The following is a 57,671-nucleotide window of genomic DNA, read 5'->3' as shown; positions in this document are numbered from 1 at the left end:
TTCCTAAATCTCCCTTTCCGAAAACTTATATGTTAATTGGGATTGGTTTTGTGATTGCGGATATCTTTGTTAAAGCGGTTCTAGCGCCTATTTGGCAAAAACTGCTATTGTCTGCATTGGGTTAAATTCATTTGTTTACCAGAATACACAAGATTTAGTATTTCATAAACGATACTTCTCCACCACCACACATATTCATCAGCAGCCACAGTTATAGTATGTGTAACTAAATTAGCTACATCTAAACCTGGGCAGTACTCTAATGTGACTTTCGTTATCTCCGTATTAGACTCTGAACCAATAGTTAATAATCCATCACCAAGTGATGAGAAGTGCTTATATGGCTTTTTTAGCAAGATAATTTGCTCTAGATACAAGTAACAGTCTAACAGCATATCAACATCATCATCTACCCATAGGTATATGCCATCGTTAAATTGATCCAACATTGCCCCAGATAACAATATGCGTTTGTATCCTATATCTAATAGCTTTTCTATTAACTTACGAGGATTCAAATCTTGCAAATTATGGCTTGGGCTAGGTGTGAAACTTGGTATCACCTGAGCTATTTGAAAATTCATACTGTAAAAATTTCTTATCTATGGGTAAGTCCTAGTTAATTAGGATTGGTTTTGTGATTGTGGATATTGTTGTGAAAGCAGTTCTAGCCCCTATTTGGCAAAAACTGCTATTGTCTGCATTGGGTTAAATTCATTTGTTTGCCAGAATTTTTTGGTAGGCTTGGATTGTTTGCTTGGCGATCGCATCCCAGCTAAAGTTTTCTAAGGCATATTTTTGGGCATTTAATCCCCGTCGTTGGCGTTCTGCGGGATTTTGCAAAGCTTCTTGCAGTAACTCTACCAGTGCTTGCACATCTGTTGCGCCTACCCAACCCGACTCACTATCACGTATCTGTTGACAAATATGCACTTGGTCAGAAATGACTACGGGTACACCTGCTACCATCGCTTCAGCTACAGCAATCCCAAAATTTTCGTAGTAGGAAGGCAAGACAAATAAATCGGCAGCTTGTAGTAAACTAACTTTAAGTTCACCAGTAACAAAGCCTGTAATTGTAGTGTGCGATCGCAGTGGTGAATTTTGAATTTGGGAAATTATCTTTTGTTCGTAATCTGGATCTTGAGGATTTGTCCCAGCTAAGACAAAATGAAACTTATAACCAACCCCTAATAGTTTCTCTAGCGCCGGAATCAACAAATTCAACCCCTTTTTCGGGTCAATTCGTGACATAAACAGCACCAACGGTACATCTCTTGGTATTTCTAACTGACTACATATATTTGTCAGACGAGATTGAGGGGGAATTACACCCAAAGGAATCATCAAATCTGGTGTAGATACTCCAAATCGTTCTGATATTTTAGCTTCTTGATCGCTGGTAAAATGAATTGCTGCGGCACCAGCTAAATTTTGACGTTCTATAATTGCCACATAAAGCTGTTTTAATTGCTTTTTCTTCCGTAAATCAGCCGGATCGAGAGTACCCAAAGGGCGGAAAATATAAGGTAGCTTTTGCTGACGACACACAATAGCAGCAGCACTAATTATAGGGGAGAATAAAGCATGAATATGTGCGATGTCAAACTCGTGAGCATGACGTTTTAGCCAGTTTAATAAATCTAGGGAAAATTTGTAGCGACGAAACGGGGCGCAACGAAAGTAAATTATTTCATAGCCATCTTGTTTAATTGGGCGATTTAAAGGAACATCCAGAGGTATTTGACCATTATCGCCATTACTATCAGTTGTTAGAATTGTAACTTCCACTCCCTCTTTTACCAACGCCGGAGCTAGTCCTAATACCATTTGACTGGGGCCGCCGTAAATTAAAGAAATTGAGGGGACAATTTGTAATATTTTCATTTTTTTGTCACTACTCAAGAGATTTTAACCCACGGAGGTGGGTTTTGTCTGTGTAGCCGCGACTTCTAGTCGCAAAGGCTAGTAATAAATTACACTTTTCAAACATCCTATTAATGACTATTAACTAATTCTTGATAAAATTCTAATTGCTGTTTAGCCAAAGCTTTATTTGTGTATTTAATCATGGCTTTTTGATAACCTATTTCACCGAGAGTGTGAGCAAAATATGGTTTATCCATTAATTGAACTAAGCAATTAGCAAGGGCTTGAGCATCACCTTCAGGAAATACTAAACCAGCATCGCCAATTACATAGGGAATTTCACCAGAATCAGAACCAATTACAGGTACTTGGCAAGCCATCGCTTCAATTAGCACATGACCAAATTGTTCTTTCCAACCCACAGAAGTTAAGGTTTTAAACTTGTAAGTCGTTTCGGAAGGTAATACTAAAGTACTCATTAAGTTTATATAGTTTGCTACCTCGTCATGAGGAACACTTTCTACTAAAATTAACCGTTCTTGAATATTGTTTTCTGTAGCTATTTTGATTAATTCACCTTGCAACTCTCCCCGACCCAGTAAGAGTAATTTCCAAGGTTTATTTTTCAAGGTGATTAAGGCTTTTAAAAGTGTCAGCAACCCCTTTTCTTGTACAAATCTTCCAACAAAACCTACCACAAAATCTTCTTTTTCAATGCCAAACTTAGCTGCTAATTCTGGTTGGGTTTTGGGAGTAAATAGACTTTCATCTACACCCAGTTGTGGCATAACTTTAATTGCTCCTTGATATCCCCGTTCTCGCAAAACTTCTGCGCCATCCTGATTCCCAGAAATAATGCCGTGGCTGTGATTGAGGTTATATTTTTCTAATAAAGCAATTGGTGGTTTGAGATTATATGGAAGATTCCACCAGGTAAAAAATAAATTTTTTGCCTTGAGTCCTAATAGCTGATTTAAGGCAATCATTTGAGTATAGGCTAAGGCTCTAGACCCTTGTTCTACCTGGATTATTTGGGGACGAAATTGTTTTAATAAAGATATCAAATCAGCGCCAAAGGTCAGAAGTCCTTGGTGATTTTGACTAAAATTAGAAACTGGAACTATTTTAAATGTGCCTTCATCACGGTATTCAGTTTCAATAATTCTATTTTGGACACCACCTGGTTTCCAGCGTTTTGGAACTACAACTGTCACTTCAATATCGGGTTCTAATCGAGATAAAGTGCGTAATTTTTCACAGTTTAGGTCTACGATATAAGTGTGACTAGCAACTAAAATTTTCATTTATCCTTTGTTATTCACTAATGACCAATGACAAATGACTAATGCCTAAACTTGTTCATCCAATCGACTGTAAACTTGACCATCGTTCCATATTGATTGGATAACAGTACCCAAGGCTTTGAAAAAACCCAAAATGTAGAAAATAGCGCGAGTAGCAATTTTGATGGGGGAACCGCTTTTATGGCAAGGTGGTCGTCCTAGAACGTGACAGTCAAATAAACGGGCGTATAGACGTAAAGCTTGAATAACAGTGAGGTTTTTCAACCCTAGTAGGAAATGGTTATGGTAGAAGGTGAGTTGATATTTGAGCGATCGCATACTAATATCATGACAACCCCCAGTTTCTTCGCCTAAATGCACCAAATGGGCTTCTGGGTCGTACCAAATCTTATACCCTGTTTGTCGCACCCGCAAACAAAAATCTGACTCTTCGCGTACTGCACTACCACGAAACCTTTCATCAAACCTCAGTCCGTACTTAGTAAAGATTTCGCGGCGAAATGACATATTGCAACCCCTTGTTGTCAAGACTTGCTGGGGTTTAGTGGTATGTACTAAATCAATATGATACCAAGCAATTCCTGGGTCCATAGCTTCGGGAGGTAGATATTCAATCTCTAAATCTCCTCCAGAATCACCTAATTTCATTCTGTCAAATACCCGTCCAGCAACAGCCCCCACTTCTGGCTTTTGCAAATAATTTTTCGCATGGGCTGCTAACAATCCAGGGGTTAGCTGAACGTCATCATCAATAAATAATATTATTTCACCAGATGAGCGGCGAATAGCATAATTCCGCGCCCCTGGCAAACTCGCCCAATCTAAGCGCAACCATTTAATTTTACCTGCCTCTGCTATCTCCTCTAGGTAGGTTTGAATTTCTGGTTGATGCTTTGGAGTTTGGTCTACAACTAAAACTTCAAAATTGGGATAATCCTGTTTTAATACATCCACAATGCTATCTCGTAGCGCTTCCTCCCGCCCGTAAGTCGGAATGACTACAGTAATTAATGGCCAATTATTCATGAGTTTTTTTAAGTAATTTTAATACTTCCATAATAGCCTTGTAAAAATTAATTTTCTAGTTTTGTAGTGGCGTGGCAAGCAAAAAAATTGTGCATTAGAGGATGTTTGAAAAGTATTAGGCGAATAGAATGCGCTACTACATAAAACTTAGTCCATCTCCGTGGACTAAGAGAAAATCAAGAGTTTTTAACCCACGGAGGTGGGTTTGGTTTGTATAGCCGCGAATTCTATTCGCCCGGTGAGTAATGTCTTTCATCTCAGCACTGGGAACTCAGCACGGGCTAAACCTTAGCTATCCGCTAACAGCACTTTTCATACTGCTGCGGCATAGAGATTATCAAATAACTCATTTTGCTTTTCAGAGTTATGGACAATTTGGGCTTGAGCTAAAGCTCCTGCACTTAAAAATTCATAGTGTTCTTCTTTATCGCTTCTATCAAGAAATTGGATGATTTGTTCCAATGCTTTCTCTGCTAAATAGTCATAAGTACTATCAAGAATTTCCCAATATTCATTACTTTTAGTTTTCTCTCCATACAGCCAATTACTCCAGTGCCTAATTTCGTTAATTGGCAATTCTAAAATATAGCCATTTTCCCCGTGACGGACAAACTCTGGTAAGGCACATACATTTGTCGTAATTACAGGAGTGGCAACAGAAAATCCTTCGATGATGCTAAAGCCATAAGTATCGTGTAGCGTAGCCATTAATTGAAAATGGCTTTGCGATAGTAACTCAATAACTTTATCATTAGGAATATATTTGTGAAAAACAACATTATTTAAATTTAGTAACTTTAAATCTTCCAGATATTTGGTGGTATCAGGGAAATCTGTAGGTACTCCTGAACCATGTCCCAGTCCTGATATGATATGGATGGTAAGAGGTAAACCTAGTTTTTCAGCTTTCTTGGCTAGCCTTAAAGCGACAACTCCACCTTTTCTAGCAATGTGATGCCCGACGAAAACAAGCTGTAAATTTTGGTCTGGTTGATAAACTTTAGGTTGATCGACTCTGGCAGTAAAATTTGGATGAATTACATCCAATTTATTAGTTAATTTTTCTTCCGTTTTCCAACCTTTTATCCGGTTAATAAATCTCAGCTTTGCATAATCTGACATGGCTATCAATTTTTGACAATTGTCTAGCGCTAAACGATTGTTTAATAAGTCATAAACTATTGCCTCTTGTTTATTTTTAGGATTCCTATATAAAATCCGATGATCTTCAAATGTGATAAACCAAGGCTTATTTGTATATACAATTCTGTTGAAAGAATGAATAGCGTGGTATTTTCCCCATAAAGGTTGCCAAGGCAGAAAGCTTGCTAAAGGATACCAAAGTCTTTCTATCGGATATCTACCTGTAGGAAAAGATTTGAGTTGGAGTAGTGTATGCCTAGAATTACGCGGTAAGTTAGGAGTTCTGATGTGGTTCTGACCGCATACGATAATTTTTGCCATTTTTATTTCATTTAAATTGTTTTGAGACGTTTTTTCTTGTTTTTTTGCTGAGGATCAGCCTCTTCTTTATCTTGTTTCTCTAGTTCTGGCAATTTAAAAAGAACTCCCGCAAAAAACCAATAGTAGACAGCAACCGGATCGACATCCAAAGGATAGTAGTAGGTGTTGTAGCTAATAAACAATATAAACACCCACAAAGCTGCTCCGTAACTGCGGAAATTACGGTTTTTTATGGAGCGATAGGTTTTAAAGCCAATAATGGTTAAACTTGTTACCAAACCCAGAAAGGCGAGTACTCCAAAAATTCCAACTTCAAAAAGTACTTTGGGGTAATAGGTTTCTACAAGCTTAGTGCTACCCATTACTCGGGCAGAGTTAGTTGCTCGACCTAAGCCACTTCCCAAGGGTCCGTCTACGTTTTTCCAATTCTCTTGAAATTGCTGGACGATAAAATCTTGAGGTGGTGAAGCTTCCCATCGACCTGTAAAACTCTCGGTTCTCTGTTGCACGACTTCAGGGTTAGTCACCATTGCTATTCCCAGAACTAGAACCAATCCTATGCCTATGGGGATAAATCGTTTCAGGTTGCCAAGTTGTCCGGTAAGCAGTAGTAAAATCCCAAAGCAGATTGGTACTAAAGCTAAGGCAATTCTCTGTCCAGAGATTACAGCATTGACAAATACTGTCACTAAAGAACCTAAACCAATCAACCGCCACATTGGGGAGGGATCGGTGAAGCCAGTGGCAAAAGTAAAAAAGGTGCTAGAAATTAAGAACCACGCCCATTGCCAAGGGGCTACAAATGTCCCTGGTAAGCGAATAACCCCTTCTTCGGGACTATATAAGAGCGCTCCACCAAAATAACACCGAGCTTCTAGTGATGTGACAAATAGGGCATTTCCTTCAAGACCTCTAGTACCTTTACATACACCAGTTAGTAGTAAAAAGTATTGAATAAATCCCAGCACACAGCAAATCAGTATGAGAGCAATCTGGAGGCGTGATAAAAATAGAAAATCCCGCTTATCTCTAATTAAATAGTAGGCACAACCAATCAGGGGGACATAGCCTAAAAATACTTTCAGTCCCAGAATGCCCATACCTAAAGGTATTTCTTGGGGTGCTTTTTCCAATAGTCCCACGCTATGCGGGTTAAACTGCTGCCCACCATTGATAAATAATAGTGTTAGCAGACTACAAGCAAAGACTATATAAAGTGGGATTTTAATCCCTTGGGGAATAATTATGGGTAGTCCCTGCTTGCGACAAGTCTGCCAAAGTCCAATTAGTGCTGGAACATAAAAGGCATCTTTAGCTAATTGAAGTATGGGACTATTTCCCAAGTAGTAGGTGATAGTACCCCCAATAGGTACGTAAATGATGAAGGCATATAGGGCTTGGCGCGGGTATTTGTAGGAAAGGGATATGATGAATATCCCTAAGACACCAGGAAGTGCTGCTTTAATTCCACCTACAAAAAAAAGTATAATGCCAAAGAACACACTGCCAAAGGTGGCGCTGGTGACTAAGCTAATGAATTCTTTACGTGCTTGGGCTGCTTTGCGCTTTTGGGCTAACTGTTCTTTAAGGCTAAGAGTAGGAGTTTCTTTTACAGCCTGTTTTTTGGATTTTTGATTTTTTGACTTAGATTTTGGCATAGTGGCGTTGTAGCCTATCAGCCTTAAAAAACAATCTATAGCTTACATATAAATGGATTGCAATGGCTATAGTATATACAAGCAAAATTCATCCTTAATTGATTGAGTTAGAGATTTTCGATCAAAAATATTAAAGTTTAACTTCATTGAACCGTAAAAAAGATTTTCTCCTGTTTCTACAATGTAAACTGCTCCTGGGAATGGTAATGGTTCAATAGGTTTATTTTTGCTTTCCAATACGCCTTTGATTTTACCGTGGTCTATATAATATTTGTAGTATCCATAGCCCCGGTTATATTCTGCATTTTCTGGTAAGAAATTTAAGTCATATCGGAGAATATTGGATGTACCGCACATTGAATAAAAATCTTTTCTTTTAATATATATATATTTACTACCTTCTTTATATTTATAACCCTTATCGATAAACCATCCATTAGAGTTAGGATGTTGCTTAATAAATGCGGCTAAGTTTTTGCTGATGCAATCATCTGCATCAACTGCCATAGTGTGAGTTGGAGAAAATTGATGAGCATACATTAATCCCTTCAATATTTTTCGCCCTTTATCTGTGTCTCCCCTAGCTATAGGGGTTGTCTCGTTGGGAGAAGGAAAATCAACTGTAATGTAAGTAATCTGGGGATGATTAAATTCTATTTTTGGCTGTTCGTGGCAAACAACAATAGCGTGAAAATCAGGAGAGGTTTGATTACAAATTGATTTGATGCATCTTTCAAAAGATTGGGTGACATGCTCCCAAGAATTGGAAACTTGCGGACTTTTAAGTGGGATAACAAAAACAAGCATTTTATTACCTTGTATAATCAATGAACACAGAGAGACGTCTTTCTTTGTTATAAAACAATACGCTTGGGTTAAGGGCTACTGGCAACAATTTTGGGTTTTCGAGATGCGATAAATCGCCGTCTCTACAAGTGTTTTGTTGCTCATTCTGAACTGTATTGTGTTATAATAATAAGTAAATATACGTAAAAGTGCAAATATACAGCAGAATTCAGGAGTCAGAATGGGCTACGCCGCAGAAGTAAAACAGTCTTAATCTCTGGCTTGGAGACTTAGCTTGTATACTTCACTCAACTTAAAATCTGCTGTAAATAGTAAATTTTCCACAGATGACCAAGGCTGGTTAATTTGCAGAAACTATGATGACGAAAAATTTGTATTTTTGAAAGGTGAGATAGCAGCTACTCCCTTCTCCCAAAGAATACCTAATTTAATAAACTATGAAGACGCGCAAGGGACGCGTCTGCTAGAGAAGAGAAGGACATCAAGAAAAAGGAAAAAATAGATAGGTAATCTGATTGCGGAAAGGGAGTAGGAAATACCTATATGTGTTGCTGGACTTGCGAAACTAATTCATTTGTCCAGTGGTTTGCAAGATCGGCATTGGCAGCTTCTACCATAACCCTGATTACTGGTTCTGTGCCAGAGGCACGAACCAAAATTCTGCCGGAATCTCCCATTGCAGCTTCAGCAAGTGCGATCGCTTGTTGGAGAGGTTGGCAATCTTGCCATCCTAAGCGGCGATCGCGATCGACGACTCGCACGTTCCGCAACAATTGTGGATAGGTCTGGAAGCTTTGATCTACTAATTCGCTCAAGGAAACGCCAGCTTCTCTCACCAAAGCTGCTATGTGTAATGCTGTTAATAGGCCATCCCCAGTTACGGCATAATGACGGCAAAGAATATGACCTGATTGTTCACCGCCTAGCATTCCCCCAGTGCGCTGCATTTCGGCTTGCACGTATTGGTCACCAACTGCGGTACGAATTAAGTTACCACCAATTTGCTGCCAAGCTTTTTCAAAGCCTAAGTTGGCCATGACTGTAGATACAATCAGGTTGTCTGGTAATTGCTGGTTTTGTTGCAAGTGCCGTCCCCACAGATAGAGAATGTAATCGCCGTTAACTTGCCTACCTGTATTGTCTACTGCTAAGACGCGATCGGCGTCGCCATCGAAGGCAAAGCCGATGTCGGCGTTGTGTTCTTGTACTGTTACTGCCAGAATATCTAGGTGCGTGGAACCACAGTTAACATTAATGCGATCGCCATCTGCTTCATTATGCAGACAGATTACCTCTGCCCCCATTTCTGTAAAGACTGATGGTGCTAACCCAACTGCTGCTCCCCATGCCAAGTCTAAAACAATCTTCATTCCCTGAAGATTTAGGGCACCGTTTAAGGGTTTTTTCAACGCCTCGCTATAATGTCCCACTAACTCAAAACGTGAGTAATGCCGCCCACAATTACTAACTCTAGTAATAGGTGATATTTTGCCACGCAGTCCCGCTTCTATTTCTGCCTGCAATGTTTGCGATAACTTCCCACCATTAGCACCAAAAATCTTAATCCCATTGTCTTCTGGGGGATTGTGGCTAGCAGAAATCATCACTCCGCCGATGGCATCAGTGATGCTGGTGAGATAGGCAATGCAAGGAGTAGGACATAATCCCAAATACCAAACTTCTAACCCTGCTGCTGTTAACCCTGCACTCAAAGCCATTGCCAGCATATCGCTGGAGTTTCTAGAGTCCTGTCCAAGGATGACTGGCCCTACTTGAGTCGCATGGTTACGTAAAACAATCCCCGTCCAAAAACCAACTTGTAATGCTAGGGGCGCACTCAATAATTCTCCCACTCGTCCACGAATCCCATCTGTGCCAAATAAAGGATTTGCTGGTAGTGGGATTAAATTCTGTCCAAAACTACTCTCAATCCCTTTGACTAATCCCTCAGCTTCGGAAGCAGAACCCCCAGGAATGCCTGGTGTTCGAGTTATAGATGAAACCATATTTTTAAACACTCCACACAATCACAGTGAAAAATAGCACTTAAGACTTTATTCAGCAATTTTGACATGCTTTTTCTCTTTAGAAATTCATTTTAGTTCAAGGCTTATTTACGTAATAGTACTGACTTTATACCTCTGAAATTGTAAATATTTCATGAAGTAAGTATTTGTTTTTACATTGTCAATAAAGCTTCAACATTTTAGCTAATTATTTCTTTTATGCCCTCAACTTTTGGATTGATTTTTATTTGTATTAGTTCAGACTTTGAAATGACATAGAAATCCCATTTAATTTTTGAACTTATGTGCCTCAATAGGGAGTAATATCGTAGCCACCGAAATGTAAAGTTATATTCTCTTACCCTCAATTATGTATAAAAAAATACATTAAGTTTTAGAGCTTAAAAAATTTTAATATAAATTCTCATCAAATAGTTTTAAGGTAACGTTTTAATGGCTTTTTTAGCCGTTAGTGAATCGAAACTTCGGCAGTTAACTTTTTAAAGTTGAGAAATTTAGTATGAGCAGCAATTTAGCAACCAAATTACGTGTAGGCACTAAGAAAGCCCACACAATGGCAGAGAATGTAGGTTTTGTCAAGTGCTTTTTAAAAGGAGTAGTGGAAAAAAACTCTTACCGGAAACTAGTTGCTAACTTCTACTTCGTCTACTCAGCGATGGAAGAGGAAATAGAAAAGCACCGCCAGCACCCAATTGTTTCTAAAATTAACTTTCCTCAGCTAAACCGCAAGCATACCCTAGAACAAGACTTGAGTTATTACTTTGGTGCCAACTGGAGAGAGCAAATCAAACTATCTCCCGCAGGTGAAGCTTATGTCAAGCGCATCCGAGAAATATCTCAAACCGAACCAGAACTGTTAATCGCCCATTCATATACTCGTTACTTGGGTGACTTATCCGGGGGACAAATTCTCAAAAATATTGCTGTAACAGCGATGAATTTGTCAGATGGGCAAGGAACAGCTTTTTATGAGTTTCCAGAAATTACTGATGAGAAGGCATTCAAAGCCAAATATCGGCAAATTTTGGATGAATTACCCCTTGATGATGCTACAACCGATCGCATCGTTGATGAAGCTAATGCCGCTTTTGGCACGAACATGAAGATGTTCCAGGAATTGGAAGGCAATTTAATTAAGGCGATCGGTGTAATGCTGTTCAACAGCCTCACACGGCGTCGTACACGCGGTAGTACTGAACTAGTTACTGCTGAGTAATGAGTGCTGTGGTGTTTCTGGGGAAAGAGCGATACTTGCGGTAAGCCGCTTCTCGCGTCTACGCTAAAAAACGCTCAAAATATTTAGGGGCAATAGCCTTGTGACTGCTTTTGATTCGTGAAAGCAAGCATGGGGAAATTGCCCCTCAATTATGTTTAGTAGGCGATTAAATTTTTGAGAGCATCTTTAGCATCAGCGTTTTCTGGATCTATCCGCTAAATATGAGCGGCTTCTTCATAATTTTTCACTTCTTCGGCAGATGTGGCTTTTTGTTCCAACTCCTCTATCGTTTGTGCCAGAGTGATTTAAGGAACAAAAACGGCAATATTTTCAGGTTTACTATAGACTTTCAGCTTAAAATAACTAAGTCAATCTTCAAACCAAGCTTAATCTCAGTATTTAAGTTTGTAACCTGTAAAACTTCTCATACTGAGTAAATCAGGCAAAAATATGGCTACGAAAATTCCTGTCACAGTGATTACAGGCTTCTTGGGTAGTGGAAAAACCAGCCTAATTCGCCACCTACTACAAAACAACCAAGGACGCCGCATTGCCGTTTTAGTCAATGAATTTGGCGAACTCGGTATTGATGGCGAATTGTTAAAATCCTGTCAAATTTGCCCCGAAGATGGTGAGGGCGACACTAATACTAATATCTTTGAATTAACTAACGGCTGCTTATGCTGCACCGTGCAAGAAGAATTTTACCCGATGATGCAAGAGTTAATCAAGCGGCGAGATAGCATCGACTGCATTTTGATTGAAACCTCTGGTTTGGCTTTACCAAAACCGCTGGTGAAAGCTTTTCGTTGGCAAGAAATTCGTAACGCTGCCACTGTAGATGCGGTGATTACGGTGGTAGATTGTGCAGCGGTAGCAGCGGGGACATTTGCTAGCGATTTAGAGGCGATCGCAGCCCAGCGACAAGCAGATGATAATCTAGAACACGAAACACCCTTGCAAGAACTGTTTGAAGATCAACTTGCTTGTGCAGACTTGGTGGTGTTAAATAAAATTGATTTGGTAGATGCCGAGACAAAAGCCAGAGTTGAGGAATTGATTAAGCAAGAATTACCCAGAGTGGTGAAGATTGTAGAGAGCAATGCCTACAGCGGACATTCTCAACTTGATGCATCTATTTTATTAGGATTCCAAGCCGCAGTCGAAGACAATTTAGATTCTCGTCCTAGTCATCACGATACCGAAGAAGATCACAATCACGATGAAGAAATTACCTCAACTAATTTAATTTTGGATCGTACCTTTGACCCAGAAAAGCTGCAACAGCAGTTAGAAAAATTAGCACAACAACAAGAAATTTACCGGATTAAAGGCTTTGTCGCAGTGCCAAATAAATCCATGCGCTTAGTCATGCAAGGCGTGGGAACCCGATTTGATAAATTTTACGATCGCCCCTGGAAACCAGAAGAGGCTAGGCAAACGCGCTTAGTTTTCATCGGGCGTGATTTGAAGTCTTCAGAAATCGAATCACAACTTGTAGCTTTATAAGTATACCCAGATCCCCGACTTCTTTAAGAAGTCGGGGATCTTTCTCCTGAGAGTTACTAGTTATGAATAATTAGTTAATTCAAAACAAAAATTCTTCACTTGACAAAAATATGACAATTTCTCAACTATTTAACGTTGCCAATCTTTTTGTATTACCATTTTGGGCATTGATGATTTTATTACCAAACTGGAAAGTCACACGTCAGATAATGTCATCATATCTACCCTTTGTGCTTTTAGCAGGGACATATGTATATTTGTTTATTAACAGCATTACGCCAGAAAATGCCCAAGCTTTATCGAATCCTCAATTAGCTGATATTGCGCGATTTTTTGCAGATGAAACTGCTGCGGCAACGGGTTGGATTCATTTTTTAGTGATGGATTTATTCGTCGGTCGGTGGATTTATTGGGAAGGACAGAAAACAGGTATTTGGACAATTCACTCTTTGGCTTTGTCTTTGTTCGCTGGACCTTTGGGATTACTATCTCACATATTGACTGACTGGATTACTAAGACATTTTTCCCCCAGTCTCAGCAGAATCAAACGGCGACGTTAGCAGAACCAGAAGTATCATCAACTGGCACATAGTAATAGTGGCTGACATCTGGGCATTGGTATCAACTTAACACGTCAAACAGACGGTTTGAAACCGCGTCTATACAAACAAAACCCACCTTCATGGGTTTCAAGCCCTTAATTTTGACTTTAGTCCGCAGAGGCGGACAATGCCAGTGTAGCCGCGAATTTTATTCGCCAGGTCTTAGAGGGTGTTTGAAAAGTCTAAATTATTACTAGCCTTGGCGATTAGAAATCGCAGCTACACAGACAAAACCCACCTCCGTGGGTTAAAAACTCTTGATTTTTCATGCTTTCCACGGAGGTGGACTTGGTTTGTGTAGTAGCAAATTATATTCGCCGAAAACTTTTCAAACATCCTCTTAAGTTGACACTATTGATAATTGGTAATAGTTTACTCCCATTACCAATTATCTGATTTTCAAATCATTAACCTTTGTCGTGTCTATAATCGGCATCTAACCAGCAGCGTGGGAGAACTTCACCAGAAGGAAAAACAAGATTTTCTTTCTTAAAGGTATCAGGTGGCTGTTCTTCTTCACCTTGTTGTTCTCGTCCGTGAACGACATCATTATTCGGGTCAAGCAATTCTTGAATTTCCAGAATTTTTACCAATTCACCAGAGTTTTTGATTTGTAAAAGCATAGAGATTGCCTCAATAAGTTTGCATGAAACTTGAAAGTGAGTCTCAAGATATACTCACTCATATCTCAACCGATTAGAACGTTGAGATTCCTTAATGGTTAAAGGAAATTTTTACTAGATACATATAAATCAATACAGTTCAGTTCAGGATAATTGGTCTTTGAAGACGCGATTTATCACGTTTCTACATGAGGGTTTTGTTACTCTATCTGAACTGTATTGTCACATAAATGACTTACACCAGATTTATCTATGTATATCTGTGGTTTTTACATTTATAAAATTGACGCTGTAAACTGACCCTCAATTCAGTACCTAAAATTTAATCAGGGAATGCTGACTGAGAAAATTGTTTGATTCAAATAATCTGGTTTTCGCGATTAGATTTCGCGTTGATATTTTTCCAAAATATCTACTAAAGTAACTTGGCATTGTAGCGGTAGTAAATCGATTAAAGGAAGTTCACTTCTACCGCCACCAATTTTTACCGTAATTGATTTCAAGACCTTTAAAACTTGGTCTTCACTTACGTTATTGGAAGTAATTAAGGGATACAATTGTTCAGCAACAAGGGTATGCAGCTTGGCATTAGATAAATAAAGATGCCATTTGGCAATGTCTATGTAGACATTTTCGCCAATTTCAGCTGCTAGGGCTTCCAGTAATTCTGTGGTGTTAGTCTTTGCCATAAAAATAACCCTACATTAAGAAAAAGTGCGAAATCTCAGGCTTTTTTACATTATTGCTCAATTAACAGGCTGATTCCACTACCACAGGTTACAATCGCCCTAGCATTAGCAGTCCGTCTTCAGGTGGATTTAGGCGGAGTTTCGCTGTAATTAGCGATCGCACTAATATAGATTAGATGCACCAATACTATTCCTGTCCAGCTTGCAGTCAATAACGGCAGCCACTCCCAGGTAGTGCCTTTCAAGATGTGAAAAAACCATAACCCAGAATTAATCGTAGCAGCGATCGCCACATGCACGGCAAAATTCATCCGGTCATCGATCTTGCGGTAATCAGGGTCTTTGCGATCGGGTTTGCGAGGCCAACGAGGAGGCATAAATATTTGTTACAGATTTAAATACACCCTATTCAGGGTAATTGAAACTTTAGCAGATTTTTACTTAGGTTTGAGTACTCAGCTTTGGCAAATCATTCACGGGAGCAATGCGATCGCTCGGATGACGTGCTATGTAATTCTGATGGTATGCCACAGCCTGATAAAAACCCGTATTAATTTTTAATTTTTAATTCCGCCTTGCGGTACTAGCTAGCCTGACCAACTTGTGTAGCTTCTGGAATTTCAATCAATTTCCCAGTTTTGACATCATATAGATAGCCATAAATTGGAATTTCTGGCGGTACTAATGCATGAAAGCGAATCCGTTTCACGTCTGCATAGACGCTTTGTGCCTGTTCGGTGATAGTCAACCAGTCAATAAACTCGGCTTCGCTTGAACCTCCTCCAGAACCAACATCATGCCAACCCGTCTCGTCTATTTTGGCGGTTTTCAAACTATTCGCCAATAAGTTTCGGATAACTTGGTCTGTGAAGGTTTCCATACCACAATTCGTGTGGTGAATCACGAACCACTCACGAGTACCAAGTAACTTGTAAGAGATTACTAAAGAGCGAATTGCATCATCACTAGCGCGTCCACCTGCATTCCGAATTACATGGGCGTCTCCTTCAGCCAATCCAGCAAATTTTGCTGGGTCAAGTCTAGCGTCCATGCACGTGAGAATAGCAAATCGACGAGCCGGCGGGATAGTGAGGTCGCCTTTGTCACCAAAATTTTCAACGTAAGCGTGGTTAGCTGATAGGACTTCTGTTAAAACTTGACTCATGATTTTAATTTGATATCTCTGTGGGCAATAGTTCAACCAGTAAGTTGATGTTGCTGATTTAACTACGGTAAGTCGATAGATTTTAGATATTTTCTAAAAAGTACTTTCCCACGAGTTCATCTAAAAGGCAAGTATCGTTATTACATAACGCGATGTGCGACTTATTCTTGAAACCCCACTTCCATTCCTCTCCCCGAAAGGTCGAGAGGCTTTGATTCTTTCTCCCCAACGCTAGTAGGGAAGGGGTTGGGGGTTAGGTCTGAGAGAAAGTCGCACACGGCGAGCAGTTCCGGCTGTTATCAGGGACAGTAGCAGCAATTAGCAAACCAGTTTCTTAAATGTTGAGGATTTATTAAGTCAAGTGCAACTGATATTAGTTTATCAACCATTTCTGTTGTATTTTGAGCAAAACTGCATGAAGAGTGCTGAGTTCCAAATGCTGAGTGCTGAGTTGAAAGACCGCCCACAAGGGGCGGGGCTTTTACCGTAGTGCAGAAGTACTGAGTACTTCTTAAATTTACTCAGCACTCAGACTCAGCACTCAGCACTGAGTGGGTAAAAAAGACTTGAGTTGTGACCACCATAATTCAATTGGATTAAAATCGGGAGAATATGGGGATAAACAAAGAACTGAAGCGCCGACTGCTTCAATCATTGGCACAATTGAATCGAGTTTATGCGCGGATAAATTATCCATTGCTACCACCGCTCCTGACCATAACTCTGGCACTAAAAACTTCTCAATAAATACATCATTTGCTTCGCCATCCATTGAATTATTCATTGTCATTAATGCGACTACTTTTTTAATAAAAATTGCTCCAATTACTGTAACTTTTGATCCACGATAGAAGGGGTTAAGAGAGTAAGCTCTTGTTCCAATTTTTCTAAATTCTTGGCGAATATAACCAGTTTCTTCTGTAAGTTCTCTAATTGCTGCTACTTCTGTACTCTCTTTTGTAGGATCAAAATTACCTGCCGGCAGTTCCAAAAAAAATTCACCTACGGCGTGTCTATATTGCCGGACAAAAATAATTTCTCTATTACTAGTGATAGGTAAAACCATTGCAACTTCAGGTTTAATGCTGACAAAATAATCATCGATAATTTTACCATTGGGCAATTCTATTTCATCTTGTCTTACCTTACACCAGTAATGATCTAAGACCATTTTTGATTTTAAAGTTTTCCATTTTTTTAAGTTGTTCATAAATTAAGTAATATATTATGTATAAAAAATTCGCTATGAATGTAAAAAACTATAACAGATGCATCCGATAATCTAAACTTTCAACTTACACTAGCTTTTGCATATCATAATATGTATAACAAGTATGCAAATAAATGTAAATTTATTTACAGTCAACAAGAGATTTCCCTTGACTATTAGTCGGGGTACGACGGCACAGACGACGAATGTATGGGTGAGGATCTCACACGATCGCATCGAAGGCTGGGGAGAAGCATCACCGTTTGGTGTGGGTAATCATCGGCAATCAACTGATGCCATCAAAGACGCGCTACAGCAAGTTGTACCACTGTTACAAACATTCAGCCCCTTACAGAGGCAGGAAGTTGAGCAAGTTTTAACACAAAACCAGGTTCCTTCTGCGGCCAGGGCTGCTTTGGATATGGCAATGCATGACTGGTTGGGTAAGCGCGTCGGATTACCCTTGTGGCAAATTTGGGGACTCGATCGCGATCAAATAGTCCCGACTTCAGTCACAATTGGGATTAATTCGCCTGAAGGTGCGATCGCCAGAGCGCGAGACTGGTTACAATTTGCTGATGTTCGCCTTTTCAAAGTCAAGCTAGGTAGCCCAGATGGTATAGATGCAGATAAAAAAATGCTATTAGCAGTGCAAAAAGAAGCACCATTACCAGAGTTTTTTGTTGATGCTAACGGCGGTTGGAGTTTAGAAGATGCGATCGCTATGTGCAATTGGCTGGCTGATTTGGGTATAAAGTATGTAGAACAGCCATTACCACGAGGGCAGGAACCAAGTTTAGCAAAACTCAAAGAACACTCTCCCCTACCCATCTTTGTCGATGAAAGTTGTTTCACAAGCGCCGATATTCCCCATTTGGCAAACTACGTGGATGGTATTAATATCAAACTGATGAAATCAGGGGGACTAACAGAGGCAATGCGAATGGTACACACAGCAAGAGCCTACGGGTTGCAAGTAATGTTCGGTTGCTATTCTGACAGTTCGCTAGCTAATACAGCAGCATTACAGCTAGCACCACTAGCTGATTATTTAGATTTAGACAGTCACCTTAATTTAATCGATGATCCCTTTACGGGTGCATTGCTAAAAGAAGGCAGAGTTTTGCCAAACGATTTACCAGGTTTGGGGGTACAACAGAGTGCGTCTACCACTTAATCAACGAGTAGCTATCTTACTTCATGAAGGAACTACTGGGACTCAGGGAAAAACGGGCTTATCTATTTTACGTTACAGTGAAGCCCCAATAGTAGCCGTAATCGATCGCGAATCTGTTGGCAAATCCCTAACGGAATTAACAGGTATCAAGCGTGAAGTGCCAATTGTGGCATCGGTAGCCGCAGCCCTAGAGTACCAGCCGGAAGTATTAGTAATTGGCATTGCCCCTGGTGGTGGTGCTGTACCAGATGATTACTGGCTAGAAATCAAAAATGCTTTAGAAGCGGGAATGTCTCTGGTAAATGGTTTACATACACCAATGGCAAGTATCCCAGAGTTAAATGCACTACTCAAACCTGGGCAATTAATTTGGGATATACGAAAAGAGCCGTCTAATATCAGTGTTGCTAGTGGCATAGCACGCACCCTTCCCTGTCGGCGGGTGTTGACAGTGGGAACCGATATGGCAATCGGTAAAATGTCAACTAGCCTGGAGTTACATTGGGCATCAAAACTGCGGGGTTGGCGTTCTAAATTTCTCGCTACAGGACAAACTGGTGTGATGTTAGAAGGGGACGGCGTGGCTTTAGATGCCGTGCGGGTAGACTTTGCCGCCGGTGCTGTGGAACAAATAGTCATGCGCTATGGTAAAAACTACGACATTTTACACATTGAAGGACAAGGTTCACTACTACACCCTGGTTCAACAGCAACTTTACCCCTCATTCGTGGTTCGCAACCAACCCAACTGGTATTAGTACATCGGGCGGGACAAGTTCATGTACGTAATCATCCCCATGTACTAATTCCACCTTTACCAGAGGTAATTAAACTTTATGAAACTGTTGCTAGTGCTGGTGGTGCTTTTGGCAGTGTTCCTGTAGTGGGTATAGCGCTGAATACAGCCCATCTAGATGAGTCTGCGGCCAAGGAAAGCATCGCTCAAACAATAGCAGAAACAGGACTACCTTGCACCGATGTAGTACGTTTTGATGCCAATGTGCTTTTGGATGCAGTAATGAAGAATTAGCTGTTGTAATCAAAATCTCCAATCCCCAATCCCCAGTTCTCTACCCAAAAATACAAAATAAATTTGTGGAAATTCATAGTCATATCGAGTATGCTTTATATATGAACTCGTTATGACTATGAATTAGGATGCTCCCTGATAGAGCATCCCTCTATCTAGTAGCTAAAATGTATTGTGGGCAATTTGAGTAACTTAATGGAGAGCTTTTTTACCCATGACTGAACCCCAAAACTTGACAACTGCTGACGGTATCCCAGTTAGCGATAACCAGAACTCACTTACGGCTGGATCGCGTGGGCCTGTATTAATCCAGGATTTCCACCTCTTAGAAAAGCTGGCTCATTTCAACAGAGAACGTATTCCTGAAAGAGTTGTCCACGCTAAAGGTGCTGCTGCTCACGGCACTTTGACTATCACCAATGACATCACTCGCTACAGTAAAGCTAAACTTTTTTCGGAAATTGGCAAGAAAACCGAACTTCTCTTGCGTTTTTCTACAGTTGGTGGAGAAAAAGGTTCAGCAGATGCCGAGCGCGACCCTAGAGGTTTTGCCATCAAGTTTTATACCGAGGAGGGCAACTGGGATATTGTCGGCAACAATACCCCTATTTTCTTCATCCGCGACCCCCTCAAATTTCCTGATTTTATCCATACCCAAAAGCGCAATCCCCAAACCAATTGCAAAGACCAGAATGCAAAGTGGGATTTTTGGTCACTTAGTCCAGAATCGCTTCACCAGGTGACAATCCTGTTTTCAGATCGGGGAATTCCCAAAACCTATCGCCACATGGACGGCTTTGGTAGCCATACTTTCAGTTTAATTAATGCTGAAGGCGATCGCGTCTGGTGCAAATTTCACTTTAAGAATCTGCAAGAGCATCAAACCTTGACAGAGGAAGAATCAGCTAAGATTAAGGGCGAAGATCCCGATCATGCGACTCACGATTTGTTTGAAGCGATCGCTCAAGGTGACTATCCCAAGTGGCGGATGTGTATTCAGGTGATGACCGAGGAGCAAGCGGCCAAACATCCAGATAATCCTTTTGACTTGACCAAAGTTTGGAAGCACTCAGAATATCCTTTAATTGAAGTAGGGATATTAGAGCTAAATCGTAACCCTGAGAATTATTTCGCCGAAGTGGAGCAAGCCGCTTTTAGCCCTAGTGCAGTGGTTCCGGGTGTTAGTTTCTCTCCAGATAAAATGCTGCAAGCTCGCATCTTTTCTTACCCAGATGCTCAACGGTATCGGTTGGGTGGTAACTATCAGCAACTACCTGTTAACCAGCCCAAATGTCCAGTGATGCATTATCAGCGAGATGGCTTCATGGCACCAGGGAACAACGGTGGTAGCGTTCCTAACTATGAACCGAATAGTGCTGAGGGTACGCCCAAAGAAAATCCAGCTTATGCAGAACCACCTAGTCATTTGGGCGATGTCACAGTTGATCGTTACAGTCATCGTGAAGGAAACGACGATTACACCCAAGCAGGTAATCTATATCGGTTACTAACTCCTGAACAGCAAGAGCGTCTTGCTAAAAATATTGTTGGCAGTCTCTCTCAAGCAAGGCAAGACATCCAAACGCGCCAACTCTGCCACTTTTTTAGGGCAGATGTTTCCTATGGTAGTCGTGTAGCTGAGGGGTTAGGCATTTCCATTGATCCCTCAATATTTTCTGCTCATGCTCAACCAGTAGGTAACTGGTAGCCTCGTAGTTTCACCAGCTGTGTTATGCAGATTGAGATCCCCGACTTCTTCAAGAAGTCGGGGATCTAATAAATGAAAACAGACTAATTAATAAATATCAAAGACTCGTTCACGGAGTTCACAGGCTCATTAACCCTGTTTGGTCACTCTGGCAGTAGCATAGGTAAACTAACCCAACACAGTTTAATTCCTCCCAAGAGTGCGATCGCCACGCCACTCATCAGTATTTACAAGTATTCAGATAGTATCGAGAAGAGAGAAAACATCAGCGCAATACTAGCACTTTAAGTATTTGATTATACAATATATAATAGAGCTATTATTTTTACATTATTTGTGAGGAACTGAAAAAGGTTGTATGAAACTAATTAAAAAAGTTTTAGCAATATGCTTTCTATTATTTGGCATTCCCTTTTCTGCTGTGATGATTCTAGAAATTATGAATCCCAAAACTCCCGCTCAAGAAAAACAAAATGATGTAGCTGCTTTAACTATTCTTACTATTCCGTCAACCATTCTAGGAGGCTGGTTGAGTTGGTCTTTAGTGCAGCAGAATCTAAAGGAAAAAGCATTACTTATGGAATCAGAACAAAAGCGTATTCAGTTAGTGTTCTTAGAATTAATTGAGCAAAATGCTGGCAGAATAACGGTATTGCAACTTGCGAAAAATGCTGAAATATCAACCCAGTTAGCTAAACAGTATTTAGATGAGAAAGCCAAGGAACTCAATGCTTCTTTTGAAGTAAATGAGGATGGAAATGTTTTGTATCGGTTCTCTTGATACCCTTTTAGGGAATTAATTATAAATTAAATCACTTGTAAAAAGCGAAATTATGATCAAAATTGTCTGCAAGAATGTGATTTTGGGATTTTTTGCTCTACTAATTGCTATAGTTGTTTCAGGTACAATTCAAACTTGGGCTGCAAACCCCAATTTAGATGGTGACTCACACCCTACACGACTCAAGCTGAATGAATGTATTGCAGATGTGAAAGAAGTCACAGCTTGGGACGAAAAAGAAACATTGGACGCAGCTCATAAGATTTGTAATATCCGCCAGTCACACGCCAAACAAAAGGTACGGTTTTTAGCATCTTTGAAGAAACTACGAGAGCAATATCAAAATTATACAAATCATGGATTTGACAAACAGTTACCCACAGCTATTGCAGATTCATGGACAATTGTAAAAAGTTGCATTGATTTCAAAGAGGGATTTACATATCCCCACAATGTAGCTTTGTTGTCAGTACCAGAGGATATTCGTAGCGGTTGTTACTCTTTAGGTTCTTCTTTGGTAGAATCCGCCCTGTTTAATGAAACGCAGTGATTAGACGAACGCAGTCAGTGATTTTCATAGTACCCGTTTATCCGGTTCACCCAGGCGCTCGTCTATGGTTTGGCTTTTCCTCTCTATGAAACGCTTTACAAGCGAGGAAACTTGAGCGAGGAGAGCAACTGTAAACTACACTGTTTTTAGTTTTGCTGCTATTTAGGGCAGATATCGATTCATCCTTACCCAATCTTGAGTTGAGCCAACATTCGGATTTTCACTGGAGTCAAGAGTACCATATATTTGTCCTTGACGATTTATCCAATAGTAATTGTAGTTTGTTGGTAACTCGACGGTTGGATAACCGTAAGGATTTGTCCAAGTTGTGACATTGCCCAAATTCTCACGAAATTGGAAGTTTTGACGATCTATAGACTCACCTCGTTGGCGGTTTACTTCATCCCAGGTATGCTTAGACCATTCGCGGTATTCCCTATGCCTCTGCCCCTCAGTTTGCGAGATTTCTAGGTTCTGCGCCATAATCCCTTGTATGCCGAAGGCTGCCCCATTTGTTGCTGAAACCTGAGATGCTACTTGTGGCAACCATGAAGCATAATTAGCCCAATGTGATTGGTGAGATGCTGCACAAGTCATCACCATCGTACACAGGTTGTAGCTATATGCAACGCTGCACTTGGCTATTCCTTGACAGGAGATACCATTGTAGATGTATGTACAATCAAACTCATAAGCAACCGTGCATCCAGCAATTGGTTGAGCTTGGCGGGGTTGGCTCATTTGCAGTTGATAGGGCTGTATTGCCAACAGCTTCTCGTAGACGAACTGCCAGGGGTTGTAGTTTACTGGCAGTCCAGAATTTCCCACCATAATCGTCAAAGCAGCATTGTCTGGGGAAAATAGGACAACGGCAAATTGTCCATCCTCGACCACTCGCCAACCACTTGGCACTACATAGTTAAAGTAATTTCCGCGGCGGATTTCCAGCGAACCAGGGGTAGGAAAAGAAGACTGATTATAGTTGTACATTTAGCTTTGTAGCAAACATCAGGATTAATACTGGATACATCTTGAGTATGGGGTTTTACGCACTGGGTTGCAACTTTTCCTCTCTTCGCGATCGCTGGAATGTTTTTTCATAACATCAAGTCGTAAGGGCACAGCAATGCTCATTGATGTCAACTTAAGCCTGGGCGAATGGAATTCCCGGCTAAATATGCAAAGTCCGCCTGCGCGGACTAAATATCAAATTAAGGGTTTGAAACCCAGCATCGGTAGCTTTTGTTTGTATAGACGCGGTTTCTAACCGCCCGTTTCCCGTTAAGTTGACACCAATGAGCAATGCTGTGCCCCTACCGCGTGGTCTATTTACCTGAAAATAGCTGTAAGTGTGGGTATTTTATTTCTGGGGTAAGAATTTTTATATATTATGTATGCTTGAACAGTGACTTTAGTCATGGATATATTTGTGACTTTTGTAAGAATATTTTTTTCAAGAAAAGAGTTTTAATAATGTGAGGCAGAAACTAAATACATCTAAAATATATTGGAATATCCGCTTTTAATAAGCATCTGAAAATTCTGGTAGGTTATGTTTGTCCTATTTATATAAATGTTATTTAGTAACTCCTAATAACAGGTAAATTTCTTGGTTAAAAGAAGAAAAATGAGCTACTATGATTTTGATGAGCATTTCTGGTCGCCAAAAACTGCCTATATTCAATCAAAATCAGGAGATTCCAGCCGAAAATCTTCTTATAAAAAATTAATTAATATTGTTCTAATAATATTGATGTCTGTATGCACAGGCTTGTTAATAACAATTTTATTTAGAATCAGCAATAGCAATCTAGATGGAAATTTTATCAATAGAAATAATATTGATGGTAATTGCTTGATGTTTAAGGGTAACAGTAGATTTCAAATTTATTGCTCGAAATTAGACTAATTTTAATAATTAAAAATCACAAATTAATCGGAAAAACATACTCCTCGCAGCGATCGCATATTTACCATACTCAGTACTGAGTGCTGAGTGCTGAGTGCTGAGTAAAGAAGATTGAATACTCAGTACTTTTGCACTATGGTAAAAGCCCCGCCCCTTGTGGGCGGTCTTTCATCTCAGCACGGGCTAAACGCCCCGCTACCGCTAACAGCATGGGCTAAACGCCGGAACCATTATGTGTTTTCTAGCAGATTACTAGCCAGTTGTAGCGTATCGTATATCTGACTTTTCACGGCATCTGGAAAACCTCTCTCTAAATCTCTCTCCTTAAAGGAGAGAGACTTTGAATTTTCCCCCTTCCCGCCACGGGTTGGCTGCTCTTGTTCTTCTACAGCGTTGGGTCAACTTAGGAGATTTGCGGCTGTTCTGTTCTGTTGATATCTCATTTAAACAGCAGCACATGACGATCAATGTCGGCTTAAAACAATCGTCCACAAAGAATTATTCCACAACGAATTGCATGACATTGTTGCGATTTTTTAATAGTTCTATCCTCAGAACCTCAAAAGCTGCTTCTTACTACTCTGGTAAAAAATGCTGAAACTATTAAGATTAGAGCATCTGCCTACTGAATACTTACTAATCTTTCCCAGCCATGCCTCTGTCACGCATAGTAACGCTGATTGTCGGTCTAATCGTCATTTTGGGGCTAGCTCTATGGCTAATTGATTCCCTATCACGCCTCTATTGGCAATTGTCCTATTCACCGTTGCTAGGTAATTTACTGCTGTTGCTGCTGATTCTCCTCATTGGAGCCTTGGTTGCTGCTTTCGTTTATTATGTATTGGTAATTAGAACTGGGGAAAAGCGATCGCGCCGCAACCCGAAGCGAGTAACTGCGGCACAAATTCCGGCTGCTAAATCTGACGCTGCTTCTACAACTCTACAGGCTGTGCGGCAACAGGTAGGGCAAATTCAAGACGAAGTAGCACGCCAAGCTTTATTAAGTCGATCGCGAGAGATTGAAGCCAATCTAGCGCGGGGTGAAATTCAAGTAGTGGTATTTGGTACGGGGAGTGCTGGCAAAACTTCCCTAGTTAATGCGATTATGGGACGCATGGTTGGTCAGGTGGATGCACCGATGGGTACAACTCAGGTTGGAGAAACCTATTGTCTGCGGTTGAAAGGATTAGAACGGAAGATTTTAATTACAGATACGCCAGGAATTTTAGAAGCCGGGGTGGCGGGAACAGAACGGGAACAAATGGCGCGAGAACTAGCAACGGAAGCAGATTTACTGTTGTTTGTGGTGGATAATGATTTACGACGCTCAGAATATGAGCCGTTGCGGGGGTTGGCAGAAATTGGGAAGCGATCGCTCCTAGTTCTCAACAAAACTGATTTATATACAGATGAAGATAAAGAATCCATCCTCGCAAGATTGCGTCAACGGGTACGGGGATTTATTGCTACTAATGATGTGGTAGCGATCGCAGCTAATCCTCAACCGGCACAACTCGAAACTGGCGAAACCTTCCAGCCGGAACCTGATATTATACCTTTGCTGCGGCGCACGGCTGCTGTTTTACGTGCTGAAGGTGAAGATTTAGTGGCGGATAATATTCTTTTACAATCTCTGCGATTGGGAGACGAAGCGCGAAAACTCATCGATGGCCAGCGCCGCCGTCAAGCTGACAAAATCGTAGAAAGGTTTCAATGGATTGGTGCTGGTGTGGTATCAGTAACCCCTATACCAGTTGTAGATTTATTGGCGACAGCCGCAGTTAATGCTCAAATGGTTGTAGAAATTGGCAGAGTCTACGGCTGCGAATTGAATATGGAACGGGGAAGAGAGTTAGCCCTTTCTTTAGCGAAAACCATCGCTAGTTTAGGTATTGTTAAGGGAGCAATTCAATTATTATCTACAGCTTTGCAACTTAATGTTGCCACCTTTATTATTGGTAGAGCAATTCAAGGCGTGACAGCAGCTTATTTAACGCGAATTGCTGGTAAAAGTTTTATTGAATATTTTCGTCATGACCAAGATTGGGGTGATGGTGGAATGACAGAAGTTGTACAGCGACAGTTTCAAATTAATCGCAGAGATGAATTTATCAAGGCTTTTATTCAAGAAGCGATCGCGCGGGTAGTGAAGCCGTTACAAGATAAATCTGAAGTTGTTGAACATGATGAAGAAGTCAATAGTTAAATAATTCAGAAATTAATATGCTTACTGTTATTATGCTTTTAAGTGTGCTAACCTATTGACAAAAATCAAGGTAAAATAACAATGGATCGAACAGTAACTATTGAAGACGCATTAGAATTAATCAAACAGCTTTCATTGATAGATAAAATACGTTTAATCGAGCGAATTGCACCCCAAATTGAACGAGAGTTAACAAATACTCAATCTAAACCGCGAAAATCGTTGCGAGGATTATGGCGAGGTAGTAATGTTTCTGAATCGGATATTGACCAGATGCGGCGGCAAGTTTGGAGAAACTTTCCACGTGAGGATGTTTAATGTCTGATTTGGTAACAGATACTCACGCACTAATTTGGTATTTAGAGGATAGTCCAAACCTTAGTGTTGCTGCCAACGAAGCATTTGACAAGTGCGATGGAGGTGAAATTACAATCTATATACCAACAATTTGCTTAGTCGAAATAGTTTACTTGCAGGAAAGAAGACGAATATCAGCAGATATGAAATATCAGCTAGATACTGCATTAGCTAGTAAAAGTAGTGGATTAGCTTTAGTTAACTTAACAACTGAAATTGTTGATGTATTATCCACAATACCACGCGATAATGTTCCAGATATGCCTGACAGAATTATTGCTGCAACAGCAAGGTATATGGGTTTAGCTTTGATTAGTCGAGATGCCAAAATAGTTTCATCTGGAATAAGTATTGTTTGGTAAAGGAGGAATTAATCCCTTACCATTTTCAGAAATTATGGTTTCTGTGCATCGACTCTTAGAGATATTAAGAATTTTAATAAAATATTATCTTTTGTTACGTAATAATACTTAACAAATTAAACTTACATTCAAGGTATCAAAATTCTGGTTATTTATTTCTAAAGCATTCCGGAAACAGCAGGGAATGTCAGAAAAAGTAAATAAAAGAACTTACTGAGTAACCAGGTCATGAGCCACCACATAATCGGTAAATTACTACAAGGGCGTTACCAAATTGTCCAAAGCCTGGGTGCAGGGGTTTTTGGACAAACATACATTGCTATAGACGTAGATTATCCAGAGAATCCCAAATGCGTTGTTAAGCAGATTAAAGTTAGCAGTTCCGAATCTGGCTACTTGGAGATGCTGAGGTTGCTGTTTCTGACTGAAACCCAAACCCTCAAGCTTCTGGGAAGCCATGACCAAATTCCTGGATTTATCGCCTGCTTTGAAGAAAACGAGCAATTTTATTTAGTGCAAGAGTGTATTGAAGGACATGCGCTGACTGCGGAATTGCCTATCAATCAATTTTTCGGGTGTCTGTGGAGTGAAAGCGAAGTTGTAGAATTTTTGATAGATGCTTTAGGTATTCTAGAATTTGTTCACTCTCAAGGCGTGATTCATTGCGATATCAAACCGGAAAACTTGATCAGGCGTACTGTTGATCGCAAGTTAGTTATGATTGACTTTGGCTCAATCCAGTCTATCGACTTTGGCATCGGTGCAGAATTGCCCATTTATCGAATTCCCGTCACTTCATTGGGATACATACCACCAGAACAATTTATTGGTCAAACACAGCCCAACAGTGATATTTATGCTTTGGGTATGATTGCCATTCAGGCTTTAACTGGGTTAGAACCACTACAATTAAAAGTTGATCCTTGTACTAATGAAATTTTTTGGCGTTCTCAAAACACGCCAGTTAACGATTATCTAGCTGCTGTTCTCAGCCAAATGATCCGCTACAATTACCAAGACCGCTTTGAGTCTGCGGGTGAGGTACTGCGGGTACTTAAGCAAATAGTATGGGAAACTCAGCCATCAGAAATATTAGAAGCAGATTCTCAATTTCTTCTAGAAGCGGCAAAAAATCCTGCATCTGTAAAGTCATCACTGTTATTCACAGGAATGAAAGTAGGATTGGCAGCTAATTCTTTATTGATGGGATTTGGTGTATATTCTTTAGTTAATACTGCACCTGCATACTCAGAAACAGATACTTTATATAAAGCAAAAAAAGAATATCAAGCAGGGGATTTAGAAGAAGCGATCGCACTCGCTAAATCAATTCCCTCCCACAGCAATGTTTATCCAGAAGCGCAAGCCACAATTGAAGAATGGCAAGAGCAATGGCAAGTAGCTGCACAGCAATACGAAATAGCACAAATAGCTTTTAATGAGAGCAGATGGTCAGATGTTCTTCATGCTGCGGCTAAAGTTCCAAATATTTTATATTGGCAATCTAAAACAGATAAACTAGTTCAGAAAGCATCTGTAAATATTGAAGTACAGGCGCAAGATTTATTAGCAAAAGCTTACGTAAGAGCCGAGATAAAAGATTTTTCTGGTGCATTACAATACCTGCGTCAAATCCCTCAAGAAAGTCATGCAGGTGCTTTAGTTCAAGAAAAGTTAGCTGAGTACGATCGCAAGCGGCAGATCAGAGCAGCCTATTATTTACAGAAAGCCTATAAAAAAGCATATATTGGTGATTTCGATCTGGCTCTAAAATTTCTCAAAAAGATTCCTCAAGATACTCTAGTTTATGCTCAAGCTCAAGTTAAATTGAATGAGTATACTCAAAAACAACGCGTGACAGATGACAATCAAAAGGTAGCTTTTGCAAAAAGAACAAATTCATCTTTCTCTAAAAACTCAGCTACTAGAATTGAATATCTTCAGGGAGTAAATTACCTGCAAGAGGTGAATATTCGTTAGTTACAACAATTTCTGGATAAATGGATTTGTGACATACAGCAATTTTAAAATGCGGGGAATATACATTATTGCAGGGGCACATATATTTATTATTGTGCCCCTATGCGTGTGGTCTATTCAATTGAAAACTGCTGTCGGTTCGTAATTAGCGTGAGATTGTTTCCATCCCCGTGAGGGGTAAAGGAATTAAAACCTCTGTTACTAGTTCTGGGAATCAAACCGGGGCTGGAAAGTTTCCATCCCCGTGAGGGGTAAAGGAATTAAAACCCTACCCTTCCAGAAGTCTTATCCAGAGTGGGTTAGAGATACCTATTTTAGCGGGGGGTTGAATTTAAATGTCAACAAGCACAAGTTATTGAGAATCAATGACTTGTATACCCTTGTCAAACTCTTATGCAGTAAGCGATTAGCGGGGGTCAACGAAATCATAAGGGTTTTGGCGATCGCTCTAACCCCGCTAAAAACTTACGTGTGGGAAGTAAAACTAAGCACTTTTAGGTTTATTTTGGAACTTGATATTAAGCTTTCAAGGTTCTGTGATTATAAGCAGCAGTATAACAAACTACTTAAAGTTTTGAAAGCCGGAAGTATTAACTTTTCTATAGTGATGTTTTTTTTATTGAGTTTACAAATTCTAATTTATCGGATCGGTAGCTCAATGATGAACTCTGTGCCTTCACCTGGTTTAGAATCGTATGTGAGCTTGCCATGATGATTATTAACCACAATTTGGTAAGCAATAGATAGACCAAGCCCGGTTCCTCTGCCGATGGGTTTGGTTGTATAAAAAGCATCAAATATTTTTGTGCTATCTGCATTGTTTATACCTGAACCATTGTCGGCAACTCTTAAAATAACTTGCTCTCCAATTACCTCAGTTTTAATTTTAATTACCCCAGGATTTTGATAAATTGTATCAATATCTTTATTTTTATGTTTTTCTTCAATGGCATCGATCGCATTACAAATTAAATTCATAAAAACCTGATTGATTTCACCAGGAAAACACTCAATAAGTGGCAAATCTCCATATTCTTTAACTAATTGGATGTCTGGGTGATGAGCATTTCGTTTAAAGCGATGTCCGAGAATGAGTAATGTACTTTCTAACCCTTCATGCAGGTTAGCTAGTTTCTTACCAGCTTCTCTGTGGCGCGAGAAGTTGTTTAGATATGACACAATTTCTGTAACGCGATTCGTACCAACTTGCATAGATTGAATAATTTTAGATAAATCATCTAACAAAAAGGTGAGATCGCTTTTTTGAATTGCGGTTTGAATTTCCTTTGGTGGATCGGGTAGATATTTTTGATAGAGATATAGTAAATTAACTACCTCTTGTACATACTGTTCCACAAAATTTAAGTTGCCAGCTATAAAATTGATCGGATTATTCACTTCATGAGCAATTCCTGCTGTTAGTTGTCCTAAAGCTGCTACCTTTTCTGCTTGAATCAGTTGAGTTTGAGTTTGTTGCAATTCGACGTTTTTAGCAATTAAGGTTTTTGTCAAGTTCCTCAGCTTCAGGTGATTTTCAATCCGCACTAAGACTTCTTCATGCTGAAAAGGTTTGGTAATGTAGTCTACGGCTCCCAATTGCAAGCCTTTGACTTTATCAGCCGTTTCTGATAGCGCTGTCATAAAAATAACCGGAATATCTTGGACACGAGGATTGCTTTTTAACTGTTTACAGGTTTCAAAACCATCTATACCCGGCATCATCACATCCAACAAGATTAAATCAGGTAAATCATCATTTTCTAATCGCTGAAGGGCTTTCTCACCGCTGCGTGCTGCCCAAACTTCAAAGCTAGACTGATCCAGAAAGCTGGATAAAACTTGTAAATTGGCAGGGTTATCGTCAACGACTAAAACAATTCCCCTGGAAGGAGAATAATTGATAGAATTTTTTTGGTTTTCAATAATCGTTTTCATACTGTTTTCACCGCATATTTAGTCAAAAAACTTAGGATTAAATCTTCATCAAATTGCCTTGCTAGTTGCCGTAGTTCATTAGCAAATGGGGCGAAGGTTGTGTCTGTTTCCTCCAGTTGATCCGCCCACTTGAGAATGGCATTAAAGTTACCTTTACTAGCTAAGGTAACTATTTCCTGCAAGATTTGGGGCGAAGGAGGGGTAAATTGGCTATTTGTTGTTATTGCTTCTCTGGTTTTTTCTCCATCAGGCTGAGATTGCTTGTAAATCCATACCAAATTTAAATATTTTTCAAGTTGATGCAATAATTCATCTACCTGTATAGGTTTGGTTAAGAAGGCGTTACCTCCGGCTTGTAGACTTCGATATTTGTCTGATTCAAACACACTAGCAGAAGAGACGATAATCAATATATCCTTAATTTCTGGAGTGTGACGTAGGTTTTTAATTAATTCAAACCCATCCATTTCTGGCATCAGCAAATCTGTGATGATTAAGTCTGGTTTGAGAGCGATCGCTATTTCTAAACCTTCTTTACCATTGCTGGCTTCAACTACATTAAAACCCAGTGGTTGCAGTAAGTTTGTAATCACTGTGCGATTCTCCCAGCGATCGTCAACCATCAGGATGGTGTAGGGGCTACCCTCAAAGCCAATGATTTGTTTCTCTGATGCAGTCATCGCAGATTGTACCCAGTCAATCGCTTCGGGAATCTCTAACTCAAACCAAAAGCTACTCCCCTGACCAATCTGACTCTGAACATGGATATCGCTACCCATCATCTGTATTAACTGCCGAGTAATAGCTAAACCCAGCCCAGTACCTTCAGCTTGGCGCTTTTTCTCTCCTACTTGTTCAAATGGCAAGAAAATTTTGCTCAATTCTGCGGGAGTTATGCCAATTCCCGTGTCTTCTACGGTGCAGCGAAGGTAATGTTTCACTGTCTGGTCATCACTAGGAGGTTGATCGATGACTTCAATACTGAAAGTAACCTGACCTTGATCTGTAAATTTGATGGCATTTCCTAAGAGATTCAATAGTATCTGACGTAATCTTTTGACATCGACATGAATTCCTGTAGGTAAGTTGATTGCAGGTTTATAGACAAAGGAAATGCCCTTTTGTTTTGCCCGAATGTGACAGATTTCGACAATTCCTTGAAGAAAGGAAGGCAAATGCACATCATCAGGATGCAGTTCTAATTTTTTTGCTTCAATTTTGGAGAGATCCAAAATGTCATTAATTAAAGTCAGCAAATGAGAGCCGCATTGTTCAATAATATTGACGTGATATTGCTCTTGCTTAGGTAAAGCTGAAGAACGCAGTAAAATTTGGGCACAACCGAGAATGCCATTTAAGGGCGTTCGCAGTTCATGACTCATGTTAGCCAAAAATTCGCTTTTAGCATGGTTGGCTGTATCAGCCGCAGCTTTAGACTTTTTCAGTTCACCTTGTTCAAATGCTTGCACCTGCCACAAGACGGTAATCATAGTGACAGTCAGTCCACCGACAATTAAGGCGATTAAATCGAGGAATTGCAATCGAGATTCGATATTTTGGCGGGGAATCACCAAAGCCACAGACCAATTAGCTTGTGTCAACGGCAGATAAGCTACATACTTTTGAGTGCCGTCAATTTCCATCAACTCAATTCCCTGTTTTTTGTTTACCATCTGCTGGGCGATCGCATTTAAATTGCGATCGCTTATTTTCAGTAGGCTGGGTGCAGGTTTTTCTACGGTTGACATTAACGCCGAGTTTGGATGGACGATCGCCTGTCCTTGGGAATTGAGAGCAAAAGCATAGCTGTTCGTGCCGTATTGCAGCGAGTTGACAACCTCTGCAATGTGATCGACTCTCACATTGCCTTGAAAGACCCCGATTGGTAAACTACTGCTAGCAGAATTTGACGAGATCGGGGTGGCGATCGCTATTAAAGGAATTCCTGTAGAACGGCTAATAAAGGGATCGGAAATGTTGCTCTTTCCCGCAATTGCTTTTTGAAAGTAGTCTCGATCCTGAATATTTTTATTGGCTCGACCAACTTTTGTATTGGAAAATGAACCATCTGGCATAGCTATTTGGAAAAAGAAAAATTCATCATTGATCCGCTTTACTTCTGCCTTTAAATAGGGTTCTGCTACAGACCAGTTTAAGGAACGTACTGTTGAAGTATTGGCCAGGGTTTGTACCTCCACTTGGCGAACGTGTAACCACTCCTCAATTTCAGCACTCCCTCTCTGTACCTCTAAAAAAGCGCTCTGTCTCAAATCTTTGAGCATCATATTTCTAGTGGCTTGATAACTGAAATAAGCAGAAATACTGACTATCAGGGTAGTGCCACCAAGAATAAATCGAATTAGTAAATTTCGCGATGGATGATTTTTTTCATTAGATGCCGATAGGCTGGAGTTTTGTTGTATCAAGGGTTAGCTCCTTAATCACATAGTTCGGTAAGAAAAAATTCTAGGTTATCTTTAGACTTCCCAAGAAATTACCGATGCTCACAGCTTTTGGTAAAATAAACCAGAAATTTATAGTAATGCCACGAATTATAAGTTTTTATCTCAAAATATTCTTGAAAATCAACTAAAACTCCAATTATTGCTTCTTATTACGAATTGTTAACGCACTAGTACAGCACAGCGTAAATAAATCATCCATTTCAAATGAATAAAACACTTACGCTGTATTCATTTTTAATTCCCTTGCGGTGGATTGGTGGAATTAGGAAATGGCAGAACTGGCACAATTACAGGCTTAGGCTTTGATATTTCGCCTTGCAGTTGAATTTGGGCTTGATTGCGACCATCTATTGCTTGTTGGTAATTAGACTTATATTTTATTGCTTGATCGTAAGATGCGATCGCATCTTTAAACCGTTTCAAATTTAATAGCGCATTGCCTCTGCTATACCAGCTTTCAGAATGATCTGGTTTATAACGAACTGCCTTATTATAAGATGCGATCGCATCTTCGTATTTCTGCAATATGTATTCTGAATTTCCTAGATTATACCAGAGTTGATAGTCATTTTGCTTAATTGTTGCTGCTTTATTGTAAGATTTTATTGCTTCTTCATAGCGTTGGCTTTGATGCAGCGACCAGCCCAAGTTATACCATGCTTGATAGTTTCTGGGATTGGATTTAATTACTTGATTAAAAGATTCAATTGCTTCTGGATAACGTTGTAGATTCAGCAGTACATTACCTCTTGATAACCAAGCTTGATAATAATTTGGCTGGTATTGTACAGCTTTATCATAAGCGGTGAATGCATCTTGATAGCGTTGGATCTTCACTCGATTATTTCCCAAGTTGTACCAAGCTTGCTCGTAGTCTGGTTTTAGTCCAACAACTTTTTCCAAGGCTGCGATCGCTTCTTCATATCGTTTAGAATTCTGCAAAGCTAATCCTTTTTTGTACCAAGCTTCGTAATTATCTGGTTTTAGTTCTATCGCCTTTTCATAAGATTTAATTGCTTGGTCATATTGGTTTAAATTACTGAAAGCGTCACCCTTAGCATTCCAGACTTCTGAGTTGTTGTTATTTAATTCTAAGGCTTTGTCAAAAGAAGCGATCGCTTCTTGATATCGTTGTAAATTTCCCAATACAAAACCTCGTCCAACCCAAGCATCTAAATAATCTGGTTTAATTTGAATTGCTTTGTCATACGCCACTAATGCTTCTTTGTATTTTTTTAATTTATCTAGCGTTTTACCTTGACCATTCCAGCCTTGAGGATAATCTGGTCGAATATTAACGGCTTTTTCATATACTTCTAGCGCGTCTTGATAACGTTGCAAATCAAAAAGCGTATTTCCTTGCTTAGATAATTCTATGGCATTATTTGAATTAATATTATTCCAAATGAATACTGATGCTACTCCACCAACACTAAGCAAAAATATTGATATTAAAATCTTACCCAATGCAACTTTTTTCGGTTGCGGTTTGTTAATATTTTTTGGTGGCGAAACGGGAGTTAAAGCTATTGTTTCTGCTGGTGGTTTTGTTAACTCTTTCAGCGCTTGTAATGCCACCGTTGCCGAAGGATAACGTTGCCGAAAGTCGTAGCACACCATTTTATCTAAGAATTGAGCGAATTCTGGCGTAACCGTGGCTTGATTATGCCAGAGAATTTCATTAGTATCAGCATCTTTGACTATTTCTTCTGGTGATAATCCAGTGAGAGCTTGAATCGCAATTATTCCCGCAGCATAGATATCACTGCTTAATTTTGGTGTCCCATGAGCTTGTTCACCAGGAATATAACCAGGTGTACCGATAGCTACAGTAGCTATAGTTTGACCTTGGGGAGTAATAACTTGAGTAGCAATTTGTTTAACCGCACCAAAATCAATTAAAATTAGTTTGCCATCTGGTTGCCGTCTGAGAATATTTCGCGGATTGACATCACGATGAATTACATTCTGCTGATGAACAAATTCTAAGATTGTCAAAAGTTCTTGTAAAAGTGAAATTACTTGCTCTTGACTTAGGGTTTTACCCGGTGTTAATTCTTGACTCAGATCGTGACCTTCGATCAATTCTTGTACGAGATAAAATTCGGCATCCTCCTCAAAATAAGCTAAAAGTTGGGGAATGCGATCGTGAGTTCCTAATTTATACAGAACTTGTGCTTCTGTATCAAATAAACGCCTAGCTGTTTCCAAAGTTACTGGATCGCTTGCCTGAAGTTTGAGTTTCTTAACGACACATAGAGGTGAACCGGGTAATTGAGTATCAGAAGCCACAAAAGTTTCACCAAAACCCCCACCTCCCAAGTGACTAATAATTTGGTATCTTCCTACAAGTGTGTTTCCCAGCATCTCGTTTACCTAATTAAGTGCGATGCGATCTGATTTCAATCTTGCCACACGTTAAGGGGGAGTGAGGGAGTCTGGAGGTAGGAGGAGGATAACTAATGACTAATGAGTAATGACTAATCTATGATTTCCAATACTGTTCGCTTAAGACAAGAGACGCGATGAATCGCCGTCTTTACAATAATAAGTCTTTTGTAGAGACGGCGATTTATCGCGTCTTTATGATGATTTATCGGATCTTTGTGATATATAATTTTCATCGAAAAACCTTAACCGAACCGTATTGAGATGATTCCTATTAGTGATAATATTCGTTGCCGAAGTAAGCCGATTATTAATTATTGGTTGATTGGCGTTAACTTAGCAGTATTTTTATGGGAACTTAAACTAGAATTTAATGATGAATTGGGCTATTTTATCAATAGTTGGGGTGTGATTCCAGCGCAGATTAGTGGGGCAATTACAAATGCACTATTCTTCAACAATGCTGCTTGGATAATTGTAATTTGGCGAGCATTCTCGCTACTTTTTGGAATATTTCTGCACGGCAGTTTTAGTCAAATATTAGGAAATCTGCTTTTTTTGTGGGTTTTTGGGAAAACTGTAGAAAATATTCTGGGACACAAACGCTATCTCGGATTTTATCTTGCTGCTGGCGTGATTACAGAGGTAGTCCAAATTCTGACTGAACCGAGTTTGACAGTACCACTGATTGGGGCTAATGGTGCGATCGCAGCTATTTTAGGAGCATACATTATGAAGTTTCCTAAAGCTAAAATTGACACCATTTTGCCGTTAATAATTTTGTATATTCCTATCCAAGTACCGGCCTTTTTCTATATATTTTGGTGGTTTGGGCAACAATTATTTTATGGTATCGGCAGCTTAAATATTCCTCCTGTTGGCGTAAATCAATCGGGTGTTGTTTTCTGGGGGCAAGTAGTGGCATTATTAATAGGTGCAGCTTTCATGCGATTAAAGAAATAAACTTTCTTTAGCTACTTTTGTAGGGTGGTCATTATTGACCGATGCTGCAAACCTCTATTTTTATATTTGTGGCAGTGCTTAACCTACATTTATTGGAACTCACATATATCTTTTGGCTGAAATATCTAAGCTGGTTTTGCTTAAAAAACATATTGTTAATAGACAAAATGATTGCTGTAATAATATTTTAAATTTTGACTTTTGAAGTGTTTATGTACCTTTTGATGGATGAATTTTTAGCTAAAAATTCATATATCAAGCTAGGGCATACTTCAATACAGTTCAGAATGAGCAACAAAACACTTGTAGAGACGGCGATTTATCGCGTCTCGAAAACGCAAAATTGTTGCTAGTAGCCCTTAACCCAAGCGTATTAGGGCATACCTACTCTTCAAGTCGGTGTTATTAAGTATGAGTGGTGTACAAGATGCCAAATATTGATAAAATTAACTTTCAACTCACTGATGAATTAGCACTTTTGCGGCAGCGTGTAGCTGAGTTAGAGCAATCAGAGATATCTTATCAGCAAAAGCAAGCAGTGCTTGAGGAAGAATTAATAGAATTAAAAAGAAAGCTGCCGGTAGAAGCAGAAAATCTTGATATTCCAGTTGTCGATATGCATATTGATAAAGACATATCCAGGATCAATCTATCAACAAATGTGGAAGTAATTTTACAGCAACTTCAACAAGAAATTGCCAAGCGAGAGCAATTAGAACTAGTCCTAAGAGATAGTGAGGAACGGCTGAGGCTAGTTCTAGATATTTCTGAGATGGGCTTGTGGGATTGGAATGTTGTTACCAATCAAGTAATCTGGTCTGAAAATTATGAAATGCTTTTTGGTCTAATTCCAAGCAGTTTTGATGGGCCTTATGAGACTTTTCAAAAGTGCGTTTACTCTGAAGATAAGCAATCTGTTATGCAGGCGATCGCTCACGCTTTAACACACAAAACTGACTACAATGATGAATTTCGCATAGTTCGGTCAGACCAAAGTGTGCATTGGATTTCTGCTAAGGGAAAATTTATCTATGATGATGGAGGGCAAGCAGTAAGAATGATCGGCATTTGTATGGAAACTACGGTGTGTAAGCAGGCAGAAGAAAGCACTCGCGAACTAACAACCCAAGTCCAAGAGCAGGCAAATATCTTAAATGCTATTCTTACTGCTTCCGTCGATCATATTTATATCTTTAATCGTAGAGGTTGCTATCAATATATTAGTCGTGACGGAGCAGCAATACTAGGTTTAAAACCTCAAGATATTATCGGCAAAACTTTGCCAGAATTGGATTTACCTGCCGATCTAATAATGCAGATAGATAACCAAAGACAAGCTGTAATGAAAACTGGGCAGCCGCTCAAGGATGAGTGTAAATATGTTGCTGCTGATGGCATTCATTATTATGAATATATCCTCACTGCATTACGCAATGTTGACCAAACAATTGAAGGCGTAGTTGCTGTTTCTCGCGATATTACTGAACACAAACGGGCAGAAAAATCATTACGTGAAAGTGAAGCACGATTTCGGCGTTTATTTGAATCTAACCTCATTGGGGTCGCCTTTTGGACTGTAGATGGATTAGTTATTGATGCTAATGATGCCTTTCTTCAACTAGCTGGCTACACTCGTGATGAGTTTACCACTTTAGGTAAAATTAATTGGAGAGAACTTAGTCCTGTTGAGTATAAAGATTTAGACGATCGCGCCATTTTAGAGGTGCAAGCCAAAGGAATTTCCAAAATTTACGAAAAAGAGTACATCCACCGCAACGGCAAGCGAGTACCAATTGTCTTAGGGGTGGCCCTGCTGAATGACTCTCAAGAACATGGTGTTGCTTTTGTACTAGATATTACCGATCGCAAATTAGCAGAAAAAGAATGCGATCGCCTCCTCGAATGCGAAAGGACAGCACGCAAACAAGCAGAAATCGCCAACAAAATTAAAGATGAATTTCTAGCAGTTCTCTCCCATGAATTGCGAACCCCACTCAACCCAATCCTGGGATGGTCGAAAATGCTGCGGACTCGCAAATTTGACGAAAAAACTACTAACCACGCCTTAGAAACCATTGAACGCAACGCCAAGCTACAAACCCAGTTAATTGAAGATTTGTTAGATGTGTCTCGCATCCTCCAAGGAAAATTAAACTTGAATATCTGTCCAGTAAACTTGGTAATGGTAGTTGAAGCAGCACTAGAAACGGTACGACTAGCAGCAGAAGCTAAGTCAATTCAAATTCAGACCTTATTTGATCCCAGTTTAGGACAAGTGATGGGCGACCCAAATCGGCTTCAGCAAGTTGTGTGGAACCTGCTTTCTAATGCGGTAAAATTTACACCAACCGGAGGACGCGTAGAAATTCGACTCATGGAAGCTGATAATCAGATTCAAATTCAGGTCAGCGATACAGGTAAGGGAATTATCCCAGACTTTTTACCTTATGTGTTTGATTACTTTCGCCAAGCTGATGGCACAACTACGCGGATATTTGGCGGACTAGGCTTAGGATTAGCGATCGTGCGTAAGGTTGTAGAAATGCATGGGGGAAAAGTTCAAGCCGAAAGTCCTGGAGAACAAGCAGGTGCAACCTTCACTGTTGAATTACCGCTTTTAATCAGAAGCGAACAGGTTTGGAGTGAAGAGAATCAGTCTTTATCTTCTGAGTCTGAATCCTCCCTCCTTGCGGACACTCAAGTTTTAGTGGTAGACGATGAACCTGATATTCGCGACTTAATTACCTTTATTTTACAAGACTACGGTGTAGAAGTAACCGCCGTAGCATCAGCACAAGAAGCACTACAATCACTATCTGAGTCGATACCAGATGTTTTAATTAGTGATATTGGAATGCCAAAGACAGACGGTTATATGTTGATGCGGGAAGTGCGATCGCGATCGCCCCAACAAGGAGGAAGTGTACCAGCGATCGCGCTGACAGCCTATGCAGGGGAAATGAATCAGCAGCAGGCGCTAGCAGCAGGATTTCAAATGCATATTTCCAAACCAGTAGATCCAGATGTATTGGTGAAAGCGATCGCTGATTTGATCAAATAGTCATTAGTCATTAGTTAAGCCTCAAAAACACTCCGGGGAGTGCAAACCGAAACAATCGCATTGTCAGGCGAAACAATCGCATTGTCAGTCAAAACAATCGCATTGTCAGGCAAAACAATCGCATTGTCAGGCAAAACAATCGCATTGTCAGGCAAAACAATCGCATTGTCAGACAAAACAATCGCATTGTCAGCCCTCAAAATGCGATCGCTCATATTTATAACACTACTAAAGGTACTAGTTATCCCTTTGAGAATCGCTATAAGATTAGTAAAAGGGTCTTCTAGGTTTGGATGAAAATGACTGAGCAACGTGATGCTGATTTACCATCAACCGATTCTCAGCAATTGAGCGAACCGACCAACAAAACGATTACCAAGTCGGTCGATAATTCCTGGACAAACCGCCTTGGTGATATCTGGAACAAAGCAACAACACGTCTAACGCAACTCCTACCCGTAGAACAAGTGGCACAGACGGTTGTGGAATGGTTTAGTGTCAGCGAAACTCAGGTTGCAGAGATTTTAGAGAAAATCCAAGCCGAACTACCAACTACAGAAGCCCTTCTAATTGGTAAACCCCAAGCCGGAAAAAGTTCAATTGTCCGGGGGTTGACGGGAGTTTCTGCCGAAATTATCGGTCAGGGATTTCGTCCTCATACGCAACACACCCAGCGCTATGCTTATCCTTCCAATGACCTGCCATTACTGATTTTTACTGATACGGTGGGATTGGGCGATGTTAAACAAGATACTCAAACAATCATTCAGGAGTTAGTTGGCGATTTACAACAGCAAACGCGTTCCGCCAGAATCCTCCTTTTGACCGTTAAAATCAACGATTTTGCAACTGAAACTCTACGACAAATTGCTCAACAACTACACCAGAAGTATCCAGACATCCCCTGTCTGCTGGTAGTTACTTCCTTACATGAGGTTTATCCTGCCGATACCGCCGATCATCCCACCTATCCGCCAGATTATGAGGAAGTCAATCGCCCATTTGCCGCAATCCAACAAGCCTTCGCAGGAATAACAGATCGCTCTGTACTCATCGACTTTACCTTAGAAGAAGATGGCTACAATCCGGTATTTTACGGCTTAGAAGCACTGCGAGATTCCTTAGCAGAACTCCTCCCACAAGCAGAAGCCCAGGCAATTTATCAGCTATTAGATCGAGAAGAAGTAGGTCAGCAAATTAGCAACCTCTACCGAGATGCTGCACGCCGTTATATTTTGCCATTTGCAATTATGTCTGCTACCCTCGCTGCTGTGCCTCTGCCATTTGCCACAATGCCCGTACTCACTGCCTTGCAAGTTTCAATGGTGGGTCTTTTGGGTAAATTATATGGGCAGACAGTTACCCCATCTCAGGCGGGAGGTGTTGTAAGTGCGATCGCAGGTGGTTTTTTAGCACAGGCCATTGCACGAGAATTAATTAAATTTATACCAGGTTTTGGGAGTGCGATCGCCGCCTCTTGGGCAGCCGCTTATACCTGGGCACTAGGGGAAGCAGCCTGCGTTTACTTTGGTGATTTAATGGGAGGTAAAAAACCCGATCCCCAGAAAATTCAGTTGGTGATGCAAGAAGCATTTAAGGTGGCGCAAGAACGGTTTAAAGGAATTAAACGTTAAGAAAATTTTAGATTTTGAGTTGGCTGCTTCAACTTATGCAATTAACTGAAGGCGTAATAAAATCTAATTAGCCAAAACACTTGTAGAGACGGCGATTTATCGCATCTTGTAACCCAAGCGTATTGATCTATGCCTACACCTTTTCCTTTGCTGCTGGCACAATGCCAAACTTATTTAAACCTGCATCGATTTCCCTCAGTGTTTTAAAATCCTCCTCTGGTAAAGGATAGCTGCTACTACTCAAGAAACCTTCACTGACAGCAGGCTGCTTTTCCAAAAAAGAGAAAGCTTGGCGAAATTGCTGCGGTTCGGCTTTAATCGGTGAATCAAAATGGCAGGGAATAATCCACTCAAAGTCCCAACTTGCAACTTTATCAGCCCACTCAATGGTTTCCTTCGGTGCGCGGTTCAGAATCAATGTCTGTAAAATTGGGGCGACAAATAAACGCCCATTTCCTCGCAAAGCATCAAACGATCGCTGCCAATCTGGATGCCATTTAAAGGGATACAATCCAAAATAGGCTTTTCTTGAGCGTTCTGGTGCTTTCAGGGCATCTTGAAACACCTGACTCCATTGGGGTATATCTAGTGCCTTTGGTTGAAAGTACAAAGCAAATAACGAGATCCGCCCCCATCCCTTACGGCGATTTTCCTGAATGTCTGCAACAATATCAGAAGCACGATCCTTAGCATGGAATAGCAAAGGATATGGATCTAATAGAACGATCGCAGGTGGATCTTCTGGGATCGAAAGCACGGAATCTGTTACTAAAAGAGTATGCGATCGCTTGTGAAAAAAAGCAACTTCCGCAAATCGACCAGCCCCAAGAGCGATGGGACCAAGCATTGCATAATCAAACTCATCAGCAAAGGGTGTTTTGCGACTATCTTCTGGGAGTAATTGAGTTCGTTTTGGGGGTAAGCCAAGCCAGCTAAGGGGTAGATTTAGCGGAAAACTCCACTGATGGGGAGCCACAAACACCTGTGCAGTCGGAAAGTATCTGGCGAAGGGGCCGACGAAAACCTTGTGTTCTATACCAGAGATAGTTGGCAAAATAATGTACTTAACATTACCATGTTTGGCCACCAACTCATTCACAAGCCGGATGCACTCTGGGGTTGGCGCAACAGGCGCATAAACGAGAAGACCTCCAGTTTCGAGCTTAACAACAGTCATACGAATCGGTACAACAACGTAGAAAATGCCCTGAATCTGGTCAAAATTCCAAATTGTGTCCTTAAGGACTTCTTTACGAATTGTCTGCCGCCTGCCATAAGGGTAGAGTGGCAAAACAGGCCATAATCCCCAGGAAAAATCCCTTGGGTAAACCTGTTGTGTATTGACTATGCGTTCATCATCAGCCACTCTGCAACCCCCTCCAAATTCGCTGCTCAAATTGTTTTTATTTGTTATTCCTAAAGTTGGAGTTTAGCAAATTATTGAGATAACAATACCAATTCGTAATGGGCTATGTCCCACTTCGCTAACTTAATTCGTAATTTGTAATATCTTTGATGTAGTGTTAATTCACAATAAAAATCATGAGCAAATATAAAATTTTTAAGCCTGAGCAAAGTTATACTTTTAGTCAATATTTTTTGTTACCTGGACACTGGAAAGTAGACAATATCTAATCCCCTGCTTTCTGCCTTATCCCAACGATATAGCGTTTCCTATTCAGATGAGGTACAACGTTAAATTGCAAGTTGTAGGGAACATACCGTACCCCTACAGGTGTACCTCACGTAAACGAGAAACGCTATAATTATTTACGCCGACCTACTTAGTTTTTATCTTTGGGTAGCGATCGCTAATTTTGCCCCTGGAACCTGACGTACCCGATCCATCACAGCCACCACCTTACCATGAGTGACTTTTTCATCAGCATTAATAATTACTAACACTTCTGGGTTAGAACCAACTAAAGTCCGCACTTGCGCTGTCAAATCGTCAACTGTCGTTGGTTTACGGTTCAAGCTTAACTGTCCTTGTTCATCTACCGTGATCGTAATTTTAGAAGGAACTTGCTGTTGTTTAGCTGTCGCTGCCTTCGGTAAATTTACTGGCAAACCTTCGGAACGTGTTAAAAACAAAGTTGACATGATAAAAAATGTCAAAATTGCAAAAATCACATCAATCATCGGCACAATATTTATCTGTAATGGAAGTTCTGGTTCATCTGGTAGGCGCATAAGTTTTTTCTCCTCGTTCATAACGACGGCGGTAAAGTAATTCTAGCTGTCCCCCATACTCTTGAATTAGCGCAATTTGCCGTTGGTACAATCCCCGGAAGGTATTGGCAAACATGAGTATGAATATGGCAACGATCAATCCTGATGCTGTTGATACCAAAGCTTCACTAATCCCAGATGTCACACCAGTTGTTTTAGTGCCTCCTACATCACCAAGGTTTAAGGAGGCAAAGGAAGCTATCAATCCTAACACAGTGCCAAGCAGACCCAACAGTGGTGCGAGACTAATGATTGTCTCAAAAATGTTTTGAAAGCGTTTGAGTAGAGGTATTTCAGCCTGGGCTTCGCTTTCTAATGCCAAACGAAATTCCTCTGGATTTGGCTCTTCTAATTCTAAAGCCGCCAGAAAAATTCGTGCCAGTGGCAAATCTGCGTTTTTCTGAAGTTTATCCATTGCGCCGACAACATTATCGAGACGGTAGAGATTCAAAACATCTCGCACCACGCGGCTTTGACGCTGATTGATTCTTACCCAAAACCTAATTCGCTCAATGATCAGTGCCACACCCAATACCGAAAACGCCAACAGGGGCCACATGACCACACCGCCTGCTACAAACAAATTTTGAATTCCCATGTAGTGCCTCTATAACATCATCCACAATACAAAATCAGACTACCAGAATCTCAAGAAAAGCTGAAACTTATTCTCAATAAAATATAAGATATTATGATAACTTTTTCAAATGTAATGTTCATGATTTTTATTTAATTGTTTGGTTTACATAAATTAATTTAATTAAATTGAAATAGAAATTAATTTTGTCCAAAAACCATGATATGGGAGTCTATAGCTATTTTCAGGTAAATAGACCACGTGGTAGGGGCACAGCATTGCTCATTGGTGTCAACTTAACGCGAAACAGGCGGTTAGAAACCGCGTCTACACAAACAAAAGCTACCGATCCTGGGTTTCAAAACCTTGATTTGACCTTACGGACTTCCAAATAAAAAAATATTCAATTAACTCTTGTGGGGTGGGCGTTTCGCCCGCCCAGGCTATATGGCGGGCAAGATGCCCACCCCACAATATTTGGATAATTTATTTCTTGGAGTTCCCTTAGTCCGCGGAGACGGACAATGCCAGCCAGGACAAAAGTTTACACTAATGAGTATTGCTGTACCCCTACGACAGATATGGTTCAAATACATGAAAACTGCTGTAACAAAGATGTTTTTGCTAGTTCGAGATTCCATAACGCTATCCTAAATAATTTTAATTGTTTACTTGATATTTATAACCTTGCATTCTAAGATAGCTAAATTAGTGAGAATAGGTAGCAATAGCTATGAGTTTTTCTGGCATTACTGTCGAGCAACGTTCCAAAGAAGTTGAGGCTCTCAAGTCTTTTCTGACTTACAGTCTGATAGGTTCACTGGCGCTGCATATTGGCGTACTGTCTTCAGGCATAAGTAATTATTTGACGAGAGTACCCACAGGTGAAGAAGAACCAATAGAGTTTGCGATCGTGGATTCTCCAACTGCGGAACCAGAAAAACCAATTGCAGAGATTCCAGAAGAAATCAAAAAAGAACCAGAGATTGTCCAAAAACAGCCTATAGAAACTCCACCAGTAGAAAAAGTTCAGCAGGAAGAACAGATTACAGCAGTTGCTCAGAAGCCACAGCCAACAAATACACCGCCAAAAGCAATTGCTACCAAGCCAGAAGTTCCTGTGAAATCTGCACCCATTCCACGATCGCCTCTATCTGAAGATTCCCAAGCAAGTTCAGCGGGTGGCGGTGGTGGTGGTGGCGGCGGCTCTGGTGTTGGTTTAGGCTCTGGTAGTGGTATTGCTGTAGGTACAAGCAGTGGTACTGGCAGTGGCGGAGGTACTGGCACTGGCACTGGCGGTGGTGTTGGCAGTGGAACTGGCACTGGCACTGGTAGCGGAACTGGCAGTGGAACTGGCAGTGGAACTGGCAGTGGCATTGGCAGTGGAACTGGTAGTGGAATTGGCAGTGGAACTGGCAGTGGAATTGGCAGTGGAATTGGCAATGAAACAGGAAACCGTCCGACAGTAGCAACAGCGCCCACACCTCCAAAAATTAACAATTCAGGTAATGGTAATGGTCGTGCAGCCTGCCGTGAATGTAATGCTAAATATCCAGAGGCAGCAAGACGGCGAGGAGTTGAAGGCAGAGTAGAAGTAGCTGTAGATACTGATGCACAAGGGAATGTGACAAATGTGCGGATTGCTCGCTCCAGTGGAAACCGCGATTTGGATGAAGAAACAGCCAGACAAGCGCGTGAGTGGAAATTAAAACCCGCAGAAGGTGGTAGACAAGGAGTGTCCATCGCCACTGAATTTGCTATACAAGGTTCACGACGATATCGCCAAGTTCAAGAACGGAAAACACAAAGACAAGCCGAAGAGAGAACCCAGCAGACAACGGCTGCCAATTCCACAGAGGAAGCTCCAAGACGCAGGCGCAGAGAGTTTTTACCCTCATCAAAACCAGCAATATCTGGATTTAGTAGACGGTTGGAACCTCAAAGAGTTGAAAATACTTCTACAAACTCATCATCTGAAACTAGAACAACTCGTACTCAAGGAACTGCAAGAGAGTCCTTACGCCGCATCCAACGTGAACGAGCGACTACCAATTCATCACAAAAGCCACAAGCACCCACAAATCGGCGGCGGCGAAGAGATAATGCTAGCCAAAACAAGTTGCGGGAAGCTTTGCGCGGTTTACGCCAACAACCTCAATCACAACCTGCTGCTCCCAGTCAGCAGTAGTCTGACATACTGCATAAAACAGGGTTGCAATTATACTTGGATTAGCGATCGCACACCGTCTTCTATTTTTAGGAGGCGGTTGTTTTTTTTAGACAGGAATAGCTTCGTCAAGTATTTGATTTGCCAATCAATAGAAGTGGAAGTGAATAATCCTGCACTTTTCTCTATTCATTTCTGATAATGAGGACAATAGACATCTCCGAAAAAGAATTGTTTTGACGTAGCACTGCTACGTCTCTACAAGGGTTCTGGGTAACGCATCTTTAATTTCTGGAGATGTCTAATGTAAATCGTCTGCGCCTAAGAAATGGTGCTAGTGTTTGCTCCTCTTATATGCTTAGAGAATAGTCAATAGCTAACTCTCAAATTGCTCATCGGCACTTTATGGTAGGCGTCAAATTCACTGATTTGAATAAAACTTCTACATAAACACACACTGATGCGGTTTGATTTGCTTGAATAGCTATATTGATAGGACATTGATACGACGGCAATTCACAATTCCTGATTATGGCAAGTAAATTCATTGATGTTAGGGAATATACTGTCCGGGCGCACAAAAGACAGATTCATACTCGTGTTTTCCAGTTTGTCTGTAAAGAGTGTAACGATCTGACAAAGCGCGAGACTTTTGGCCCTCGACCCTTATATTGTGAGAGATGTCGCCCTCCCCAACCGCCTAAGAAATCCCAACCAACATCTCAGAAGGCAAAACCCAGAGCAATGTCTTATAAAAGTGATATAGATTTAAATTGATTAAAACCTTATGACTCAAAATGGACAATTAGAACCGCCTCCAGGCACTTTTCTCTCACCACTGTTGGAATTGCGAGATTATTATGCTCGCCTCACAGAAGAGTACGAACGCCTCTTTGTGCAGGCGCGATCGCAGCTCGATCATGTAGAAGCGTTGTTGTCTAACTGGTCTTTTTCTGATGCCAACAAACAGATATCAAGACTAACTGCGGCTGATGAAACCTCAAATCTTTCCCCAGAAGGTTCTTTACGGTTTTTATCACCCCTTGATGACATCGACGAAATCAACTTAGTGGAGTCTGTACAGTCAGAACAAAAAGACTCAAATCAGGTTGAGATCAATAATTCTTTTTCTGCTGCTGTTGATACAAAAGAGAGTCAATCTGTAACTACATCAACAGATCCAAAGATCGCCCCAGAGAACAACGATAGTTCCACGAAGGTGGTAGAAATCCCCTTACTACCTCAATATCAGCACACTATCTCGCGAATGGAAGCCATAAAACAGCTATTGCAAGAGCAGATAGGTACTGTTTGTCATATCGATTTTATCGTGCGATCGCTTTATGGAGAGTTGTGCGATTCGTTGCTTAGTGAATCACGGTATCAGCCCGTACATAACTAAGCCAGCCTGACAGCAGATTACTGTCATTAAAGGCTGAACTCTCGGTCAGATGCAAGTGCAAGTCTTGCCATTCAGACTCAGAATTGACTCCTTACCTGCCCACACCGAACAAGCTCGGTTCTTGTAGAGTGAAGCTGGGAACAGGGCGCAAACAGACAGCCGTTGCGGGCTGACACTGGCGCTAACAGGGAGTTCCTACGGCGAAACCGGGTCTAGAAAAGCAACTTACATAAAAGCAGGGCGCAACACAAAAATCCCTGACTTCACTGGAGAATCAATTCCCGCCGCATTTTAACTTTGATAGCGGCAAGAGTCTAGGGAATCCAGTAGTTGAATTGACCACGCCTAACGGAACTATCAATCTCTCCGAGGGAACGAATAAAAACGAGTTGTGGGTCTAGGGGCTTTCGTTCCCCAAGTAGCCCAGACGAGCGGAGGAATCCCCACAATTCGGGTAGGACGAACCGTAATTGGTTCGAGGTGTTCAGAATACACAAACCAGAGAAGAGAAAATGATTAGACACAGTAGACATACTAGTGAATCTTGGAAAGCCCTACCGTGGAAGAAATTCCGCCGAAATCTTTTCCGCCTTCAAAAGCGCGTGTACAAAGCGGTTCTTGTTGGAGACAAGCGGAAAGCTAGGTTACTCCAAAAGCTTATTCTAAAATCTACCTCGGCTCGATTTCTTGCAATTAGACTTGTATCTCAGCTAAATGCTGGTAAAAAGACGGCTGGTATTGATGGTAAGAAATCCCTCTCATTTGAAGAACGCTTCAACCTTGAAGAAATACTGAAAATGAATAGTGGAAATTGGAAGCATCAAGGCTTACGGGAAATCCCCATCCCAAAGAAGGACGGGACTACCAGAATGCTTAAAATACCAACTATCGCGGATAGAGCTTGGCAATGCCTCGCAAAATATGCACTCGAACCAGCACACGAAGCCACTTTCCACGCCAGGAGTTACGGGTTCAGAACTGGGCGCTCTGCCCATGATGCACAAATGTACATCTTTGATAACCTACGCTCACAAAGCAACGGAATAGATAAAAGAGTTATAGAACTCGATATCGAAAAATGCTTTGACAGGATTAATCACTCAGCAATAATGGACGAACTCATCGCCCCTAAAGGCTTAAAACTCGGAATATTCCGATGCCTCAAGGCGGGGGTTAATCCAGAATTCCCCGAACAAGGTACACCTCAAGGGGGAGTAGTTAGTCCACTATTAGCAAATATCGCGCTCAACGGAATCGAAGATATTCACAAATATCATCGAGACTACAAACGGGGAAGGAGAATAACAGACAATACCTCAGAAAAGCATATTGTCGAACCATCGATCCGATACGCGGATGACATGGTTATTATACTCCGACCCGAAGATGACGCAATAGAGATACTTGAGAGAATCAGCGAGTTTCTCCGCAAACGCGGAATGAATGTAAGCCAAAAGAAAACCAAAGTTACCGCCACGACAGATGGGTTTGATTTCCTCGGATGGAACTTTAAAGTCCAGAAAAACGGAAAGTTTAGAAACACTCCCTCGGTGGACAATTTCAAGGCATTCCGTAAGAAAGTAAAACACATCGTCAACAACTCGAACTATGGTGCTACCACAAAGGCTGAGAAATTAGCCCCGGTAGTTAGAGGCTGGAGAAACTACCATAAGTTCTGCAAGATGGACGGGTCTAGAAACTCGTTATATCACATCAAAAAAAGAGCTTACACGGTATTTAACAAGGAAACCAAGCAAGACCGCTATTCTAGCAAGAAATTACTAGACAAAGCATTCCCAACAGTTTCCTACTCCGAAAACAAACACGTTTCTGTCAAAGGAACTAAATCACCCTACGACGGAGATACAACCTACTGGAGCGAACGCAAAAGAAGCTCTACGGCGGCGGAACCTCTATTGCTCTTAAAAAGCAAAACCATAGATGTGCTTCCTGCGGCTTAAAGTTCATTGATGAGGAACGGGTTCACCTGCATCACATTGATGGAAATCATGCCAACTGGAAGAAAAATAATCTTGAAGCAATTCATGAGAGTTGCCACGATTACAAACACATGAGCAAAGGCGCAAGCTAAGAACATCGGAAGCTGGGTGCGGTGAAAGTCGCACGCCCAGATTTAACTGAGAGGTGCGGGGAATAATATCCTCCATCGACTCAACCAGATTCCAATCTATTCAGAGTAGTTAAAGGTAGGGTGCAATCTTCCCTCACCCAAGGTAGAGAAAGAAATTACTGGGTAACTATTCCCGATGAACCAGGTTGTTATACTCTGGATTTAAGTCTGGTAGCCCCAAGTAATCGCAATGGTGCTTCTAGGAGTATCAAAAACAAAAATAAGAAGCCTTTCATACCCCCGACAAAAACAGTACCGATGCTCAAAGCCTTTGAGGGTCTATTCTTGATTGATGCCCTCACCTCTCTATTAGAACAAAATCCAGGTAAAGTTTTCAGCGTCGCTGAAGTCATCGCCGGAATTTATGGAGAAATAGATTCTCAGCAACTTAGAGAGATCAAAAATAAGGTGCTGAATGAATTATCTAGAGGCTATCGTACAGGCAGATTCGCTAGGGTTCCTAATCAAATCGGCTTCTATACTTGGGACTCCAATCTGATATTGAAGGGTAGTTCTCGTTAGATTGGGGATTGGGGAATGGAGACTGGGTATTGGGGATTGTTTTTCTACTCCTTTGCCTCTCTCTGCACCTCTATTGTTTACTCTCTATTACCCAATACGCTTGGGTTAAGGGCTACTGGCAACAATTTTGGGTTTTCGAGACGCGATAAATCGCCGTCTCTACAAGTGTTTTTGGGTTATCTGAACTGTATTGCTCTATTACCTACTCCCTACTCTCCCCCATCTTCCCCATCTTCCCTAGTCCCCAGTCCCCAGTCCCCAATACCCAATACCCCTATCCCAAAAACAACTTATATGCCGGATTTTTGTTTTCATCCCAATAGCGATAGCCCAAATGATCGAGAAAAGCTTGCCACTCTTCCATCTCGTGGGGGGGAACTTGGATACCAACAACGATTCGTCCGTAGTCTGCACCGTTGTTGCGGTAGTGAAAAAGACTGATATTCCAGTTGGGACTCATGGAAGTAACAAACTTCATCAATGCGCCGGGACGTTCGGGAAACTCAAAACGATAGAGCAATTCATTGTGAGCCAGGAAAGAGTGCCCACCTACCATGTGCCGTAGATGTAACTTGGTTAGTTCGTCGTCCGTTAAATCAAGGGTTTCAAATCCATGAGCTTCAAAGGTTTCTACCATCTTTGCAGCATCAGCACGGTTTTGAATTTGCACACCTACAAAAATATGGGCTGTTTTTTCATCGGCAATGCGATAATTAAACTCGGTAAGATTACGGTTGCCAATACATTCACAAAACTGCCGAATACTTCCCCGTTCTTCTGGAATTGTAACTGCAAAGATCGCTTCGCGGCGTTCACCAAACTCTGCTCGTTCTGCGACAAAGCGGAGGCGATCAAAATTCATGTTTGCACCGCAGGCAATAGCGATTAAGGTTTCTCCCTGGATTTGTTCTCGTTCGACGTAAGCTTTAGCAGCTGCGATCGCTAATGCACCAGCCGGTTCTAAAATTGATCGCGTATCCTCAAACACGTCTTTAATCGCAGCACAAGTAGCGTCTGTATCCACCAAAATGATTTCGTCTACATACTGCTGACATAAACGGAAGGTTTCTTCACCGACTTCTCGCACCGCCACGCCATCAGCAAATAACCCCACTTGAGACAAGCGCACCCGATGTCCAGCTTTGAGCGATTGAGACATCGCATCAGCATCTACTGGTTCAACACCAATAATCTTGATTTCGGGACGCAACCGTTTCACATAAGCCCCAATCCCAGAAATTAATCCGCCTCCTCCAATCGCAACAAAAATCGCATGGATGGGTTGCTGATATTGCCGTAAAATTTCCATCCCGATTGTTCCTTGTCCGGCGATGACATGAGGATCGTCAAAGGGATGAATAAAGGTCAATCCTTTTTCTATTTCTAATTCACGGGCATAGCTATAAGCATCGTCGTAGGTGTTTCCATGTAACACAACTGCCCCGCCCCTCATTCTCACAGCGTCCACCTTGACTTGAGGCGTAGTTATTGGCATCACGATAATCGCTTTGGTTCCCAAGCGATTGGCTGCAAGGGCAACTCCTTGAGCGTGGTTCCCCGCAGATGCCGCGATTACACCTTTTGCTAAAATATCTGGTGGCAGTTGCACCATTTTGTTATAAGCACCCCGTAATTTAAAAGAAAATACTGACTGCATATCTTCACGTTTCAACAAGAGTTGATTATTCAGCCGCGCAGATAAATTTGGTGCATACTCAAGTGGTGTTTCCTGAGCAACATCATACACACGGGCAGTCAGGATTTGAATTAGGTAGTCGCAAAACATGGGCGTCAAGGTGTTAGCAAATGCTGGATGGAGATTAATTTTATGTTACAAGCGATCGCACTGGTTTTATTTAATAGCACCCTATCGAACTTTTAAGTGAATAAAATAGGAGTCAGAATACAGAATTCAGAATTGGTGAATACTCTACCCATAAAGGGATAGAGTTTTAAGGCGAGAATCGCTAATGCTGCGCTATCGCGGACTCGCTCATACCGTTGCCATGCCGTTGGCGGAGCCTCTATCTAGTAGAGAAGGCAATACGTAGCGCTATCACCCACTCGTACAGAATTCATACTGAATTCTTCTTATAAAATTTCAAAATTACTCATACTGTTTGAAGAGAAATAACTTCAGGGATGAGAATTTTTGGTAACTTCAAATTTTATGCGATCGCTCGTAGATAGATTTTTCCGATTTGATTTATGAAAAAACTCCGGACAAATTGAAAAAGCTGATTCCTGATTTCCTACTCCTTACTTAGCGCTCTTCTATGACTCTGAAGAGAGAATAATCCAAGCGATTAGAAATCACGGCTATACAAACTCTCGTCCGCCTGCGCGGACTAACGCCAAAATAGGGTTTCAAATTTAATCTGACGAGAATGAAGAGTGCTGAGTTCCGTTAGCGGTAGCGGGGCGTTTAGCCCGTGCTGAGATGAAAGACCGCCCACAAGGGGCGGGGTATCAACCTCCAAACGAATTGTTGATTCCGCTTAACATCGGGCGGGGCTTTTACCATAGTGCAAAAGTACTGAGTATTAAATCTTCTTTACTCAGCACTCAGCACTCAGCACTCAGTACTGAGTATGGTAAAAAAAGAGCATTAGGCAAATAACAAAATTGAATTGCAATAAGTATAGTGTTGCTGATGAACATAACTTTTTAATTTATGTTAAATTGTGCGTGGAAGATGAAATTCGGCTATGTAGTTTGTTTTTATATATACTTGTATTACAGACCTCTCCGGATCTAAATCTCTACACCCTTTGATTCTGGAGACATTTTATGTCAATTTACGTCGGTAATCTATCTTATGAGGTTAAAGAAGATGACCTCCGGCAAATCTTTGCAGAATACGGAACTGTCAAAAATGTTCAATTGCCTATCGATCGAGAAACAGGTCGGGTAAGAGGTTTTGGCTTTGTAGAATTGGAATCAGACACACAAGAACAAGCGGCGATTGATGCCCTTGATAATGCTGAATGGATGGGTCGAAACTTAAAAGTTAATAAAGCCAAGCCCAAGACTGATGGAGGTTCTTCTGGTGGTAGACGAGGTGGAGGAGGATACTCTCGACCCTATTAAGGTCTAAAACCAAGAGTTTAACTCTAAGGTCTTGAGGGCAGACAAGGCGTCTGCCTTTTTTTTGCTTCGGTTGACCGAAGAAAGACAGAGGGCTGGATAGCGCTACGTATTGCCTTCTCTTCGACAGGCTTCTCTTTCAGAGACGCTGACGCGAACGCTTAGAGCGAGTCCACGTACCCTTACAGGGAAGCAAGCTACGCCTTTAGCGTCTCGTAGAGAGCGTCGGTAGGAGGTTTTAGAAAATAATTCTGATGAAGCTATGCGTTAGCGTCGGCGATCGCAGGTATCGTTTTTGTAACAGGTGTAGCAACCATGAACCCAGAAGCTAAACATATTGTTAGCGAACTAAGGCATAAGTTCTACTCTAACTTTGCTGATGCTATGAATATGCCAGTGATTATAACTGGTACATCTTATAGTAGTAATTCACCGATCGCATCTTGGATGGATCATAGGCAAAAACTGAACTATCTAAATGTATACGCTTATACAGCACCCGATGAATTTGTCCCATTTCGCCCATTCATTCTTCGACTGGCTATTAACAAGAGTGCTGGTAGAGTGACGGTATTTAGAAAAGGACAAGTATGCCGGGGTCTAAATTTAGTGTGGGATTTCGAGTTAACTGTACTACCAAAAGAAATCTTAGACTTTCTTCCCTGGATAGTTAACTTAGTTGAGGCTCATGATAAAGGTTTGCCATTATTGCTAGAATCACCACCCCATTCATTTGAATTAAAAGTGTCAGAGGTCGGGTTATTTAATAACGCATGGACTCACAAGGCTTGGCTTGCGAATTCGACAATATCTTTATAGTAGGCTGTCAAGTTTCAATTGATCGGGTAAGCAAGTTTGTAATCTGACTTTTCCCCTTCCTATATCAGGAAGGGGACTATACCATTTCATGAAATACTTAATACAAATGATTTGTCTCTAACTCTTTTCCCCTGCTGCCTATCTGTATCAATCTTAAAGTGAAATGGTATTAGGGGGTTAGGTTTTTGTCCGCTTTTCTAATCATCACTGATTTTTACTTTTCTTAAATAATACTATCGTTCTCAACATAAGATTACATTAATTTATCATCATCTTTCGTGTTCTTTCTACATAGTAATAATGCAAATCCAGTTAATAGAAATAATCCTGGTAATGTATTAGGTTCATTTAGTAGTGTTGGTTCTGATGCTTGTGTTACATCAATGTCAAAAGATGGAGTGGAGTTAGTAAAGGTAAACCCATTTGAAACATTTATATTTTCTCTAAAACTTACAATACTAGTAGGTGTACTGTTAACAGTCTCAACTATAGAATTTGTTTCTGGAAAGTAGTTGTTTAGACCCGGCACTGCACCAAAATTGTTATAATTATCACTTGTAAGTAGTGTAAGGTAAACACCTGGTTGTGTGTTATCAGATATACCTTCACTGCCTGATAATGGTGAATTAGAGCCTAGATTATCACCAATGAGTGATACGGCTAATGTGGGTGTATTAGCCACTGAAAATGTAATGGCAACTAAGGCTATAGTAGCTAAACCTTTAAACAATAGGTTTTTTGGTATTGGAGTACTAGAGTGTTCTATACTATGCACTTGATTGATAACTAAGTAATTCTACATAAGTAGACTATCACAGCTATATTTTTTAATCAAAGTAAAATACTATTCTTTACCAGGTATTTACATACTCTTTACTTTAATCATTCATCTGTCTTTAGAAAGATTTTTCTTTGAACTTCTATATACACATTTGACATATTAATGACACAACACTGACATAGATGTAAATAAAATCTTAAAAAAAAAAGAACTGTTAGTTAATGAATTAATCTAATTGAATTCATCACAATTAAGTTAAACAATTAAGACTTAAATCTCAAAATGCTTTCAGTAGTTCACTCTCATGAACTTGGCTATTTGGGAAAGTGTTTTAACCCTTCCCCTTACCTTTAAGATGCACCCCAATCCGAAAAAGCATATTTTTAGGTTGGCAGACTAGTAGGGCGATCGCAGTTTTTCAAATTAACTTTGATCTCTCACTATCGGTGAACAGCAGAAAAATGGTTGCAGACTTATTATCTGATGTCAAATTTTATACGATTTTAAACAATTGGAGTAATCGTAATGTCTACATTTACCGTCACTAATACGAATAACAGTGGTACAGGATCGCTGCGGCAGGCAATTCTAGATGCCAATGCTCTTTCAGGAAAAGACATCATCAATTTTGGTGGACTGTTTACAGATGGGCTGGCTCATACGATCAATCTAACTGGTAGTGGTCTGAGTATCACAGATAACCTGACCATTGAAGGCACAAATCCGAGCAAACTAACTATTAAGGATGATACTGCTTCTCGTGTTTTTGACATTGCCAGTGGTGTAACATCTGCAATCAACGGGCTGACTATTACCAATAGCTACAATACTGTTGGAGGTGGGGGTGGAATTTCCAATGAAGGTGTCCTTACCTTAAGCAATAGCATCATCACTGGTAATACAGTATGTAATATAACAGACATCGAGGGAAATCTCGTCAACCAGGGTGGCGGTATTTATAACACTGGCAACCTTACAGTGAATAACAGTACAATTAGTGACAACACTGCAATTATTATATTGAATCACATTCAGTTTATCCAGAGCGAGGGTGGTGGTATTTACAACGCTGGCAATCTGACAGTGAATAACAGCACAATTAGTGGGAACACTGCAACTGATGGTTTTTTTATAGGCGTAGCATTTAGCGAGGGCGGTGGTATTTACAGTGCTGGCAATCTGACAGTGAACAACAGCACAATTAGTGACAATTCGGCATCAAATGGCAGTGGTGGCGGTATCGCAATCAACGTCTCTGGCGATAACAAAGCCTACAAATTAACCGTGAATCATAGCATCATTAGCGGCAACACCGCAGATTACAACGGTGGCGGCATTTACAACTATAGCAATGCCAACACCATAGTCACTGTGAATTCTAGTACCATTAATGGCAATTCTGTATATACTATTGGCGGTGGCATCTACACTTTTCTAGGTATATTCACACTGAACAATAGCATTATTAATTCCAATACCAGTAGAGATGCGGGCGGCATTTTTAGCCAAAGTGGTATTTTATCAGTAAGTAATAGCACTATTAGTAACAACACTGTATATGCTCCTGGTGGTTTCGACGGTTACGGCGGCGGTATTCGTAGCGTAGACACTATCATATCGGTAAATAACAGCACTATTAGTGGTAACACTGCACAAGACGGCGGCGGGATTTATAGTTTCTCCAGCGGCGGTGGCTCCGGAAGCTTCATCAGCGTTAATAATAGCACCATCAGTGGTAACACGGCAGTCGAAGGTGCTGGAATATATAACTACGCCTATGACTCTGGTGGCGGCGGCACTACTAGCGAAAACGATATCATATTGGTAAGTGGTAGCACTATTAATGACAATCACGCAACTACCGGAGGTGGTATCTACAATAATGGCACTCTATTGCTGAGTAACAGCACCATCAGCAATAACTATGCCAGCGATTATGGTGGCGGCATCTACAACTCTAGCTCTGACGGGGACGGTAGCGACAATAAATTTGGCATCGTTACCATAAATTATAGCAGTATAACTGGCAATACGGCACTTCTTGCCGGAGGTGGTATCTACAATAATGCTGATGACGGCGGCGACTATTCTCGCACTGTTACATACGATCAATTAGGCATCGTTACCGTGAGCCATAGCAGTATAACTGGCAATCAGGCACATTTAGGCGCTGGCATCTACAATGATGGCACTCTAACGGTGGACAACAGCATTATCAGACACAATAAAGCTTTCGGAATCGAACTCAGTTCTGGTAAATTCGAGTCTGGCAAGGGT

48 protein-coding genes and 2 pseudogenes (2 of these 50 cut by a window edge) are annotated in these 57,671 nt (G+C 40.8%); 27 read left to right on the top strand and 23 right to left on the bottom strand.

Annotated features, from left to right (window positions below; all coding sequences use genetic code 11):
* Positions 1–125, top strand: the final stretch of a protein-coding gene (locus V7L07_RS14995; RefSeq protein ID WP_335059052.1) for a hypothetical protein. Its footprint begins 589 nt before the window's first position; only the last 125 of its 714 coding nucleotides appear in the window; its start codon lies off the left edge, out of view; its stop codon occupies positions 123–125.
* On the opposite strand, the gene V7L07_RS14990 is transcribed toward V7L07_RS14995, so the two are convergent.
* From V7L07_RS14990 to glmM, 8 genes are all read right to left on the bottom strand, one after another.
* A complete protein-coding gene (locus V7L07_RS14990) occupies positions 105–584 on the bottom strand; it encodes a hypothetical protein (protein WP_335059050.1) in 480 nt (159 codons plus the stop codon). The two genes, V7L07_RS14995 and V7L07_RS14990, sit on opposite strands and share 21 nt — an antisense overlap.
* Positions 585–714: 130 nt before the next feature.
* Positions 715–1,887, bottom strand: coding sequence for a hormogonium polysaccharide biosynthesis glycosyltransferase HpsP (gene hpsP / locus V7L07_RS14985; RefSeq protein ID WP_335059048.1), 1,173 nt, complete (start codon positions 1,885–1,887; stop codon positions 715–717).
* 110 nt (positions 1,888–1,997) lie between these two features.
* Positions 1,998–3,173: a hormogonium polysaccharide biosynthesis glycosyltransferase HpsO gene (gene hpsO / locus V7L07_RS14980; protein ID WP_335059046.1), complete on the bottom strand. Its 1,176-nt coding sequence runs from the start codon at positions 3,171–3,173 to the stop codon at positions 1,998–2,000.
* A 45-nt stretch (positions 3,174–3,218) separates the two neighbouring features.
* Positions 3,219–4,199: a hormogonium polysaccharide biosynthesis glycosyltransferase HpsN gene (hpsN, locus tag V7L07_RS14975; protein ID WP_335059044.1), complete on the bottom strand. Its 981-nt coding sequence runs from the start codon at positions 4,197–4,199 to the stop codon at positions 3,219–3,221.
* A 312-nt stretch (positions 4,200–4,511) separates the two neighbouring features.
* Positions 4,512–5,663, bottom strand: a complete 1,152-nt coding sequence (locus V7L07_RS14970; protein ID WP_335059042.1) for a glycosyltransferase family 4 protein — start codon at positions 5,661–5,663, stop codon at positions 4,512–4,514.
* Positions 5,664–5,674: 11 nt separating this feature from the next.
* A complete protein-coding gene (gene hpsL, locus V7L07_RS14965) occupies positions 5,675–7,321 on the bottom strand; it encodes a hormogonium polysaccharide biosynthesis protein HpsL (RefSeq protein WP_335059040.1) in 1,647 nt (548 codons plus the stop codon).
* Between the two features lie 66 nt (positions 7,322–7,387).
* Entirely contained in the window at positions 7,388–8,128 is a 741-nt protein-coding gene (locus V7L07_RS14960) for a glycosyltransferase family 2 protein (protein ID WP_335059038.1), read from the bottom strand.
* Between the two features lie 539 nt (positions 8,129–8,667).
* A complete protein-coding gene (glmM, locus tag V7L07_RS14955; RefSeq protein WP_335059036.1) occupies positions 8,668–10,134 on the bottom strand; it encodes a phosphoglucosamine mutase in 1,467 nt (488 codons plus the stop codon).
* A gap of 520 nt (positions 10,135–10,654) precedes the next feature.
* On the opposite strand from glmM, the gene V7L07_RS14950 reads away from it, so the two are divergent.
* The 3 genes from V7L07_RS14950 (at position 10,655) to V7L07_RS14940 (ending at position 13,473) form a co-directional block, all read left to right on the top strand.
* A complete protein-coding gene (locus V7L07_RS14950) occupies positions 10,655–11,371 on the top strand; it encodes a biliverdin-producing heme oxygenase (protein WP_335059034.1) in 717 nt (238 codons plus the stop codon).
* Between the two features lie 450 nt (positions 11,372–11,821).
* Positions 11,822–12,880 (top strand): cobalamin biosynthesis protein CobW, encoded by a 1,059-nt coding sequence (gene cobW, locus V7L07_RS14945; protein WP_335059032.1) that lies wholly within the window; start codon positions 11,822–11,824, stop codon positions 12,878–12,880.
* Positions 12,881–12,990: 110 nt separating this feature from the next.
* Positions 12,991–13,473 (top strand): ABA4-like family protein, encoded by a 483-nt coding sequence (locus V7L07_RS14940; protein WP_335059030.1) that lies wholly within the window; start codon positions 12,991–12,993, stop codon positions 13,471–13,473.
* A gap of 417 nt (positions 13,474–13,890) precedes the next feature.
* Here the strand turns inward: V7L07_RS14940 and V7L07_RS14935 are convergent, their stop codons facing one another.
* The 4 genes from V7L07_RS14935 to V7L07_RS14920 form a co-directional block, all read right to left on the bottom strand.
* Positions 13,891–14,106 carry an acetyltransferase gene (locus V7L07_RS14935; protein ID WP_335059028.1) on the bottom strand — a complete coding sequence of 72 codons (216 nt, stop codon included), beginning with the start codon at positions 14,104–14,106 and terminating at the stop codon, positions 13,891–13,893.
* 380 nt (positions 14,107–14,486) lie between these two features.
* Positions 14,487–14,795, bottom strand: a complete 309-nt coding sequence (locus V7L07_RS14930; RefSeq protein WP_094352809.1) for a DUF3181 family protein — start codon at positions 14,793–14,795, stop codon at positions 14,487–14,489.
* A 119-nt stretch (positions 14,796–14,914) separates the two neighbouring features.
* On the bottom strand, positions 14,915–15,172 hold the full coding sequence (locus V7L07_RS14925; protein ID WP_335059026.1) for a hypothetical protein: 258 nt from the start codon (positions 15,170–15,172) through the stop codon (positions 14,915–14,917).
* Between the two features lie 206 nt (positions 15,173–15,378).
* Positions 15,379–15,960, bottom strand: coding sequence for a beta-class carbonic anhydrase (locus V7L07_RS14920; RefSeq protein ID WP_335059024.1), 582 nt, complete (start codon positions 15,958–15,960; stop codon positions 15,379–15,381).
* Between the two features lie 361 nt (positions 15,961–16,321).
* Here V7L07_RS14920 and V7L07_RS14915 point away from each other — a divergent pair, with 361 nt between their 5' ends.
* Positions 16,322–16,450 carry a hypothetical protein gene (locus V7L07_RS14915; RefSeq protein WP_335059022.1) on the top strand — a complete coding sequence of 43 codons (129 nt, stop codon included), beginning with the start codon at positions 16,322–16,324 and terminating at the stop codon, positions 16,448–16,450.
* A gap of 51 nt (positions 16,451–16,501) precedes the next feature.
* Here V7L07_RS14915 and V7L07_RS14910 read toward each other — a convergent pair whose 3' ends face one another.
* Positions 16,502–17,170: a transposase gene (locus V7L07_RS14910; RefSeq protein WP_335059019.1), complete on the bottom strand. Its 669-nt coding sequence runs from the start codon at positions 17,168–17,170 to the stop codon at positions 16,502–16,504.
* Between the two features lie 124 nt (positions 17,171–17,294).
* Here V7L07_RS14910 and V7L07_RS14905 point away from each other — a divergent pair, with 124 nt between their 5' ends.
* From V7L07_RS14905 to V7L07_RS14885, 5 genes are all read left to right on the top strand, one after another.
* Positions 17,295–18,347 (top strand): dipeptide epimerase, encoded by a 1,053-nt coding sequence (locus tag V7L07_RS14905; RefSeq protein ID WP_335059017.1) that lies wholly within the window; start codon positions 17,295–17,297, stop codon positions 18,345–18,347.
* Positions 18,331–19,377, top strand: a complete 1,047-nt coding sequence (locus tag V7L07_RS14900; RefSeq protein ID WP_335059015.1) for a DUF1611 domain-containing protein — start codon at positions 18,331–18,333, stop codon at positions 19,375–19,377. Before V7L07_RS14905 ends, V7L07_RS14900 begins: the two co-directional genes overlap by 17 nt.
* A gap of 214 nt (positions 19,378–19,591) precedes the next feature.
* Positions 19,592–21,085: a catalase gene (locus V7L07_RS14895; protein ID WP_335059013.1), complete on the top strand. Its 1,494-nt coding sequence runs from the start codon at positions 19,592–19,594 to the stop codon at positions 21,083–21,085.
* Positions 21,086–21,443: 358 nt separating this feature from the next.
* Positions 21,444–21,866, top strand: coding sequence for a hypothetical protein (locus tag V7L07_RS14890; protein ID WP_335059011.1), 423 nt, complete (start codon positions 21,444–21,446; stop codon positions 21,864–21,866).
* Positions 21,867–21,918: 52 nt separating this feature from the next.
* Entirely contained in the window at positions 21,919–22,416 is a 498-nt protein-coding gene (locus tag V7L07_RS14885) for a hypothetical protein (RefSeq protein ID WP_335059009.1), read from the top strand.
* Between the two features lie 162 nt (positions 22,417–22,578).
* Here V7L07_RS14885 and V7L07_RS14880 read toward each other — a convergent pair whose 3' ends face one another.
* Positions 22,579–23,406, bottom strand: a complete 828-nt coding sequence (locus V7L07_RS14880) for a hypothetical protein (protein WP_335059007.1) — start codon at positions 23,404–23,406, stop codon at positions 22,579–22,581.
* 1,571 nt (positions 23,407–24,977) lie between these two features.
* Between V7L07_RS14880 and V7L07_RS14875 the strand changes: the two genes are divergently transcribed.
* The 4 genes from V7L07_RS14875 to V7L07_RS14860 all read left to right on the top strand — a co-directional run bounded on the left by V7L07_RS14875 (position 24,978) and on the right by V7L07_RS14860 (position 29,230).
* On the top strand, positions 24,978–26,531 hold the full coding sequence (locus V7L07_RS14875; RefSeq protein ID WP_335059005.1) for a YcjF family protein: 1,554 nt from the start codon (positions 24,978–24,980) through the stop codon (positions 26,529–26,531).
* Between the two features lie 81 nt (positions 26,532–26,612).
* Complete coding sequence (locus tag V7L07_RS14870; RefSeq protein WP_334777289.1) at positions 26,613–26,849, top strand: hypothetical protein; 237 nt, start codon at positions 26,613–26,615, stop codon at positions 26,847–26,849.
* A complete protein-coding gene (locus V7L07_RS14865; protein WP_334777288.1) occupies positions 26,849–27,250 on the top strand; it encodes a type II toxin-antitoxin system VapC family toxin in 402 nt (133 codons plus the stop codon). The genes V7L07_RS14870 and V7L07_RS14865 overlap by 1 nt, the downstream gene beginning before the upstream one ends.
* Positions 27,251–27,478: 228 nt before the next feature.
* Positions 27,479–29,230 carry a serine/threonine-protein kinase gene (locus tag V7L07_RS14860; protein WP_335059003.1) on the top strand — a complete coding sequence of 584 codons (1,752 nt, stop codon included), beginning with the start codon at positions 27,479–27,481 and terminating at the stop codon, positions 29,228–29,230.
* Between the two features lie 639 nt (positions 29,231–29,869).
* On the opposite strand, the gene V7L07_RS14855 is transcribed toward V7L07_RS14860, so the two are convergent.
* From V7L07_RS14855 to V7L07_RS14845, 3 genes are all read right to left on the bottom strand, one after another.
* Positions 29,870–31,165, bottom strand: a complete 1,296-nt coding sequence (locus V7L07_RS14855; RefSeq protein WP_335059001.1) for a hybrid sensor histidine kinase/response regulator — start codon at positions 31,163–31,165, stop codon at positions 29,870–29,872.
* On the bottom strand, positions 31,162–33,591 hold the full coding sequence (locus tag V7L07_RS14850; protein ID WP_335058999.1) for a hybrid sensor histidine kinase/response regulator: 2,430 nt from the start codon (positions 33,589–33,591) through the stop codon (positions 31,162–31,164). Before V7L07_RS14850 ends, V7L07_RS14855 begins: the two co-directional genes overlap by 4 nt.
* Positions 33,592–33,864: 273 nt before the next feature.
* Positions 33,865–35,997: a tetratricopeptide repeat protein gene (locus tag V7L07_RS14845; RefSeq protein WP_335058997.1), complete on the bottom strand. Its 2,133-nt coding sequence runs from the start codon at positions 35,995–35,997 to the stop codon at positions 33,865–33,867.
* Positions 35,998–36,282: 285 nt separating this feature from the next.
* Between V7L07_RS14845 and V7L07_RS14840 the strand changes: the two genes are divergently transcribed.
* Together V7L07_RS14840 and V7L07_RS14835 are read left to right on the top strand one after the other, a co-directional pair.
* The gene (locus tag V7L07_RS14840) at positions 36,283–36,981 is read left to right on the top strand and encodes a rhomboid family intramembrane serine protease (RefSeq protein ID WP_335058995.1); all 699 of its coding nucleotides are present in this window, start codon (positions 36,283–36,285) and stop codon (positions 36,979–36,981) included.
* A gap of 427 nt (positions 36,982–37,408) precedes the next feature.
* Positions 37,409–40,042: a PAS domain S-box protein gene (locus V7L07_RS14835; protein ID WP_335058993.1), complete on the top strand. Its 2,634-nt coding sequence runs from the start codon at positions 37,409–37,411 to the stop codon at positions 40,040–40,042.
* Positions 40,043–40,056: 14 nt separating this feature from the next.
* Here V7L07_RS14835 and V7L07_RS14830 read toward each other — a convergent pair whose 3' ends face one another.
* Positions 40,057–40,257, bottom strand: a complete 201-nt coding sequence (locus V7L07_RS14830; RefSeq protein ID WP_335058991.1) for a hypothetical protein — start codon at positions 40,255–40,257, stop codon at positions 40,057–40,059.
* A gap of 84 nt (positions 40,258–40,341) precedes the next feature.
* On the opposite strand from V7L07_RS14830, the gene V7L07_RS14825 reads away from it, so the two are divergent.
* Positions 40,342–41,676, top strand: a complete 1,335-nt coding sequence (locus V7L07_RS14825; protein ID WP_335058989.1) for a GTPase family protein — start codon at positions 40,342–40,344, stop codon at positions 41,674–41,676.
* Positions 41,677–41,809: 133 nt separating this feature from the next.
* On the opposite strand, the gene V7L07_RS14820 is transcribed toward V7L07_RS14825, so the two are convergent.
* From V7L07_RS14820 to V7L07_RS14810, 3 genes are all read right to left on the bottom strand, one after another.
* The gene (locus V7L07_RS14820; RefSeq protein ID WP_335058987.1) at positions 41,810–43,042 is read right to left on the bottom strand and encodes a DUF4336 domain-containing protein; all 1,233 of its coding nucleotides are present in this window, start codon (positions 43,040–43,042) and stop codon (positions 41,810–41,812) included.
* Positions 43,043–43,467: 425 nt separating this feature from the next.
* Positions 43,468–43,869 (bottom strand): ExbD/TolR family protein, encoded by a 402-nt coding sequence (locus V7L07_RS14815; protein ID WP_335058985.1) that lies wholly within the window; start codon positions 43,867–43,869, stop codon positions 43,468–43,470.
* The gene (locus V7L07_RS14810) at positions 43,853–44,506 is read right to left on the bottom strand and encodes a MotA/TolQ/ExbB proton channel family protein (RefSeq protein ID WP_335058983.1); all 654 of its coding nucleotides are present in this window, start codon (positions 44,504–44,506) and stop codon (positions 43,853–43,855) included. The genes V7L07_RS14815 and V7L07_RS14810 overlap by 17 nt, the downstream gene beginning before the upstream one ends.
* A 185-nt stretch (positions 44,507–44,691) precedes the next feature.
* Between V7L07_RS14810 and V7L07_RS14805 the strand changes: the two genes are divergently transcribed.
* The 6 genes and pseudogenes from V7L07_RS14805 to V7L07_RS14780 all read left to right on the top strand — a co-directional run.
* A complete protein-coding gene (locus V7L07_RS14805) occupies positions 44,692–44,880 on the top strand; it encodes a hypothetical protein (protein ID WP_335058981.1) in 189 nt (62 codons plus the stop codon).
* Between the two features lie 338 nt (positions 44,881–45,218).
* Positions 45,219–46,673 carry a TonB family protein gene (locus V7L07_RS14800; protein WP_335058979.1) on the top strand — a complete coding sequence of 485 codons (1,455 nt, stop codon included), beginning with the start codon at positions 45,219–45,221 and terminating at the stop codon, positions 46,671–46,673.
* Between the two features lie 510 nt (positions 46,674–47,183).
* Complete coding sequence (locus V7L07_RS14795) at positions 47,184–47,429, top strand: hypothetical protein (RefSeq protein WP_229550863.1); 246 nt, start codon at positions 47,184–47,186, stop codon at positions 47,427–47,429.
* 10 nt (positions 47,430–47,439) lie between these two features.
* Positions 47,440–48,054, top strand: coding sequence for a hypothetical protein (locus V7L07_RS14790; RefSeq protein WP_335058977.1), 615 nt, complete (start codon positions 47,440–47,442; stop codon positions 48,052–48,054).
* Between the two features lie 512 nt (positions 48,055–48,566).
* Positions 48,567–50,146: pseudogene (locus V7L07_RS14785) on the top strand (group II intron reverse transcriptase/maturase).
* An 87-nt stretch (positions 50,147–50,233) separates the two neighbouring features.
* Positions 50,234–50,707, top strand: a pseudogene (locus V7L07_RS14780) (hypothetical protein); the annotation flags it as partial.
* Positions 50,708–50,981: 274 nt separating this feature from the next.
* Here the strand turns inward: V7L07_RS14780 and ilvA are convergent.
* Positions 50,982–52,493, bottom strand: coding sequence for a threonine ammonia-lyase, biosynthetic (gene ilvA, locus V7L07_RS14775; protein WP_335058975.1), 1,512 nt, complete (start codon positions 52,491–52,493; stop codon positions 50,982–50,984).
* Between the two features lie 654 nt (positions 52,494–53,147).
* Between ilvA and V7L07_RS14770 the strand changes: the two genes are divergently transcribed.
* From V7L07_RS14770 to V7L07_RS14760, 3 genes are all read left to right on the top strand, one after another.
* Positions 53,148–53,327 carry a hypothetical protein gene (locus V7L07_RS14770; RefSeq protein ID WP_335058973.1) on the top strand — a complete coding sequence of 60 codons (180 nt, stop codon included), beginning with the start codon at positions 53,148–53,150 and terminating at the stop codon, positions 53,325–53,327.
* Positions 53,328–53,497: 170 nt separating this feature from the next.
* A complete protein-coding gene (locus V7L07_RS14765; protein ID WP_335058971.1) occupies positions 53,498–53,797 on the top strand; it encodes an RNA recognition motif domain-containing protein in 300 nt (99 codons plus the stop codon).
* A 312-nt stretch (positions 53,798–54,109) separates the two neighbouring features.
* A complete protein-coding gene (locus V7L07_RS14760; protein ID WP_335058969.1) occupies positions 54,110–54,613 on the top strand; it encodes a hypothetical protein in 504 nt (167 codons plus the stop codon).
* Between the two features lie 253 nt (positions 54,614–54,866).
* Here the strand turns inward: V7L07_RS14760 and V7L07_RS14755 are convergent, their stop codons facing one another.
* Complete coding sequence (locus V7L07_RS14755; protein ID WP_335058967.1) at positions 54,867–55,343, bottom strand: PEP-CTERM sorting domain-containing protein; 477 nt, start codon at positions 55,341–55,343, stop codon at positions 54,867–54,869.
* 576 nt (positions 55,344–55,919) lie between these two features.
* Between V7L07_RS14755 and V7L07_RS14750 the strand changes: the two genes are divergently transcribed.
* Positions 55,920–57,671, top strand: the 5' portion of a protein-coding gene (locus V7L07_RS14750; RefSeq protein ID WP_335058965.1) for a beta strand repeat-containing protein. The gene runs 156 nt beyond the window's last position; the window shows 1,752 of its 1,908 coding nt (coding positions 1–1,752); it begins with the start codon at positions 55,920–55,922; its stop codon lies off the right edge, out of view.

Origin of the sequence: Nostoc sp. (assembly GCF_036916985.1) — a bacterium.
Classification (GTDB): Bacteria; Cyanobacteriota; Cyanobacteriia; order Cyanobacteriales; family Nostocaceae; genus Nostoc.
This window is presented reverse-complemented; position numbering and strand designations above follow the sequence as displayed.

Coding starts and splice junctions, on each gene's coding strand:
- V7L07_RS14990 (WP_335059050.1), bottom strand. CDS start 584: ATGAATTTTCAAATAGCTCAGGTGATACCAAGTTTCACACCTAGCCCA.
- hpsP (WP_335059048.1), bottom strand. CDS start 1,887: ATGAAAATATTACAAATTGTCCCCTCAATTTCTTTAATTTACGGCGGC.
- hpsO (WP_335059046.1), bottom strand. CDS start 3,173: ATGAAAATTTTAGTTGCTAGTCACACTTATATCGTAGACCTAAACTGT.
- hpsN (WP_335059044.1), bottom strand. CDS start 4,199: ATGAATAATTGGCCATTAATTACTGTAGTCATTCCGACTTACGGGCGG.
- V7L07_RS14970 (WP_335059042.1), bottom strand. CDS start 5,663: ATGGCAAAAATTATCGTATGCGGTCAGAACCACATCAGAACTCCTAAC.
- hpsL (WP_335059040.1), bottom strand. CDS start 7,321: ATGCCAAAATCTAAGTCAAAAAATCAAAAATCCAAAAAACAGGCTGTA.
- V7L07_RS14960 (WP_335059038.1), bottom strand. CDS start 8,128: ATGCTTGTTTTTGTTATCCCACTTAAAAGTCCGCAAGTTTCCAATTCT.
- glmM (WP_335059036.1), bottom strand. CDS start 10,134: ATGGTTTCATCTATAACTCGAACACCAGGCATTCCTGGGGGTTCTGCT.
- V7L07_RS14950 (WP_335059034.1), top strand. CDS start 10,655: ATGAGCAGCAATTTAGCAACCAAATTACGTGTAGGCACTAAGAAAGCC.
- cobW (WP_335059032.1), top strand. CDS start 11,822: ATGGCTACGAAAATTCCTGTCACAGTGATTACAGGCTTCTTGGGTAGT.
- V7L07_RS14940 (WP_335059030.1), top strand. CDS start 12,991: ATGACAATTTCTCAACTATTTAACGTTGCCAATCTTTTTGTATTACCA.
- V7L07_RS14935 (WP_335059028.1), bottom strand. CDS start 14,106: ATGCTTTTACAAATCAAAAACTCTGGTGAATTGGTAAAAATTCTGGAA.
- V7L07_RS14930 (WP_094352809.1), bottom strand. CDS start 14,795: ATGGCAAAGACTAACACCACAGAATTACTGGAAGCCCTAGCAGCTGAA.
- V7L07_RS14925 (WP_335059026.1), bottom strand. CDS start 15,172: ATGCCTCCTCGTTGGCCTCGCAAACCCGATCGCAAAGACCCTGATTAC.
- V7L07_RS14920 (WP_335059024.1), bottom strand. CDS start 15,960: ATGAGTCAAGTTTTAACAGAAGTCCTATCAGCTAACCACGCTTACGTT.
- V7L07_RS14910 (WP_335059019.1), bottom strand. CDS start 17,170: ATGAACAACTTAAAAAAATGGAAAACTTTAAAATCAAAAATGGTCTTA.
- V7L07_RS14905 (WP_335059017.1), top strand. CDS start 17,295: ATGCAAATAAATGTAAATTTATTTACAGTCAACAAGAGATTTCCCTTG.
- V7L07_RS14895 (WP_335059013.1), top strand. CDS start 19,592: ATGACTGAACCCCAAAACTTGACAACTGCTGACGGTATCCCAGTTAGC.
- V7L07_RS14890 (WP_335059011.1), top strand. CDS start 21,444: ATGAAACTAATTAAAAAAGTTTTAGCAATATGCTTTCTATTATTTGGC.
- V7L07_RS14885 (WP_335059009.1), top strand. CDS start 21,919: ATGATCAAAATTGTCTGCAAGAATGTGATTTTGGGATTTTTTGCTCTA.
- V7L07_RS14880 (WP_335059007.1), bottom strand. CDS start 23,406: ATGTACAACTATAATCAGTCTTCTTTTCCTACCCCTGGTTCGCTGGAA.
- V7L07_RS14875 (WP_335059005.1), top strand. CDS start 24,978: ATGCCTCTGTCACGCATAGTAACGCTGATTGTCGGTCTAATCGTCATT.
- V7L07_RS14870 (WP_334777289.1), top strand. CDS start 26,613: ATGGATCGAACAGTAACTATTGAAGACGCATTAGAATTAATCAAACAG.
- V7L07_RS14865 (WP_334777288.1), top strand. CDS start 26,849: ATGTCTGATTTGGTAACAGATACTCACGCACTAATTTGGTATTTAGAG.
- V7L07_RS14860 (WP_335059003.1), top strand. CDS start 27,479: ATGAGCCACCACATAATCGGTAAATTACTACAAGGGCGTTACCAAATT.
- V7L07_RS14855 (WP_335059001.1), bottom strand. CDS start 31,165: ATGAAAACGATTATTGAAAACCAAAAAAATTCTATCAATTATTCTCCT.
- V7L07_RS14845 (WP_335058997.1), bottom strand. CDS start 35,997: ATGCTGGGAAACACACTTGTAGGAAGATACCAAATTATTAGTCACTTG.
- V7L07_RS14840 (WP_335058995.1), top strand. CDS start 36,283: ATGATTCCTATTAGTGATAATATTCGTTGCCGAAGTAAGCCGATTATT.
- V7L07_RS14835 (WP_335058993.1), top strand. CDS start 37,409: ATGCCAAATATTGATAAAATTAACTTTCAACTCACTGATGAATTAGCA.
- V7L07_RS14830 (WP_335058991.1), bottom strand. CDS start 40,257: ATGAGCGATCGCATTTTGAGGGCTGACAATGCGATTGTTTTGTCTGAC.
- V7L07_RS14825 (WP_335058989.1), top strand. CDS start 40,342: ATGACTGAGCAACGTGATGCTGATTTACCATCAACCGATTCTCAGCAA.
- V7L07_RS14815 (WP_335058985.1), bottom strand. CDS start 43,869: ATGCGCCTACCAGATGAACCAGAACTTCCATTACAGATAAATATTGTG.
- V7L07_RS14810 (WP_335058983.1), bottom strand. CDS start 44,506: ATGGGAATTCAAAATTTGTTTGTAGCAGGCGGTGTGGTCATGTGGCCC.
- V7L07_RS14800 (WP_335058979.1), top strand. CDS start 45,219: ATGAGTTTTTCTGGCATTACTGTCGAGCAACGTTCCAAAGAAGTTGAG.
- V7L07_RS14795 (WP_229550863.1), top strand. CDS start 47,184: ATGGCAAGTAAATTCATTGATGTTAGGGAATATACTGTCCGGGCGCAC.
- V7L07_RS14790 (WP_335058977.1), top strand. CDS start 47,440: ATGACTCAAAATGGACAATTAGAACCGCCTCCAGGCACTTTTCTCTCA.
- ilvA (WP_335058975.1), bottom strand. CDS start 52,493: ATGTTTTGCGACTACCTAATTCAAATCCTGACTGCCCGTGTGTATGAT.
- V7L07_RS14770 (WP_335058973.1), top strand. CDS start 53,148: ATGAAAGACCGCCCACAAGGGGCGGGGTATCAACCTCCAAACGAATTG.
- V7L07_RS14765 (WP_335058971.1), top strand. CDS start 53,498: ATGTCAATTTACGTCGGTAATCTATCTTATGAGGTTAAAGAAGATGAC.
- V7L07_RS14760 (WP_335058969.1), top strand. CDS start 54,110: ATGAACCCAGAAGCTAAACATATTGTTAGCGAACTAAGGCATAAGTTC.